Source organism: Gordonia aichiensis (assembly GCF_039946255.1).
GTDB classification, from domain to species: domain Bacteria; phylum Actinomycetota; class Actinomycetes; order Mycobacteriales; family Mycobacteriaceae; genus Gordonia; species Gordonia aichiensis_A.
The window spans coordinates 1-57,671 of record NZ_JBCDWL010000027.1 but is presented as its reverse complement, the minus strand read 5'-3'; the positions used below and the strand labels follow the sequence as shown (position 1 = coordinate 57,671).

Below are 57,671 nucleotides of genomic sequence, written 5' to 3'. Positions count from 1 at the left end.
GGCGGCGAGGACGCCGCCGCGGGCACCGATCGCCGAGGCGATGCGCGGCCCCAGGAAGACGCCCGACAGCGCGGTCAGCAGACCCCAGCCGAAGAAGACCATGCCCGCGTAGATGGGGCGCAGGCCCATCGCGATCGGCGACCAGGCGATCACCGTGAAGAGGGCGCCGGTGTAGAAGGCCGAACCGATGGAGTTGATCAGCAGGGTGCGGTTGCGCAGGGCCTTGATCGGATCGAGCAGCTTGACCGGTTGCCGCTGCGCACGCGGACCGTCGGCGGGGAGCATGAGGGTGCACAGGACGGCCCCGGCCAGCATGAGCAGGGCGGTGCCGGCGAACGGTGCGCGCCACGTCCACTCGCCGAGAACCGCGCCCAACAGCGGTCCGACGGCCAGGCCGACACCGAGTGCGGCCTCGTACAGCAGGATCGCGCCCTGCTGCCCGCCGGTGGCCTGACCGACGATGAACGCCAACGCGGTGGCGATGAACAGGGCGTTGCCCAGTCCCCAGATCACCCGCAAGGCGATGAGCTGGTCGATGTTGCTCGCGAATGCCGACACCCCGGCGGCGATGACGATGCAGATCAGGCCGGTGGCCAGCGTGCGCTTGGGGCCGAATCGGTAGGCGGCCCAGCCCGTCACCAGCATCGCGAGGACCTGGACGCCCATGTAGACGCCGAACAGCAGGGTCAGCTTGGTCTCGGGAGCGCCGAGCGCCACGCGGATGGTGTTGAGGATGGGATCCACCAGTCCGATGCCCATGAAGGCGATGACCGCGGCGAAGGCGGTCACCCAGACGGTTCGGGGTTGGCCCTTGAAGGCCGCGGTGAGGGAGTGCGTGTCAGCGCTCATGAATGCTCCATTTTCATCTGCAGTTCGCGCAGGGCCGGCAGGGCTGCTGCCAGGGCGGCGCGATGTTCGTCGGACAGTGACGCCAGAGCCCGGGTGACGGTGTCGTTGCGGCGGGTCCGGATGCCGTTGATGACGTCGGCAGCCTTGTCGGTGGCCGCGACGACGACGGCCCGGCGGTCGGCCGGATCTGGTCGGCGCGAAACGAATCCGGAGCGGTGCAGGCCGTCGACCAGGGAGGTGGCGGTCGGCATGCGGATCGATTCGCGCTCGGCGAGCTCACCCATGCGCATCGGGCCGTCGTCCATCAGGACGGCGAGTGCGGAGGCCTGTGCTGCGGTCAGCTCGTTCACCGGTGAGTGGCGACGCAGTGTCAGGTACAACCGCGTCACCGTGTGGCGCAGGCCGGAGGCGATTTGGTAGGTGAGTTCATCGGTCACAGTTCGTAAGCCTAATACTTAGTAGACCTAAGTAAAATGGGGAAATTCGGTGCCGAAGCGCTGACCAGGGATTAATGGCATGCGCGATGACGAAGATCACCCCCGCGACGACCGTTGATCGCCACCTGGGACACATGGGCGCCGGCGCGGATCACCGCGGACGTGTCGGACGGAACGTGGGGTGTCGGCGCCGCGGCCGGGTCTCAGCCCGACGACGCGGGGTCGTCGCTCAGAACCGTCCTCCGGTACCGATCCGGCCCGAACTGGACGACCCGCCGAACGAGCCGGGACTACGGCCGCCCGCGCTGTAGCCACCCGGCCCGGAAGGCCACGATCCCGAGCGCATCGAGCCGCGCAGCACGCTGTCGACCAGGATTCCGGTCAGCACGGCCCCGGCGCCTGAGCTGCCCGGTCGAGGACCGGCGGCCGGTTGCTGCCGGTCCTGCCAGGACACGACGTCGGTCTGCGCAGCCATCAGGGCCTCGTCGGCACTGCGCGAGGCCTGGCGTGCCTTCTCGAGTGCCTGGGCGGGACTCGACTCGGCCAGCGCGACGGCCTCCGAACCCAACTGCTGCGCCCGCGACAGCCGGGTGCGGGCCACCGATCCGATGGCGCCCCGCCGCGTCTCGATGAAGTCGGCGGCGGCTTGGGTCTTGGCTTCCGCTGTCTCCAGCGCGTTCGTCACCAGTTGCGCCTGACGGGACTGCTCTCGCGCCGCCACGCTCGCGGCGGCCAGGACGCGGTCGAGCTCGGCATCGGCGTCGACCAGTCCGGCGAAGGCGCGGAGCGGGTCCGTCGCTCCGTCCGTCTCGGCGACGGACAGAGCCGCCTCGGCCTTCGCGACGGCTGCGGCGAGCTCGTCGCGGGAGTCGGCGGCCGCCGTCACCTCCGCGGCCTCGGCGACCTCGGCGCGCACCTCCGCCACCAGCGCCGACAGACCGTCACGGGCCCGGCCGATGGTCTCCTCGGCCGAATCGATCGCGTCGAGCAGCTTGTTCGCGGTGTCGAGTGCCGCCTCGGCCGAGCGGATGTCGGCGACGACGGGGCCCTGCTTCCCGGCCGGCAGCGTGATCGCCTCGCGGCCCTGATCGATGCTGTCCTCGGCGAACTGGAGCTGCTGGCGGGCCAGCGTGATGTTGCCGGTGATCGAGGAGATGACGGTTCCGCCGTGCCGCTCGGTGAGCTCGGCCAGGCTCTGCTCCGACTGAGGCAGCCGCGCGGACGTCGCGACGACCCGTCGGGTCAGCTCGTCGAGCCGGTCGGCGGCGTTGATCAGCAGGTTCCGCAGGGCGTCGAAGTTCGCCACCTGTTCGTCGAGCAAGGCGTCGGCGTCCGAGCAGGAGGTGATGATCTGCACCAGCATCGATCGCTGCTCGTCGGGAGTCTCAGGGATGTCGTCGTCGAGCCGTTGGCGGAGCGCGAACGAGGAGGCCAGCGCCTGCTGAGCGGCCTGCACTGCGGCGGTGAACGGTGCGGCATCGCGCTCGCCGAACTCGCCGATCGCCAGGGTCAGCTCGTCGGCGCTGGTCGTGACGGCGTTGTCGGTGTCGGTCAGCACCTCGCGCGACCAGGCGTGCAGGACGTCGAGCGGCTGCTCGGCGAGTTGGTCGACGGTCAGCGAGTCACTGTGTTCGCGCAAGGCGTCGAGTCGTTCGGCGGCGACCTTGCGCTTACGGCGCCGCGTGTAGAGGAATGCACCGCCGCCCAGCAGCGCCAGGCCGCCCGCGGCGCCGATCACGATGGCGCCGGTGCTCGAATCGTTCGCGGCCGCGCCGTCGATCGCTGCGATGGTGTCGACGGCCGAGGCGCCCCACTGCTGTTTCTTCAGGGCGGGCTGCAGGGTGTCGGTGGCGATCTGATTCAGTTCGGCGGCTGTGAGACCGTCGATCGCGGTGGTGCTCGTGAGCTGATAGCTGCGGTCCCGGGTGGCGACGGCGAGCAGGACGTCCCGGGCGCCGAGTTCGCTGAGGTCCTCGGTCTGGCGGGCCCAGGCCTCACGCGAGAGTCCGTCGAAGGAGTCGACGTACACCACCCACATCTGGATGCGCTGGTTGTCGTACAGATCGTCGATGGCCGTCGATATGCGGTCGTGGTCGGCGGGGCTGAACACGCCTGCGGTGTCGACGATCTGGTCGGCCATCCGCATCGGGGCCTGTGCCCGCGCGGTCCCGACACCGCCGATCGCGGCGACGATGAGCGCGAGCAGTGCGGTGACGACCAGGAACATCGGGGTGCGGAGTCGACGTCGGCGGCACGCGGAGATCATGGACTCAATCTAGCCTGTGCCACAGACAGGATTCGGACAGCGGACGGGGTGCGGTGGGTAACGAATGGGATGCGATCGTGGTCGGCGCCGGACCCAACGGACTCACCGCCGCGGCGGTGCTGGCGCGCGCCGGCCGATCCGTGCTGGTAGTCGAATCGGATGACACGATCGGGGGTGGCACCAGAACCGACGAAGCGTTCGGAACCGGCATCCTTCGCGATGTCTGCGCCGCGGTCCATCCGACGGGGGCGGCCTCGCCCGCCTTCGCCGAGCTGGAGGTGGGGCGGCGCGTCGACTGGGTGGTGCCGGAGGTGTCGTTCGCCCATGTCTTCGCGGCCGACGACACGCTGGGCGTCTTTCGAGACCCGGTACGACGCGCGGGCGCGCTGGGGCGCGACGCCGAGGCGTGGCGGAGAACGGTCGCACTCGGTGCGGACGAGCGCACGGTGGCAGCCGCCGCCGACGTCCTCCGGATGCCCGGGGTGCCCGCTCATCCCGCGGTGATGGCCCGGTTCGGTCCCGCGGCTCTCGCACCGCTCGACGCCTTCACGACTGCGGCCTTCCGCGACGAACGGGTTCGGACCGCTTTCGCAGCGGTCGCGGCGCATGCCGGGCGGCCGACCGGATCGCTCGCCTCGACCGCGCCCGGACTCCTGCTCGGCATGCTCGCGGGCAACGGCTGGCCGGTGGCCGGGGGAGGCTCGCAAGCCATCGCCGAAGCGCTCGCCGGGATCGTCGTCGAGAACGGAGGCAGAATCGAAACCGGTTGTCGCATAGATGCTTTCGTCCAGCTTCCGGCGGCGGAGCAGGTGCTCTTCGACGTCTCGCCGCGCGCACTGCTCGGCATCATGGGAGAGCGACTGCCACGGCGCTACGCGCGACGGCTCGAGCGGTTCCGGTACGGCGTCGGAGTGTGCAAGGCGGACTTCCTGCTGCGGGAGCCGATTCCATGGGGCGGTCCCGGCGCCGATGTTCTCGCGAAGACGGCGACCTTCCACCTCGCCCGCGATCGCGCACAGATCCGCTCGGCCGAGGCCGCCGTCGCTCGCGGTGCGCTGCCCGCGCGCCCGTGGGTCCTCGGCGGGGAGCCCACGCGGATCGACCCGACCCGCGTACCGGCCGGGGTCCACCTGGCCTGGGCGTACTGCCACGTGCCGGCGGGCTGTGCGATCGACGTCTCGGAGGCGATCATCACCGAGATCGAACGGTGCGCGCCCGGCTTCCGCGACGTGATCGTCGACCGGATCGTCACCACCGCCGCCGGCTTCGAGGATCACAACCCGAACTATGTCGGCGGCGACATCAATTGCGGCGCAGCCGATCTCCGCCAGTTGCTGGCGCGTCCGGTCCTCTCGCGCCGTCCGCACGCGACTCCGGTCCCGGGCGTCTACCTGTGCTCGTCGGCCACCGCCCCGGGCGGCGGGGTGCACGGCATGTGCGGCTGGCGCGCGGCGAAGGCGGCGTTGTCGGACCTCGGCGGCTGAATCGGGGGCGCGGGGGTCTCGATACGCTCGCTCACTCCGTTCGCGGGCTACTCGACCAGCCTGAGGCGGGGGTGCGGGGTCTCTTCGTTCGCGGGCGGCGAAGACGGCGTTGTTGGACCTCGGCGGCTGAATCGGGGGTGCGGGGTCTCGATACGCTCGCTCACTTCGTTCGCGGGCTACTCGACCAGCCTGGGGTGGGGTGCCTGGACGGTGTGGGGGTGCGGGGTCTCGATACGCTCGACCAGCCTGGGCAGGGTGGTCGAGTAGCCACCGAGCGCAGCGAGGCGGCGTATCGAGACCCCGCACCCTCGTCAGGCCGAGTCGGTCACCAGCGGCCACAGGCCGGCCGACCCGGCGGCGACGGCGCTGTCCAGCAGGACCTCGTCCCAACGGCGCGTCGAGCCGAATTCGGCACGCCAGGCCAGCAGCCTGGCTGTGTGCCGGTGCAGCTCGTGTTCGGCGGTGAAGCCGATGGCACCCAGGCACTGGTGGGCATTGCGCACGACGACCGCGGCGGCGTGCCCGGCGCACGACTTCGCCGCGGCGACCGCAAAACGCGCCCGGTCCAGGTCTGCTGTGTCGGAAAGCGGACCGCCGACCGAGGCGAGCACGTCGACCGCTGCCTCCGCCGCGGCGCGAGTCAGAGCCGTCTCGGCGGCGATGTCGGCCACCAGGTGCTGCACCGCCTGGAACTTGCCGAGCGGGCGACCGAACTGCGTACGAACGCAGGTGTGCTCGACGACCAGCTCGAGCGTCCGCTCCATCGCACCGACCATCAGCAGCGAGCGCGCCAGCGCCCCGCGGAGTTCGAGCTCGGCCGTCACCCGGTCGGGCACCGCGACGCCCCCGTCGGGTTCGCCGCCGTCTGCAGCCTCGCGCAGGAGCAGGGTATCGCGCGGCTCACCCGCCGCATTCTCGCCCGGTTCACTGGAGAAACGTCCGACAGGCATCTCGGCGACGCGCCATACGTGCGGTGACTTCCACAGTGTCACAACGGAATCGACGACTCGCGCCCACGGCACATGCCGGGCCCGACCGGTGTCGTCGAGCACGGCGACCGTGCGGATCCCGGCGACGTCCGCACCGACCTCGGACAGTTCGGCGACCTCCGACAGCCATCCCGCCAGCAGGTCGTTCTCCGCGACGGGGACGGCCGCGGCACTCGCGCCCGCCGCGACCAGAAGGCGGGCGGCCTCAGCCCAGCCCGCACCGCTGCCGCCGCGCGCGGGCGCGCCGGTCAGCCGAGTCAGCCCGAGATCGGCCAGCGTCGACCACAGCTCGCGGTCGAAGGGGACGGGGGAGGAGTCCGCGAAGACCTGTGCCAGCAGGTCTTCCAGGTCGTGCAACTCGGTGTCGCGGGCGCCGTCCGTGGAATCGTGCGCGGTCATCGAAGTCCCAATCCCCGCGCGATCACACCGCGCAGAATCTCGCTGGTACCGCCTCGCAGCGTGAAGCCGGGGCGCTGCATCACCCCTGCTCGGACCAGTTCGGCGAAGCGGACGTCTGCCCCGGGTTCCCCGGACAGTTCGTCTGCCCCGGGTTCCCCGGACAGTTCGTCTGCGAGGTCGGCGACGTCCCCTTCGAGTGCTGTCCCGAGCACCTTGACCAACGCGGCGGCGACGTCGGCGCGGTCGCCGCGCTCCAATGCCTCCGACACCGCGCGCGACATGTGGTGAAGGGCGACCATCCGGCCCACCTGGGCGCCGAAACGGGGATCGGCGGGCAGTCGGTCGGCGTCGATCTCGTCGGTGGCAGCTGCCAGCACCCCGAAGGTCGACAGGAACCGTTCGGGTCCGCTGCGCTCGTACCCCAGCTCCGAGGTGACCTGCCGCCAACCGTCGCCGACGGTGCCGAGGACCAGCTCGTGCGGGACGAAGACGTCGTCGAGGATCACCTCGTTGAAGTGATGGTCGCCCGACTGGCTGAGGATGGGGCGGATGTCGACGCCGGGGGAGTCGAGCAGCACGATGAACTGGCTGAGCCCGGCGTGTCGGTCGGTGACGTCGAGCGGCGACGTGCGGGCCAGGGCGAAGAAGGCGGTCGCGCGGTGGGCGCCGGAGGTCCAGAGCTTGGTTCCGGTCACTCGCCAGCCGCCGTCGACCGGGACGGCGCGGGTGCGCACACTCGCCAGGTCCGATCCCGACTCGGGTTCGGACATGCCGATGGCCCAGTAGATCTCGCCCCGCGCGATCCCCGGAAGGAACCGCTGCTTCTGCTGTTCGGTGCCGTACAGCAGCAACGACGGCGCCGCCTGCCGGTCGGCGATCCAGTGCGCGGCCACGGGCGCCCCGGCGGCGAGGAGTTCCTCGGTGACGACGAACCGCTCCAGGAAGCTCCGACCGCGGCCGCCGTACTCGACGGGGATCGTCATGCCGAGCCAGCCGCGGTCGGCGAGGGCGCGGGTGAACGTCGGGTCCCAGCCGGTGAGCCAGGAGTCGATGCCCGGGTCGATGGCGCCGTCGGCGATCTGTTCGCGGACGAAGGACCGCACCTGTGCGCGCAGCGTCTCGAGGGCGGGGTCGATGCCGCCGGCGGGCGGCACGAGTCGTGATCCCATGGTCCCAGAGTTCATGAAGTCGGCTGCGCCGGTGCGGTTTTCCCGAATGTTCGCCCCATCATCAGTTACACCCCGTCATCAGATGCACCCCGTCATGAGTTACACCCCGTCATCTGTCGCACCCCGTGATGAGCTCCGCCCGACCACGAGCGAGTTCACAATCCCATGTCCTTGGCGATGATCGTCCGCATCACCTCACTCGTGCCGCCGTAGATCCGGGTCACCCGGGTGTCGGCGTACAGCCGGGCGATCGGATACTCGGTCATGTACCCGTACCCGCCGTGCAGCTGCAGGCAGCGGTCGATGACGCGACCGGCGGTCTCGGTGCACACGAGTTTCGCGCGTGCGGCGTCGGCGACGGTGAGCTCACCGCGGTCGAGCAAGTCGAGCGCGTGGTCGGCGAAGACGCGAGCCGAGGCGGTCTCCGCGGAGCACTGGGCCAGCACGAACTTGGTGTTCTGGAACGAGGCGACCGGCCGGCCGAAGACGGCGCGCTCGCGCGTGTAGGCGGTGGCGTGGGCGATGGCGGCCTCGGCCTGCGCGACGGAGTTCAGGGCGATCGACAGCCGTTCCTGCGGAAGGTTGTGCGCGAGGTAGCCGAAGGCCTCGCCCGCGCTGCCCAGCAGGTTCTCGACCGGCACCTTGACGTCGACGTACGACAGCTCCGCCGTGTCCTGCTGTGCCAGCCCCAGCTTGTCGAGCTTGCGGCCCACCGAGAACCCGGCGGCGTCGGTCGGGACGCACAGGATCGAGAGTCCGGCGCGACGATCGGCCGGATCGTAGGGGGCCGTGCGGCAGACGGTGAGGACGAGGTCGGCGGTCACCCCGCCGGTGATGAACGTCTTGGCGCCGTTGACGAGGTAGTGCGCGCCGTCGTCGGTGAGCCGGGCGGTCGTGGCGATCCCGGCGAGGTCGGAGCCGGTGCCCGGCTCGGTCATCGCGATCGCGGTCATCAGCTCGCCGGAGACGAAGCCCGGCAGCCAGCGTCGTCGCTGATCTTCGGTGGCGTACGCGAGCAGGTACGGCAGGATCAGGCACGAGTGGACGGTGTACGACCCGAACGAGACGCCGGCCCGCGCGACCTCCTCGAAGACGATGGTGGCGTACTTGAAACTGGGTTCTCCGCCGCCGCCGAACTCCTCGGGTGCCTGAATGCCGAGGATCCCCAGTTCGCCGAGCCTGCGGAAGAATTCGCGCGGCGGTCGGCCCAGGGCGTCCCATTCCTCCCGGTGCGGGGCCACCTCCCGGTCGATGAAGTCCCGGAGCATCTGCCGGAAGTCGTCGTGTTCGGGGCCGAACAGGGTGCGCTGCATGGGCGGTGTCTCCTCGCGGGTGCGGAGTGCGATGACGGCCGATCGGTCGTCATGGTCGGGTGGACGGTCGGGTCAGTTCGCGCGGGCGTCACGCCAGCGCACGAGGGCCTGCGCGGCCGTCAGGTCGTAGTCGGGGCCGCCGGTCGCGACGGTCAGCAGGGTGACGCCTTCGGCGGTGATGTCGTCGGCGAACCGGAGCATGGTCGAGACGCGTTCGTCGGATGGCGTGTCGTCGGTCTCGAACCGGATCTCCGCCGATCGTTCGATGGTCGCCGGGTCGCGGCCGACGTCGGCGCAGTGGTCGGCCAGGACCGCCGACTTGTGCCGGTAGCCGTCGACGTCGACGAAGGCGTGCCAGATGTCGGCGTACTGCGCGACGTGGCGCAGCGTCTTGCGTTCGCCGCCGCCGCCGATGAGCAGCGGAATGTCGCGCACCGGTTGCGGATTGAGCTTTGAGAGGCGGTCGGTGATGCGGGGCAGGGAGCGGCCGAGGTCGTCGAGTCGGCTGCCCTTGGTGCCGAAGTCGTAGCCGTACTCGTCGTAGTCGCGTTTGAACCAGCCGCTGCCCAGGCTGAGGATCAGGCGTCCGCCGCTGATGTGGTCGACGGTGCGTGCCATGTCGGCCAGCAGCTCCGGATTCCGATAGCTGTTGCAGGTCACGAGGGCGCCGATCTCGACCCGGGAGGTCTGTTCGGCCCACGCGCCGAGCATGGTCCAGCATTCGAAGTGCGCGCCGTCGGAGTCGCCGTACAGCGGGAAGAAGTGGTCCCAGTTGAAGACGATGTCGACGCCTGCGTCTTCGGCGCGCAGGACCGCGTCGCGGATGAGGGAGTAGTCGGGTGCGTGCTGCGGTTGGAGTTGGACGCCGATCCGGACGGGAAGAGTCATGAAGGCCAGTGTGCCGCGCGCGTGGCTGCCGCGTCGCCCGAACTGTGGCACCGTGGATCCGGTGAGCGAACATCAGCACCAGCAGGACGACAGCCAGGCGCCCGCCCACCCCGTGACCGCACACGAGTGGGATGAGCTGTACCGGAGCGCCGATCGACTGTGGACGGCCAACGTCAATCCGGCCGTGATCGCCGAGGTCTCCGGGCTGACCCCGGGAACCGCCTTCGACCTCGGCAGCGGCGAGGGCGCCGACGTCCGCTGGCTCGCCGACCAGGGATGGACGGTGGTCGGCGCCGACATCTCCAAGGTCGCGCTGGAGCGGGCCGCGGCGGCGGATTCACGTGAAACCATCACCTGGTTGCCCTTCGACGTCACCGTCGACTCCTTCGACCGTCGATACGATCTGGTGACGCTCAGCTACTTCCACATCGCCGCGGACGACGAGGCCACCCTGCACCGGATCGCCGACGCGGTGGCGCCGGGTGGCACGCTGCTGGTGGTGATGCACGATCCGGAGGGCATCCGCGCCCACGGTCGCGACCCCGAGGGCTTCCTCTGGCCCGCCGACATGATTCGGCTGCTGGGGGAGGGGTGGACCGTCGTCACCGACGAGAACCGAGAGCGCGGCATCCCCGCCGGCGGCGGCCATCACGTCAACGACGTGGTGCTGCGGATGGTGCGCGGCGTGAAGTAGCGGCGGGCGTCCGCGCGGTGTCCGCACGGTCGATGTCGTACCCGGGTGGCACCATCCGGGCATGCGGATCGAGGCGGGCAAGCGCGCGGAGGCGACGATCCTGCATGCCGACCTCGACTCGTTCTACGCCTCGGTGGAGCAGCGCGACGACCCGTCGCTGCGCGGACGGCCGGTGCTGGTCGGCGGCGGCGTGGTGGTCGCCGCCAGCTACGAGGCCAAAGCCTTCGGCGTCCGCACACCGATGCCGAACCACCAGGCACGTGCGCTGTGTCCGCAAGCGGTCACCGTGCGCCCGAGGTTCGAGGCCTACAGCCGGGCCAGTCGGGCGGTGTTCGCGATCTTCGACGACTTCTCGCCGCTGGTCGAGGGGATCTCGGTCGATGAGGCGTTCCTGGACGTCGCAGGCATGGGGCGGATCGCCGGTGCCCCCGTCGCGCTGGCCGACCGATTGCGCGCCCGGGTCCGGCAGGAGGTGGGCCTGCCGATCACGGTCGGGGTCGCGACCAGCAAGTTCGTCGCCAAAGTGGCGAGCGCGGTCGGCAAGCCCGACGGGCTCCTGCACGTTGAGGCGGGCGGAGAGCTCGACTTCCTTCATCCGCTCCCGGTCCGGCGTCTGTGGGGCGTCGGCGCCAAGACCGAGCGACGGCTGCACGATGCCGGGATCGAGACCGTCGGGCAACTGGCGTCGCTCGGGGAGCAGCACCTGTCGGCGCTGCTCGGCCGGGGCGTCGGCGCGCACCTGTTTGCGCTGTCGATGGCCCGCGATCCGCGGCGCGTGCAGACCGGCAGACGACGCAACTCCATCGGTGCGCAGCGGGCGCTGGGGCGCCGGATCAGGTCGGAGTCCGACCTCGAAGCCACCGTCATCGGGATCGTCGACGGCCTCGGCCGCAGGCTCCGGTCGGCGCAGCGGGTGACCCGAACGGTGGTGCTGCGGTTGCGCTTCCACGATTTCGAGAAGGTGACGCGGTCGCGCACCTTGGCGGACCCGACCGATCGGACCGAGATCATCCTGGCCGTCGCGCGCGGTCTGCTCGACGAGTCGCTTCCACTCCTTCGCGATCGCGGGTGCACGCTGATCGGCGTCTCCCTGACGAATCTGTCCGCGGCGGGCGCGGTCCAGCTCTCGATCCCGTTCGCCGAACAGGACCACGCGGGCGAACTCGATGTCGCGATCGACTCGCTGCGCACCAGATTCGGTAGGGCGGCGATCACCCGCGGCGTACTCCTGGGACGTCCAGAGGTACCCGATACCCCGATGCTGCCGGAATGACACATCGTCGGTCACCGGCGCGGCTATGGTCAGGGGTCTGAACTCGTCTCCCTCGCGGGAGACGACACCCGGGAGGCGGGCAGATGAATCGAATGTCGACAGCGGCGGCCGCCATCGGTACGGCAGCCGTGCTGGTCCTGAGCGGGTGCGGATCGTCGAAGGAGCAGGCGCCCGCTCCGAGCGGTTCGGCGGGTCCCGGCACCTCGACCGCGGCGTCCGCCCCGATGAGCACGGGTGTGCCGACGAGTACGGGTGGCACGAGTACGGCACCGGCATCGTCGTCGAAGCCGACGTCGGCACCGAACAGCGGTCGGCCGCGGCTGGCGGACCTTCGCACCGGTGTGCACGACAACCTCGACCGGGTGGTGCTGCAGTTCGCGGGCGCCACCCCGCCGGCCTTCCGGCAGGAGCGGACCGCCGCTCCCTCGCACTGCGGATCGGGACATCCGGTCTCGATGGGCGCCCCCGACTACCAGCTGATCACCGTCGACTCGGTGGATCTCTTCGACGGCGCCGGTCGGCCGTACTACACCGGGCCGACGACGCTTCCCGCGCCGCGCGCGAAGGGCGCCGGCGGGGTCGCGGGTGTGGAGATCATCTGCCAGTTCGAAGGCGTGCTGACCGTGGCGATCGGTCTGCGCGACTCCTCCGCGGCCGTCCACGTGTCGACCCTGCGCGAGCCGGGCCGCATCGTCGTCGACGTCTTCCACTGAGGCGCCCAGTCGTCCGGTGAGTCCGGACTTCCGCTGAACCGTCGCCGTCCGGTGAGCCCGCGCGCTCGGGATCAGGCCATCGACAGGAACAGCTTCTCCAGCTTGGCCTGATCGACGTTGTCCGGCCCCTCTTCGATGAGGCAGTGCCGCAGACCGGTCGCCACCAGCGCATATCCTCCTCGGCCGATCGCCTTGTTGACCGCGGCGAGCTGAGTCAGCGCGTCCTCGCATTCGGCGCCCTCCTCCAGCATGCGGATCACCGTCGCCAGGTGGCCGTGCGCCCGACGCAAACGGGTCAGCACGGGCTTGAGTTCTTCGTCCGGCAGTTTCATGTCGGTCTTCCTTCCTCCACGAGTGGCTGATCCCCACTATTGCATAACCCCCTGGGGGGATGCTAGCGTCGCTCTCCGTAACCCCCTGGGGGGATAGGAGGAGAACATGGACGACCCCGTTCAGACAACCGACGCGGCACCGATTCGGGCCGGCGACCAACGCGACGACGAGCAGCGCACCGACGCGCGACCCGACGTCGAGCAGGTCCCGCCGGAGAACCCGGAAGGCCATCGGCCCGGCCCGCTCGGGCGGCTCGGCCTCTGGGTCACCGCGCACGGCAAGATCGTCACCGCCGCGTGGATCCTGCTGGTGGTGGGCCTGGGCATCTTCGCGCCCTTCGTCGAGAAGAACCTCTCGGGCGCCGGCTGGCAGGCCGACGGCTCCGACTCCGTCGCCGTCCGCGAGCTGGCCGTCGAGCACTTCGGCGGCAACGCGTCGTCGGCGATCCAGGTGGTCGTCACCGGTCAGCAGCCGCTGACCTCGGGCGACGGGCCGCGTGTCCTCGCCGAGATCACCGACGTCCTCAAGGGTGACTCCCGGGTCAGCGAAGTGATGGCGCCGATGCCCGGTGCCACCCTGTCCCCGGACGGCAAGACCGGAATCGTCCTGGCCGGCGCCGGCGCCGACACCAACGACATGGTGCGCGCAGCGACCGACCTGACGCCGAAACTGAAGGCGCTGTCGACCCCTGACGTGCAGGTCGCGCCGACCGGCGCCTCGGTCCTGTGGTCCGACTTCAACTCCGCCAACCTGGAGGCGATGCTGACCTCGGAGATGATCTCCTGGCCGGTCACCCTCGGAATCCTGGTCCTGGCATTCGGCGCGTTAGTTGCGGCCGGTCTGCCGCTGCTGCTGACCCTCGCGGGACTGATCGCGTCGGCCGGTGTCCTGGTGCTGCTCAACGAGCTGATGCCGGTCTCGATCTGGGCGATGAACTTCGCCATGATGTTCTCGCTCGCACTCGGCATCGACTACGCGCTCTTCGTCGTCGTCCGCTTCCGGGCGGCCCGGATGGGACAGCAGCTGTCGATGCGGGCGGCGATCGCGCAGACCATGGACACCGCGGGCAAGGCGGTGCTGCTGTCGGGCGCCACGGTCCTGGTGTCGCTGTCGGCGGTCATGCTGGTGCCCTCACCGTCGTTCCGGTCGATGGCCGGCGGCATCATGATCTCGGTCCTGTTCGTTCTTGCCGCGACGCTGACGCTGCTGCCCCTGGTCCTGGCGAAGCTCGACCATCGGATCAACAAGTTCGCGCTGCCGTGGTCGAAGGTCGCCGAGCATCGCTCACCCGCCTTCGAACGGTGGGCCCAGCGCCTGTGGCGTCAGCCCCTGCGGTGGGGCGGCGCGGCCCTGGTGATCCTGGTGGCCCTGGCCGTCCCGATCGTCGGACTGAACACGGCGATGCCGTCGATCAAGGTGCTCCCCGAGGACTCCAGCGCCCGCGTCGGCTACGACCAGGTGAAGTCGGCCCTCGGCGACGGTGCGCCCGGCATGCTGTCGATCATCGTCCCGACCGACCAGGCCGGCGCCGCCGAACAGGTCCTCAAGTCCGACTCCGGCATCGTCGCGGCGCTCCCGCCGATGTCGCCGACCGACGGCGCCGACCTGCGCATGATCCAGGCGATGCCGACCGTCGACCCGTCCGATCCGGCACTGGGCCAGACCGTCGACCGCCTGCGGGAGACCCTGCCCCAAGGCTCCCTCGTCGGCGGCGCCGCGGTGGAGAACCTGGACCTGAAGGCGCAGTTGGACACGTCGACGCCGCTGGTCATCGCCGTGGTGATGCTGCTGGGCTTCCTGTTGCTGCTGGTCGCGCTGCAGGCCCCGCTCATCGCCTTCCTGGGCACCCTGGTGAGCCTGCTGTCGACGGCTGCGGCCTTCGGCGTGGCGCGGCTCGTCTTCCAGGACGGGATCGGAGCCTCGCTGTTCGGCTTCGAGTCGCAGGGCTTCCTCGACGCCTGGGCGCCGGTCTTCTTCTTCGCGATGATCTTCGCGATCGCGATGGACTACACGGTGTTCCTGCTGGCCTCGGCCAAGGAGCACTGGGAGACCGAGCGTGATGCGAAGGCGGCGATGATCGGCGCGGTCGCGCACTCGGGGCGGGTCATCTTCGCCGCGGGCGGGGTGATGGTCGCGGTGTTCTTCACCTTCGCGCTGTCGGGGCCGCTGCCGCCGAAGGAGATGGGCGTCATCCTGGGCGTGGCCGTCCTGCTGGACGCCTTCCTGGTCCGACTGGTGCTGCTGCCGGTGATCCTGCGGCTCACCGGGCGGGCGGCGTGGGCGTCGCCGCGATGGCTGCAGAAGGTGCTGCCGAAGGTCAGCTTCTCGCACAACTGACCGACCCTCGTGAATCGGCCGGGACCGCACGGTCCCGGCCGGTTCACGGTGTCAGGACCACTTTGCCGCCCGCGCCTCCCGCGGCGACCAGCGCCAGGGCGTCGACTGCTCGATCGAGTGGGAAGCGCGCGGTGATCGGGACCGTGAGCTCGCCGCCTGCGAGTAGCGACAGGAGCTCCCCGCGCACGCTGTCGCGGAAGGCGGCGCTGCTCGCGGCCGCTCCCGACAGGGAGCGGAAGCCGTGCGCCGTCGCCGCCCCGCGGTCGACGACGGTGACGATTCGGGACCGATCGGCCACCAGCTCCAGCGAGGTCTGCGTGGCCTCCGGGCCGCCCGCGGCGTCGAGGGCGGCGACGATCGGACCGGGCGCCGCCGCGCGAACACGATCGGTCAGGCCGGGGCCGTAGACGACGGGGATGCCGCCGAACCGTTCGACGGCGCCGCGGCGCGCCGCGCTCGAGGTGCCGATCACCGCGACTCCCGCGCGCCTGGCCAGCTGCAGAAACGTGGCGCCCACTGCGCCCGACGCCCCGTGCAGCAGGACCGTGTCGCCGGCCTGCGCCCCCGACTCGGCGAGCATCTCGGCGGCCGTGCACCCGGCGAGCAGCAGCCCGGCGGCCTCGTCGTCGGCGACCGAGTCGGCCACCGCGAAGGCCTTCTCCGCAGGCAGGGTCATCGCCGAGGCGTAGCCGCCGTGGACGCGGAAGGCGGCGACGCGGTCGCCGACCGCCACCGGCCCGCTCGCGATCCGGGTCCCCGGACCCACCGCCGTCACCACGCCGGCCACCTCGTAGCCGATCGGCATCGGCAGCAGCGTCGGATCCGAGGCGCGCAGCACGTGTTTGAGATCGGCCGGATTGACCCCGGCCGCGGTGATGCGGACGGTGACCTCGCCCGCACCGGGATCGGCCGGAGCGCACGGCACCGAGCTGAAATCGTCGAGTCCGCCGAAGCCCTTCGCCACCCACCTGATTCCTGCCATGCGCCGCAGCCTACTGCGCCGTGCGGTCGCGCCGGACCGATGCCCTAATGTGACCTGCATGACAAGCAATGTTGACGCGTCGAACCCGGACATCGTGACCGTGGGCGTCCCTACCCACTGGTACAACCTGGCCGCCGAGCTCGACGAGCCGATCCCGCCGCACCTGCACCCCGGCACCAAGGAGCCGGTGGGGCCCGACGATCTCGCCGCGCTGTTCCCGGCCGGGCTCATCGCGCAGGAGGTCTCCACCGAGGCGTACATCGAGATCCCCGAACCGGTCCGCGAGATCTACCGCATGTGGCGGCCGGCGCCGCTGCTGCGCGCCCGTCGGTTCGAGGCGGCGCTGAACACCAAGGCCCGCATCTACGTCAAGTACGAGGGCGTCAGCCCGGTCGGCAGCCACAAGACCAATTCGGCTGTCGCACAGGCGTATTACAACAGCATCGACGGCGTCAAGAAGCTCACCACCGAGACCGGCGCAGGCCAGTGGGGCAGCGCGCTGTCGTTCGCGGGCGCACAGTTCGGCCTCGACGTCGAGGTCTGGCAGGTCCGCGCGTCGTACGAGTCCAAGCCCTATCGCGGACACCTGATCCGCACCTACGGCGGCACCCTGCACCCGAGCCCGTCCGACCTCACCGAGGCCGGCCGCGCGATGCTGGCCAAGGATCCGAGCACCCCCGGCAGCCTCGGCATGGCGGTGTCGGAGGCGGTCGAGGTGGCCGCCAAGAACGAGGACACCCGGTATGCGCTGGGCAGCGTGCTCAACCACGTGGTCCTGCACCAGAGCGTCATCGGGCAGGAGGCCGTCGAACAGCTCTACGCCGTCGAACCGGGTGGCGCCGACGTCGTCTTCGGTTGTGCGGGCGGCGGCTCCAACCTGGCCGGCCTCTCGTTCCCGTTCCTGCGCGAGAAGATCCACGGGCGCTCCAACCCGCGCATCGTCGCCGCCGAGCCCGCGGCGTGCCCGTCGATCACCCAGGGCGAGTACCGCTACGACCACGGCGACGTCGCCGGGCTGACCCCGCTGCTCAAGATGCACACTCTGGGCATGGACTTCGTCCCCGACCCCATCCACGCCGGCGGGCTGCGCTACCACGGCATGGCGCCCGCGCTGAGCCACACGGTCGAATTGGGCCTGGTGGAGGGCCTGGCGGTCACCCAGCACGACGCCTTCTCGGCCGGCGTCACCTTCGCCCGCACCCAGGGCATCGTCCCCGCGCCGGAGTCGACCCACGCCATCGCCGCCTGCGCCGCGCACGTGGCGAACAGCGACAAGGAAGAGGTCGTCGTGATCGGCCTGTCGGGCCACGGCCAGCTCGACCTGCCCGCGTACGCCGAGTTCCTCGACGGCGGCTTCTGACCAGCATCGCGCCGCTTCCGCCGCTATCGCACCCCTTTCGTTCTCCGCACCTGGTCGCGACCGGGTGCGAGAAACGAAGGGGGTGCGATAGCAGTTTGGGGTCAGCGACGTCGCACCAACGGTGGCTCCCACGAACCGTCGAGCAGGGCGCGGTCGGGTGAGTACACCCGCAGCATCAGGTTGAAGCCGCCCGGACCGGTCGGCAGCCAGCGCGCGGTGTCCTCGCCACCCGGATCGGTGGCCTGCATGATCAGCTCCACCGAGCCGTCGGTCCGGGGCGGGATGCCGCTGCGGTCGCCGAGCGCATAGCGGGCCAGCGGGTTCTCGATCAGGAATCCGTGGTCGTCGTACGCGGTCACCGACCAGAACGCGAGCGCCGGAGGGAGCTCCCCGGCCGGGAAGGTCAGCGTGTACGAGTTCTCACCCGAGAGCAGTCGTCCGTCCGCGTCCACCGCGATCGACGGGTACACCGCGTCGGCCGCCAGGTTCATACCCAGACCCCACGCTGCCACGCCCGCGCGCAGCAGGTAGTGGACGCCGTAAGAGCCTCCCTCGGTGGTATATATCCAGCCGAGTCGACCCTCGCCGTTGAGCCGGTTGTACTCGGCGACGATGTCCTGGCGGCCCTGCTCGATGCCGTCCTCCACCGCCGCGGCGATCTCCGGGGCCAGCCCTGCCAGATCCAGACCGGCTTCCGGCGACCAGCCCAGCCGCTGAAGCCGGTGCAGGGTCGGGTAGTCCTGGATGCTCGGCGGATTGTCGTTGAGCAACTCGGTGAACCGGGTCAGGAAGTCCTGGGCGCTCATCGCGGCGACGAGGTCCGGCGGTGGGGTCCGCATGTCGAGGTCCGGATCCAGCGGGGCCCGAACCGGCGCCGAGGGCTCCTGACCCCACTGACTCAGCGGTGTCAGCGCCATTCCGTCCTGGAAGAGGTGAACGGCGGGCAGGTCGTCGACGCCGTTGACCTGCGTGCGGCCGATGAAGCTCATGAATCGGGTCGGCACGTCGATTCGCTCGACGCCGTCGGGCACCTGACCGGTCCAGCCCGGCCCGGCCAGAAGGAAGTGCCGGGTTCGCTCGGTGCCGGTGGTCCGGGAGCCCGGCACGGCGAAGACATTGCTCCACAGGTCGTACAGCGGCACCATGGTGTACCGCTCGGTCTGCGGGATGGTGAGGATAGTCGGCTCCGGCCCCAGATCGAGGTAGGCCGAGGTGTACAGGGTGTCGACGTTGGGACGGATCACCACGCGGAACTCGGGCCCCGGCAGTCCGCGCGCGTGAGCGAGCACCCCGAGCGGTCCGAAGGGCTGCCGCGGCTCCGTCACATTGGTGATCTTGCGCATCGTGAGATCACCGAGGACCAGCGGATAGGCGAAGACATACGCGTCGCGCGCAATGTCGGTCACGACGGCGGGTTGCAGGCTCATGAAGCTCCTCGAATTCGGTTGAACGGAGAAATCAGGGGGAAGCGCCCGTGATCACAGTGTGGCCAGGCCCTTGCCCAAGAGGACGGCACCCAGCACCAGCAGTACCACCGCCACAATTGCGGCGTTGTTCGCGGTCAGCCACCGTCGCAGCCGCTCGAGTGGGTCCAGCAGGCGCTCACCCCACGTCAGGAGCGCCACGACAGGGACCCACACCGATGCACCGGCGATGACGACGTAAACAGTGATGCTCACCGCGGCTGCGCCGAGGCCGGGAGCCTGGTTGAAGGCGATGCCCGCTCCCGCGGCAAGCAGGAGGTTCTTCGGGTTGATCGCAGCCAACGCGAACCCGGTGCCCATCGCGCTCAGCGGCGAGAGGGTGTCTATCGCCTGCATCCACGTGGGCAGTTCGGCGGTCTCCCCCTCACTCGGTCGGCCGCGCCACTGTCGGACGGCCAAGATGAGCAGTCCGACGCCGAGGATGATCCGCACGATTGACGCGCCGAGATCCGGGCCGTCGGACGAGTCGGGCAGCAGTCCGGCGACCGCACTGAACAGGATTGTCGCGACAGTGATGCCGGCCAGCCAGCCGACCATGAACGAGGTGCTCGTGGAGCGGGCCTTCGGTGTCATCAGCATGAGGATCACCGCGATGATCGGAACCGGGCTCAGTGCGATGCCGACGGCCGACGGCAGCGTGTCGCCGATCGGCCCGAGTACCGATGCGACGGTGTCGGAACTGAGAACGGCAATGGACACGCAAGACTCCTTGAAGGTCGACGCACGACGGCATGGATGAAATGCATTCTGGCGCAGCGTGAAGTCGGAACGCGAGTAGTTCGGCCCGATCTCATCAACGGTTGACGAGAGATGGCCCAGCGCATGCCCGCGATGGGCCCGGAATCGCATCTCATCGGATGAGGGAACGAGGGATGCCCGCGTCCGCGTTGTGGCGTGAGGTCGGGGCGGACTCAGTGGACGACGGCGCGGATGGCGGCTCGCCGCGTCGACACTCCGAGTTTGCGGTAGATCGCCCGCGTATGCGTGCGAACGGTCGACACCGACACGTGCAAGGACGCCGCGATCTCGTCGGCCGTCATCGTGGTGTGGAGCAGGCCGAGCACTTCGCGTTCACGCGGAGTCAGATTCGTCCGAGTGACGACCGCAGTTTCCGAACCGGTCAGCAGGCGTGCGATGCGAGTCTCGTCTGGAGAGCCGCGCCGCGCGTGCTCGCCCAAGAGAGCGCGGACGGTGGAGTCGGCGGCGGCGAACGGATAGTCGGCGTGCTCAGTGCGTGAGATCGCCAAGGCCCGGGCCAGGTGTCGGTGGGCCGATTCGGTGGCGCCGCCCGAAAAGTCGATAGCGGCGGCAGTGGTGCTTGCCATCGCGGCCACATAGTCGGGTGGCTCGGCGTGGTGAAGACGGTGCAGGACCAGTCGGGAACTGGCCACGTCGCCGAGTCGTCGCAGCAGTTCGGCCAGTAGCGCTTGCGTCACCGGAACCCCGGTGACGTCGACGAGGTCGAGCGCGAGCCGATGCGCTCGGCGGGTGTCGCCGACAACGGCGTCGAGTTGGGCCGTCGCGAGCTTCTTGTACACCCCCCACGGCAGGCCCTGCAGCGGGAGGTCGCTGACCGAGGTCAATGCGGACCGCGCGAGGTCCACCCCGGCTGTGTCGTCCAGCGCAGCAGTTGCGTACGCCAGGTGGATGCGGGCGAGGCCGGCGAACGAGGCCGCGGTGCCGATTTCGGCGACCAGTGCCGCCGCCGACGCCTGGGCGTCGCGGAGTCGGCCGCGGCAGAACTGGATGTAGATCTCGCACATTCCCGCCACACCGTCGTCGTAACGCCAGTCGTCCACAGACTTCAGATGTGAGCGCGACTCCAGGGCTTCCTCGGCGGCGGTGAATCGACCCGCGAAGGCGAGCGCGAAGGCTCGATTGGCATCGGCTCGATCGGCGAGGGAGATCAACCCGCGGGAGTGTGCCTCGGCGGCCGCGGACGAGAGCAGCGCGACAGCGCGGGCCGGTGCGCGCCGTAACCGCAGTTCGGACCAGGCCAGGAGGAACAATCCGAATGGGTAGTCGGGCATCGACGGGGTCAGCATCAATTCGGCGACGTCGAGTGCCGCGGCTTTGGGTGTCGTCTCGCGGGCGAGGATGAGTTCGGCGAAGGCGCGCGTCGCGGTCGGGGCTTCGTCGACCGGCAGGTGGCGATGCAGGAACTCGCCGCCGGCCTCGTCTCCCAGCACGTGACGGCAACAGGCCCGGATAGCCATCGTGTCGGGAGCTTCGCGGTGTTCGGGCGGCAGCCGCAGGCACAGCTCTTCGAGGGTTCGGGTCAGGCCGCTGAGCAGCAGTGTCATCCACCGCCCGTCGATGAGTTCGGCAGCGTACGTCGTTTCGCCTGCAGCCAGGGCGTGCTCGACGGCGTCCGTCGGGAAGTCAGCGGCCAGGGCGCGGGCCGCTCGGGCCTGCAGGTCCCGCGCGAAGGTCGGCTGAGTCCGCCGCAGCACGGTGGCGCAGGCCTCTGCGAAGGCGTCGTGCCAGTGGTAGACGGTGTTCCCGTCACGGTGGTCGTGCGCATCGAGGAACATTCCGTTGCGATGGCACCAGTCCAGGTGCGAGGCAGCGTCGGGGCAGCCGGTCAGCGTGGCGGCGACGGTGCGGTCCAGCCGCGAACACGCGGTGGCGGTCAGAACGAACTCGGCGATCGAATCAGGCAGCGATGGCAGCAGGACGTGCTCGACATAGTCGGCGAGGTCGGCGTCGGGTCCAAGCGTGCTCTCGCCACCGGTCACGGCGCGCAGTCGGGCTAGCAGCGGCCAGCCCAACGTACCGTGGCCGGCGGACGGAGCGGTACCGGTGACATCGGCGAATTCGGCATCGGTCAGCCGCAGGTCGGCCACCCGAACCACCCCGGCGGTGCGGTCCGCGATCTGCGGCCGGTAATGGTCGAGCAGTTGCGGCTGACCCACGAGGATCAACTGGATGTGGCCGGACATCAACGCAGGCGAGCTGGTTGCGGTGGCCGCGCACGCATCGAGGTCGAGTCGATGCGCGTCGTCGACGACGATGGTCAGGTGCATGCCCTGCGAATGCCGTTCGATCAGTTCAGTGACCGCGCGCGCGACATCGCCCGCGATGGCCGCCGAGACCACCGAGAACCAGTGGACGTCGGGACCAACTCGTGCCCAGTCGGCGACGGCGGTCGTCTTGCCGAAGCCTGACGGCGCCGCTACCAGCAGCAGTGGAGTCCGATGCAGGTGCTCATCGAACAGCGCGGTCAGTCGGGGACGCGGGATCGAATCGGGACGTCGCTGGGGGACCGCTCGCAGGAACCACGGGATGTCTGCTGAGGCATCTCCGGGCATCACTGACATATGGTCAATCTAGCGGCATGGCCTGTGAACGACGCCGGACGTGCGGCTACGCGCCTCATGCATTGACAGAAACGTCCCCCTGACGCCGACTGTCGGACAAATGGTCCGGCAGTCCCGGTCAGGGGGACGTTTCCGTCGGCACACCCACGGCGCACCCGCCGCTCCGGGCGTTCACCCGGCACAGGGACAATCGAGCCGGTAGTACTGAAGGTCGGGGATGGGACGGGTCGTCGCCTGATACGACAAGAGTGCGACGGAGACGGAGAAGGAACAGATGGTCGAAACAGGACAGCGGCAGGCACAGATCGGCGTGACCGGACTGGCGGTGATGGGCTCGAACATCGCCCGCAACTTCGCGCGGCACGGGCACACCGTGGCCCTGCACAACCGCAGCATCGCCAAGACCGATGCGTTGATCGCCGAACACGGCAGCGAGGGCGACTTCATCCGCACCGAGACGATGGAGGAATTCGTCGCCGCGCTCGAGCGCCCGCGCCGGGTGCTCATCATGGTCAAGGCGGGCGATCCGACCGACGCGGTGATCGAAGAACTCGCGAACCTGATGGAGCCGGGCGACATCATCATCGACGGCGGCAACTCGCTCTACACCGACACCATTCGCCGCGAGGCAGCGATGGCCGCGCGCAATCTCAACTTCGTCGGCGCGGGCATCTCCGGCGGCGAGGAGGGCGCGCTCAACGGCCCGTCGATCATGCCGGGTGGTCCGGCCGAATCGTACGAGTCGGTGGGCCCGCTGCTGGAGTCGATCTCCGCGCACGTCGACGGCACGCCGTGCTGCACCCACATCGGCCCCGACGGGTCGGGCCACTTCGTGAAAATGGTGCACAACGGCATCGAGTACGCCGACATGCAGTTGATCGGCGAGGCCTACGACCTGATGCGGGGCGTCCTCGGGATGGAGGTCACCGAGATCGCCGACGTCTTCCGCGAGTGGAACACCGGCGATCTCGACAGCTATCTGGTGGAGATCACCGCCGAGGTGCTCTCGCAGGTGGACGCCGAGACCGGTAAGCCGCTGGTCGACGTCATCGTTGACGCCGCCGGGCAGAAGGGCACCGGTCGCTGGACGGTGAAGGCGGCCCTCGATCTGGGCATCCCGACCACCGGCATCGCCGAAGCCGTCTTCGCCCGCGCCCTCTCCAGTGCCACCGATCAGCGTCGCAGTGCGCAGGGGCTGGCCGCGGGAACCACGGGCGCCCAGGCGCCGGCCGACAAGGCCGCCTTCATCGAGGACATCCGAAAGGCGCTGTATGCGTCCAAGGTGGTCGCCTACTCGCAGGGCTTCGACCAGATCGCCGCGGGCAGCGCCGAGTACGGGTGGGACGTCAAGCCCGGTGAGCTCGCCACCATCTGGCGCGGCGGCTGCATCATCCGCGCCAAGTTCCTCGACCGCATCCGCGAGGCCTACGCCGAGAACCCGGACCTGCCCGCGCTGCTGCTGGCACCCTACTTCCGCTCGGCCGTCGAAGAGTCGGTCGAGAGCTGGCGCCGGGTGATCATCACCGCCACCGGCATGGGTGTTCCGGTGCCGGCGTTCGCGTCGTCGCTCTCGTACTATGACGCGCTGCGCGCCGAGCGGCTCCCCGCCGCCCTGACTCAGGGGCTGCGCGACTTCTTCGGCGCCCACACCTACCTGCGCGTGGACAAGCCCGGCTCGTTCCACACGCTGTGGAGCGGTGATCGCTCCGAGGTTCAGGCGTAGCCTCCCAGAATCAGTCGTCTCACGGACCTTCGAGGGAATATCGGGCTGTTGCAGTTTCGGTTTACGTAGTTTGTCGGTAAGTACGTAGAATATCGTTCTGACCTGCGATAATGGTGGTGTGGCGAAGGATTATCGGACGGTTGACCGCGATCAGCAGTTTCTATTGCCTCTGAGCATGCGGGAGTGGTTGCCGGCCGATGATCCGGTGTGGTTGGTGATCTCATTGGTCGAGCGCCTGGACACCTCCGGGCTGCATGCGTTGCGCAAGACCGGTGGGGTCGGGCGCCGCGGCTATGACCCGGACATGCTGCTGACGCTGCTGGTGTGGGGGTGGGCGCATGGGGAACGGTCCTCGCGGAAGGTGGAGCGCCTGTGCTATCGAGACATCGCCTTCCGCGTCATCTGCGGCGGCGATCCGCCCGATCACGTGACGATCGCTCGTTTCCGGGCGCAGGCCTCACCGGTGATGCCGGCCCTGTTCACGCAGGTGCTTGCCGCGTGCGCCCAACTCGGCATGGGCAAGGTCGGCGTGGTCGCCCTGGACGGGGTCAAGATCGCCTCGAACGCCTCGATGTCGAAGAACCGCACCGAGAAATCGTTGATGAAGGCCCGCGAGGCGGAGTTGGCCGCATTGCGGACCAGGCTCGGGGAGACTGCTCGCGCGGCCGATGCCGAGCATGCGGCCAACGATGCCGGCGACGATGATGATCAGTCCGTTCCCGACGAACTCCTCACATCTGATCGAATGGAGCGGATTGACGAGGCGTTGGAGCATGTTCGAGCGTTGAACACCGCAGCCGAGGCCAAGCAGTCCACACCGATGGATTTCGAGGCCCTCGAAGCCAAGCGGGCCGCTGCCGAAGCCGCGCGCGCCAAGTTCGTTGAGCAGTGGAAACAGGAGTGGGCCAACGGCTCTCGAGGTCCTAGCCTTCCGCCGATCGAGGCACGGATCGAGGTCGCCGAAGCGGGTCTGCAGAAGGCACGCGATCGGCAGCAGGCCAAGATCGATCGGCATGCGGTCAGTGGGCTGGGGCGTCCGCCGCTGCCGGTCGAGGAGACCAAGAAGGTTCGCGATGCCCACGATCGCCTGGCCCAAGCACGCGCGGACACGCGGGCCTGGCAGGCCCGGCGTGATGCCGAACGACACAAGCAACTGGAGTACAAACAGCGGATCTTGACCAATCGTGCGACGGGTAAACCGCATCGCGCCAACACCGACAACCTCGGCAACATCACCGACCCGCAGTCGCGGCCGATGCCGTTGCGGGGCGGCGGCTGGGTGCAAGGCTACAACTGCCAGGCCGTCACCACCGCTGATGGTTTGATCATCGCCACCAGCGTCGGCAACGGCCCGATCGATGCACCCGCGTTCATTCCGATGATGGGCAAGGCCGTCGAGGCAGCCGCGGTCCTGGCCGCGCACCGACCACCCGAGCACGAGGCCGGCCCCGATCAGATCGGGACGCTGCTCGCCGATGCCGGATACCTCTCCGAGGACAACCTCACCGCCGCCGGCCCCAAACGGTTGATCGCTACCGCGAAATCGCACAAGCTACCCCGCGACACCAGCGAGTTGACACCGCCCGCCGACGATGCCCCACCGATCGAGAAGATGACCTACGAATTGGCCACCACAGCGGGAAGAGCACTGTACTCACAGCGCAGTCACATCGCCGAAACACCGTTCGGGCAAGCCAAGCACAACCTGCGATTCCATTGATTCACCAGTCGCGGAATCGACCGGGCCGCATCAGAATTCGCCTTCCACGCCCTCGTCAACAACATCCTCAAAGCCATCACCGGAGGCCACCTGACCACCGCCTGAGAGGACACCGCAGGGCCAACCCCCAACCGCCCACCGAGCACTCACCCGGTCGGCGGAAGGAGATCGAACACCAATCCCGAAACTGCAACAGCCCGATATTGCCCGCGAAGGCCCGTGAGGACCCTGATCTTCGCAGCATGCCGGTGCGCTTCGACTGACCGGCCGGGTTTCGCCAGTACCGAACCACTGTTTAAGCTGGACATATGTCGAAAGTGCTGAGCTCGTTGCCGAAGGGAGAGCGCGTCGGAATCGCGTTCTCGGGTGGTCTGGATACTTCTGTCGCCGTTGCGTGGATGCGCGAGAACGGCGCTGTCCCTTGCACATACACCGCCGACCTCGGTCAGGCCGACGAGCCCGACATCGCGTCGGTCCCCGGCCGCGCCACGCAGTACGGCGCCGAGCTGTCGCGCCTCGTCGACTGCCGCGCGGCCCTCGTCGAAGAGGGTTTCGCCGCCCTGCAGTGCGGTGCCTTCCACATCCGCAGCTCCGGCAAGACCTACTTCAACACCACCCCGCTCGGGCGCGTGGTGACCGGCATGCTGCTGGTCCGCGCCATGAAGGAAGACGACGTCGACATCTGGGGCGACGGCTCCACCTACAAGGGCAACGACATCGAGCGGTTCTACCGCTACGGCCTGATGGCCAACCCGAACCTGCGGATCTACAAGCCGTGGCTCGACACCCAGTTCGTCGAGGAGCTCGGCGGCCGCCACGAGATGAGCCAGTGGCTCACCGAGCGCGAGCTGCCCTACCGCGACTCGCAGGAGAAGGCGTACTCCACCGACGCCAACATCTGGGGCGCCACGCACGAGGCCAAGACCCTCGAGCACCTCGACCACGGCCTGGACGTGGTGGAGCCGATCATGGGCGTGGCCGCCTGGCGCGACGACGTCGAGGTCGCGACCGAGGACGTCTCCATCCGCTTCGAGCAGGGTCGCCCGGTCGCCATCAACGGTGAGACCTTCGCCGATCCGGTCGCGCTGGTGCTCAAGGCCAACGAGATCGGCGGCCGTCACGGGCTCGGCGTCTCCGACCAGATCGAGAACCGCATCATCGAGGCCAAGTCGCGCGGCATCTACGAGGCGCCGGGCATGGCGCTGCTGCACATCGGCTACGAGCGCCTGGTGAACGCGATCCACAACGAGGACACCGTCGCCAACTACCACAACGAGGGTCGTCGTCTGGGCCGTCTGATGTACGAGGGCCGCTGGATGGACTCGCAGGCGCTGATGCTGCGCGAGGCCCTGGTCCGCTGGGTCGCCTCCGCCGTCACCGGCGAGGTCACCGTGCGTCTGCGTCGCGGCGACGACTACCACTTCCTCAACACCACCGGCCCCGGCCTGTCGTACCACCCGGACAAGCTGTCGATGGAGCGCGTCGGCGACGCGGCCTTCGGGCCCGCCGACCGCATCGGTCAGCTGACCATGCGCAACCTCGACATCGCCGACTCCCGGTCGCGCCTCGAGCAGTACGCGCAGATGGGGATCGTCGGCGGCGCGACCGCCGACCTGGTCGGCGAGCTGTCGGCGGGCGGCGCGCAGGCGATCGCCGGCGGGCAGCCGGAGGACGCGGCGTCCGAGGCGCTCGATCGCGCGGCTATCGAATTCGGCGTCGACTAGCAGTCAGCGCCAGAGTCGTGGAACACGATCCGCGCCGCGTTCCCCCACTCCGTGACGGGGTGGGGGAACGCGGCGTTCGGCGCTCATGACCGCCAGACGCATCGGGATCGTCGAGGATCACGAGTCGATGGTGCTCGGAGTCCGGGCGATGCTCGACGGCCACGTCGGCCTGTCGCTGACGGCGTCGTCGGACACGGTCGACGGGCTGCTCGCGCAGCGGGTCCGTCTGGATCTGGTGCTGTTGGACCTGCGGCTGGCAGACGGCTCGTCGCCGACGGCCAACATCGAGACCCTGCACGCCGCGGGTCTGCCGGTCCTGGTCTACACCGGTGCGGAGAACCCGTATCTCGTCCGGTTGGCGGCGAAGGCCGGAGTGCTGGGCATCGTGCGGAAGTCGGCGCCGGTGGAGCGGGTGGTCGAGGCGATCGCGGCCGCGGCCGACGGCAGTCCGGTCATCACGACCGAGTGGGCGGCGGCCGTCGACGGCGACCCCGACCTCGATGCCACCGGCCTGAGCCCCCGGCAGCAGGAGGTGCTCTCGCTCTACGCCTCGGGCGAGAAGGCCGACCGGGTCGGCAGGATGCTGGGGCTCTCGACCGAGACGGTCAACGACTACATCGGGCGCATTCGCGCCAAGTACGCGGCCGCCGGCCGGCCCGCGGGCACCAAGGTGGATCTGTATCAGCGCGCCGTGGAGGACGGACTGCTGCCGATTCCCGAGCGTGACCAGTGATCGGCCGCAATCGGTGACCGGGACCGTCCAGTCCGCCGCAGCGGAGCCGCGGCACGAGAGCCTGGACCGGATCAGACGGATGTTCGCGCTGTTCGCGGCAGTCGGATACGTCGGCTACCTGCTTCTGCTGCTGCCGGCGATCACGCAGCTGGCCCCGGCGATGAGCTCGTGGTGGACGCCGGCGATGTGCGTGATCGTCTTCCTGCCCGGCTTCACGATCGGACTCGCCGCGCTGGTCGGCGTGCAGCGGTGGATCCGGTCCGCGGCGACGGTGGCGGCGATCAGCTTCTTCGTCGCCGTCGCGACGTGGCCGGCCGCCTGGGACGGCACGATCCTGCCGGCCGGCGACGGGGTGTGGCTGGCGGCCTTCCCAGGACTGGCCAGCATCGCCGCCGTGCTCGCCTGGCCCGCCTGGGCGGCCTTCGCTCACATGGTGCTCGGCTGCGTCTGCGTTCAGCTGATCAACTTCGTCGCGCGCGGCTCCGTCGAACCCGGGCAGCTCGCGCCCGAGATCGCTTTCGCGATCATGTTCTGCAGCCTGTTCGTCGGCGCGTCCGTGATGGCGCTGCGGACCGGGCGCGTGCTGGACGAGACGACCGATCGGGCCCATGCGGCGGCCGCCACCGCCGCGGCGGAGCGGGCCCGGGACGTCGAACGCGAACGCTTCGATGCGCTGATCCACGACAGCGTGATGTCGACCCTGCTGACGGCGTCGCGAGGCGGTGCGCCGGAGCATGTGCCGCGGCTGGCCGCGGCCACACTGGCCGAACTCGACGAGATCAGGTCGGGGTTGCCCGCGGATCGACCGCTGCGCCCCGCGGCCGCCGTGGTGCATCTGCGCGCGACCGCCACCGAGGCTCACGCGGGGGCGGAGTTCACCGTCGTCGCGTCGGCCACCGAGGCCGCGGAACTGCCGAGCGAGGCGGTCCGTGCGGTGAGCGCGGCGCTGGCGGAGGCCTTGCGCAACAGTCGCCGACACGCCGGCGACGAGGTGCGGTGCACGGTGCGCGGGCGGGTGGACGCCGACTCGATCAGGATCGAGGCGGTCGACGACGGAGTCGGTTTCGACCCGGCCGCGGTGTCCACGCACCGGCTCGGCATCGCGGTCAGCATCCGCGCCCGGATGGACCGGATCCCGGGCGGTTCGGCGTCGGTCCAGTCCGCACCGGGCGCCGGGACCACGGTTCGTCTCGAATGGGCGCGCTGATGGAGGAATCGGGCGAACGACTGCCGAACGACGGTGACATCCGCGACCTGATGGGTTTGCGAACCCTCGCCGCGACGGTCCTGGTGGCGTTCTTCATCGGAACATTCGCCCTGGTGGGGGCGACGACTCGGCCGATCGGCAGCGGCACGGCCGGCGTCCTCGCGGAGGTCGGCGCCTGGCTGGTCACGAGCGTCGCGGCGATCGCCCTGATCCGAGCTCCGGGTGATCCGCTCGGACGGTGGGTGACGGCGGGTGTGGCGGCATCCGGTCCGCTGGCCACGGTGCTGGTCCTGCTGGTCGTCGACGACCCGTTCGTGCGAGTGCTGACCTTCTGGCCGCTGTCGGCGACCACCGCGCTGTGCACCTACCTGTGCGTGCGTGGCCGAACGTTGGTGGCATGGGCGTCGATGCTGGTGGCGATCCTGGTCGCCGGGGTGTGGGCGATCGGCGTCGGTCAGGGATTTGGGTACGGGATCTCGATCTCCCTGATCAACTTGGCGCCGCTGCTGATGTCGTCGTTCTTCGCGGTCACCATCCGCCCCGCGGCCCGCGAGATCTATCTGCTGCAGGGGGCCGGGACCGAGGCCGCGGCCGCGGAGGCGGCTCGCCGCGCCGCGCTCGAGGAGCGTGACCGACAGCTCGGCAGGCTCGACGATCGGGCCCGGCCGCTGCTGGAGCGACTCGTCGACGCGGCGCCCCTGTCCACGGGCGAACAGGATGAATGCGGCCTGGTCGAGGCGCGGCTGCGAGATTCGCTGCGGGCACCGACCTTCGACGTCCGCAGCGTCGCGGACGCAGCCCGGCAGGCCAGAAGCCGGGGCGTGGAGGTGATCCTCCTCGACGATCGCGGGCTCGCCGGGGCCGACGACGAGGTCCGAGACCGCGTGATCGGAGGCGCCGTCACCGCGCTCACCTCGGCTCGAACCGGCACGGTCACGATCCGGATCCTGCCGCCGCGCCGCCGCGTTCTGGCGACGGTTCTGCAGGTGACCGACGACGACGTCGTCCGCGAGGAGTACGACGACCGCGGCCTCTTGATCAGCGTCGACTGAATCTCGCTGTCGCCCGAACGGCCGTCGTCCGGTGGTGGGACGACGGAACTGGGGTCTTCCTCGTACGCCGTCACCGCACCTACCGTCCGAAGAGACGGCAGGTGCGGCGCACATCGGTGAGGAGGCGAGGAGATGGCAGGCTCTGGTGCAGTGGCGGGGCGGTCGGTCGGGGTGTGGAGTGGGAACTCGTGGGAGCGGGAGCTGCTCGCCGTGTGGATGTCCCGATTCGGATACCCGGTGGTCGCCGTCGAGACGGACGGCCTGGCGTCGACACCGCCGCCGGTGGTGGTGATCGGTGCCCGCGACCGCCACGCGCTCTACCTCTGCGGGCGACCGGTGACCGCGCGGATCGTCGTCGTCGGTGGACGGATCGAGAAGTCCGATCTGCGTGCGGGTGTGCATCATGTGGCCGACGGCGCCGATGTGGAGGAGCGTCTTGCTCTCCTGCTGACCAGAATCCTGGGGCCGACGTCCGGCCGCACGGCGCTGACGGCTCGGGAGCGGGAGATCCTGACCACGTATGTGCTGGGCGCGACCGTCGAGGAGACCGCCGCCCGACACTTCGTCGCGGCGAGCACCGTCCGCACGCACTACCGTCGCGTGTCGTCGCGCTACGAAGATGCGGGATGGCCGGTCGCGAACAAGGCTCAGCTGCTACTGCGAATGGTCGCCGACGGGTGGATCCGGCTCGACGGGGTGCTTCCGGAATCGGACGCGGGACAGACGCCGGAATCGACGGAGTGCCGGGCGGTCGGGGTGGCCTGAGCGGCGTCGAACACGGACGGCGATGAGGAGGGCGGCTGCCGGGGAGCAGCGGCCCTCCTGGCGTGCGCGACGGCGACTGTCGGCGCCGTCGAACAGCGACCCGACCCGACCCTCCCATCCGGCGATTCGCCGGGTTCGTCGTTTTGGATGAACTTGTGATCTGGGACGTTGCTTTTTGCGTAACTCAGCTTGGTTCGACGTGAGAGGCGTCGATAGCGTTCGGGCGGTTCAGGTCACGGAAAGGCACATCATGAACTCACGTCACTTGCTCATCACCGGTTCCCGATTTCGAAGGTTGTTCACCGCTTCGGCGGCCCTTCTGCTGCTCGCCGGCGCCGCGGAGCCGGCACCGGCGCGTGCCGCATCGATCGAGACCGTCGACTGGCTCAGCAGTCCGACGGCGAATGCGCTGACCGTCGACGGTAAGCAGCTGTGGGTGCAGGACGGCGACGGCGTCGGAGAACTCGTCGTCATGGACACCGCGACGAAGAAGAAGGTCGCGACGGTGCCGGGTGCGGACAGGGTCTCCGACATCCACTTCACACCGGATGGCCGATACGCCTACCTCATCGAGGCGAACGCCTTGGTCGTCCACGACGCGGTGACCCGGGTACGAGTGGGTGCCGTACCGCTGGATCTGAGCGTCCGGCCGATAGGTTTGGCGTTCTCGCCGGACAGCAGCCGCGTGTACGTGGTCGGGAAGGACGGGCCGATCAGTGTCCACGACACCGCGACCAGGGCCGAGATCGCCCAGTTCGACGCCGGTGTCGGCGGGAACCACGACATCGCGATGGCGCCGGACGGTCGTCGCGCGTACGTCGCGGGATTCAGCGGAGTCGCGGTGGTGGACACCGGAAGCAACGCGGTGATCAGAAAGCTCGACTACGCGGGCGGCGACCTCGTCGACGGAGCGAACACGCCTTCGGGCGCCGTCGTGGTCTCCCCCGACAGCAGCACGGTGTACGCCGCCGGCCACACCCTCACTCGGATCAACGCCGTCAGCGGTGCCGCGCTCGGCCAGGCTCGCCCTGCTGCGACGGCGTCACGTCTGCACATTTCGCCGGACGGGTCGTCGCTGTTCGCAGACGGCAGGCACGGCACCGGAGGCCTGGGACTGGCCTGGGGACCGTACACGGTGAAGACCGTCGACATGACGGTTCACTCTGTCTCCGGGCTGCCGGACAACATGACCCTGACGGCACAACGAAGTGCGTACGGCCGGACGATGTCGGTGAGCCGTGACGGCAAGACCGGCTACTTGAGCGGCGGCATCGTGTCGGAGCTGGTCGGCTCCGGGGTGGAGATGACCACGCGGCCGATACCGACCACTCTCGCGATCATCGACGTCAACGGGTCCGGCGGCGGGGAGCCGGGCAACGGTACTCCCGGCAGTGGCGACGACAAGGCCTTCAAGCCCGGAACCAAGCTCAGCGTCGTCTTCACCGAGCTCGCGAAGGCGCGAGAGTACCTGGTCAAGGGCGAGTCGACGCCGTTCTGCGTCGACGAGCGCGCCCGGACCGACGACGCGGGAACCCTGCGGTTCGACTGCACCCTGCCGTCCGATCTGGAACCGGGCCTCCATAACTTCAACGTCTACGACGGCACGAGCAAGGTCGCGTCCATCGAGTTCACCGTCTCGGCTCAGGGCCGGAACACCGCGACGGAGCTGCGTGGATCGGCCGGGTCGACGACCGCGCCGGGCACCGGCGGCGCCGGACCCGACAAGCCCGGCAGCCTGGACACCGGAAGCAGCGGAAGCTCGGACGGGAGCGGGAGCCTCGGCGGCCTCTTCGGTCGCTGAGCCGTGGCCGATCCGCGTTCTACCCGCTGACGCCCGACATCCGCGGGGCTCAGCGTGATCCGCTCTGGCACAGACACCGCGGACGTCAGTGAGCCTCGCGGATGCGTCGGTACCGGCTCAGGAGCCGGTACCGACGGCCCCCGTCGCTCCGTCGGTTCGGGCGCGCACCCTCGCCGCGATCAGCGGGAAGATCAACACCGACAGCAGGCCCGCACCGACGAGGACTGCGGCATCGGTGCCGGTGAGCACGTCCTGCTGCACGCCGATCTGCGAGACGACCACGATGATCGGCAGCCCGGTGGCGCCGAACAGTCCGACGGCGATCCGTTCGCGGGGACCTGCGCCCTCGGGTGCAGCCAGCATCGACGGCAGGCCGCGGATCAGTAGGAGGGCGACCATGACCGCCGGTATCCACGCGAAGGCGACGGGGTCGTCGAGCAGTGAGCGCAGGTCGAACTTGACTCCGGTGTAGACGAAGAAGAGCGGGACCAGGAAGCCGAAGGCGAGCGCGTCGATCTTGGTCTCGACCGACCGCTGGGTGTGTTCGTCGGCGTCGCGGATCAGCAGCTTCCACACGATGCCCGCGGTGAACGCGCCGAGCAGCATGTCGATGCCGAGCTCCAGGGTCAAGACCACCAGAAGGGTGAGAATGGCGAGGACGACGCGGACCGCGAACTGGGCGGAGGTGTGCAGCGTCGCCTCGACGTAGCGGTGCAGGCGACCGTGCGGGGTGCGACCCGCGTAGAACATCGCGGCCAGGGCGACGGCGCCGAACACCAGCAGGACGATGGTCGCGGCGCCCGGCGAGCGGCCGCCGAGGAACAGGGAGATCGCGACGATCGGGCCGAACTCCCCGGCGGCCCCGATCGCGCCGACCGCATTGCCGAACGGGGTGCCGAGATCACCGTTGTCGCGCAGGATCGGCAGCAGGGTGCCCAGGGCGGTGGAGGCCAGGCTGATGCCGATGATGATCGCGCCCAGTCCCGGCGAGACGACGAAGCCCGCCGCCACGCCGAGCGCGATGCTGATCAGCCAGCCGATCCACGCTCGTCGGGCGGTGCGACCACGAACGGCGGAGGCGGTGATCTCGGTTCCCGCGACGAAGAACAGCAGCGTGACCCCGAAGTCGGACAGCCGGGCCAGGAACTCGGTCTCGCCGACCCAGCCCAGCACGGTCGGACCGGCCGCGATTCCGAGTGCCAGTTCGAAGACGACGATGGGGATCTTGATCCAGCGCGACACCAGCCGCGTGCAGATCGGGGCGGCCAGAATGAGCAGCGGGACGACGAGCAGGGCCGTCGTGGTGGGGGTCACCCGCTGATTCTAAGGCGGAGCGGGCGATTCGGGCGCGCGAGTGTCCCGTACTATAGTGTCGCGGGTGCGCGTAGGGAAGATGCGCGCATGACCTCTGAGAATCACCGCTACTGCTGGCGAATCTTGTCCGGTCCGGACAACGAGTTTCACCCCTGCGACCAGCATAGATAACACGAACCGGCCAACGTCGATTGGTGAATTCTGGTGTGCCCGTTTACGTTTCCCCCGAAGCGGCAAATCGGTCGTTTCGTCATACTCGGGGATCGAGGGGGGACCTCATGACGCGACGCGTCACACTGCTCATCGCCACACTTGTTGCCGCACTCACCGCACTGGCCGGCCTGACTGCGGGTGTCAGCGATGCCCGCACCTATAAGACCCGCGAGGGGGTGGACATCACCCTGACGGCGTCGAAGCTTCGGGCGAAGAAGGTCCCCGCCCTTGATGGTTCGCCGCTCTCCGGTGAGGCGTTCCTGTCCTCGGATGTGCATGCCGCGCTGCGCGGGATCGACGGTAAGACTGTCCGCGCGACCGTCGAGGTCGGCTACAAGGTCGGCTATCCGGTCTCGGTTGCCCCGAACGGTGTGAAGGTCACCGCTCACACTCCAGAGCTGAAGCTCACCGGTGGCGTCAACGCCAAGATCGCCCCTGAGGTCACCATCTCAGGGTCAGGTGGAGGCGGCAGGCTCGGTGAGATCGGCGGCCAGCTCGGCGCCGAAGCGACCGTGATCCCGGCCGCGGACCTGCAGTTCGAGGTCGGCGCGGGCAAGATCACCACGGTCACCCTCGCCGAGATCGCCCTGACCAAGCCGGTCGCCGACATCGTCCTGTCCGGTATCGAACTCAACGTGACCAACGCGCTCGGTCAGATCTCGGTGCGGCCGTTCGCCAAGATCTCGGTCACCACCGACACCGGTGTCTACGTGTACTACGACCACGGCCCTGTGGCCCGCATCTGACAGGCCTCACCATGAATGACTGTCGCTCGCGATCCTTGCGATCGCAGCGAGCGGTGCCCTCTTGGTCGGGATCGGCATCGCGAACGCCGAGACGCCGGCTGAGCGATGCAAACGCGAAACCACCGCTTACAACAACGCGTGGAAGAACACCTGGGCACAAGCAAACCCCGGTAAAAGCCCCAGCGACGCACCGCCGCCTCCTGTGCCCTACAGATGCGGAGGTGGAAACGACGATCCACCACCGACATTGTCGCCCTCTGCGCCTGAGGATGAGGCTGGCACACCCAGTGCACCCTCGACTACTGCTCCCACATCCGAGGACCGGGGCCCGGGACCGAACCTGAATGCGCCCACAGAACGCCGTGACCTCGAGCATCCCGGCTCTGAACAGCCCACGATCGCTGAGAGCCGTGCGTCCTCGGCGTCAACCAGTCCACGCTCGGCTCCGACTTCGACTCCACGCACACCAACTCCGACGTCGGCTGCGAGTACGTCGAGGAGTCCTTCTTCCCAGCCGACCCCCAGCCGCGCCGCAATCGACGCCGCCGAGCCGCTCAAGAGGAACGCCTCAGAGGGCAACAACGATACGAGTGACAGTGCTTGTGTGAGGATCTGGGGAACGGAACAGCGAATCGGTTCCAACTGCCATCACTATCGCGACGAAGTGCGCCAGATAAGCGCCGATTTTCAACACCGATTACTCAATGCCCTTCGCCGCTTGTGGATACAACCCGGACACCGACCACCCCTGCACCCTGTCTACATCGCGATCAGTCGCAGTGACAGTCGGGTTTACAGGAGGGTTTAGCAACGAGTTCGTCAAGTCCGAACTATCAATCACAACCGCCGAGACAGTATCCATCACAATCGAATGCGGAGCGCCTCTTGATCCAAAAGCAAGTAAGGGTGTTTCCGCCTATCTGACAAGCTACACCCCCAAGTGTACGATTGACCGATACTACGTCAGCGGTGGCGGGCTTGCGGAGCGTTCAGCAGTTCAGGAAGGAAAAGAAGGGAGGGTTGTCCAGTGTCGTTCCATAGCTCGCGCTTGAATCTGCTCACTTTCACTATTGCGATCGTTTGCACTGCCCTGATCTCTGGGTGTTCCCAAAAAACCGAGGCGCCACCAGAAGTGAGCTCCGTGACACCAACTTCGAATTTCAAGGACCACTTGCCTGACCTTGAGGCAAAGGAATTGATTGGAATGACTGAAAATCAGATTCAGTCCAGGCTATACACTAAGAAGTATTCGAACACGAGCAGCGGCATGAACAGCATGAACGACTTTGGGCGCGTTCGATATCGTCATCAAATAGTTGATCTGACCCGCCTAGTCGCACCAGAGGAGGCGTCGAAATATCGTGACTATACGGCCGAGTTCACGGCGATCGCAGCTTGCGTACGCCACGATGAGCGCACAGACAGCTACTCGATCTTCGTCGGCGGTCTACCCAGCCCACTGATCACGCCAGCAATCCTGGCACAGGCGAAACATGGTGACTTCAACCAATATCTCACCGAATATAACGGTTGTAGAGCGCCCGGACCAAAAGTTCCAATATCGCTCGTGAGCTGATCAAGCCCGTCCACTCAAGACGGTGTTGGGGGTCACAGATTCGCACCAGGCCCCTTCACGGTGGAAACCATCACGGCCGCGGCTTCGGCGGCGTGCGCGCGGTCGGTCGAAGCGGTGCGTGCACCCTCTACACGTACTGGCACGACATTGAGAAATGTGGAGTGTCCGGCATCGATGTCACAGCAAGGATTATCGCTTCCGGCGGCGAGACTTCGACGCCTACCTGGAGTCATGTAGGAAAGGCCGTTCGATAACGTCGTATACAAGGCACCAGGAGTCGGGACGCAAACTACTGTCATCACTGGCGAGGAGTTCGAGCAGAAAGTGATTTTCTCCGGAATCGGCGCAGGCGTGAAGACCGTATGCCTACGTGGACACCTAGACAAATGGGGAAATTATAACACCGACCAAGGGCGTAATCTTGGGTAATTTGAACCTATCCAGAAACGAATACTCGGCGACATGGTCGGTTGCCGCGTGCGTGGCCGCAATCGTTTCTCTGATCGCTTCGGCATGGCCATTCGGAGTTGTCGTTCCCGCGTTGATTTTGGTGCTCTGGCTTGCCCCAGCGACGCGGCGGTCGGCACACCCAATCGTGCAGTGGATAGTGGGAGTGACACTAGTTTTCGGGATTATCCTCGGGATTATAGTCACGGTGTTCCTAGCTCCAGCCCATGACGAGGTGCATAACAACCCGGAAAACGGGTGCACATTAGAGCAAGTAGCCACCGACAGGTGCCCACGGTAGGGTGTGAACCTTGCGCGCTCAACGTTCGCAGCGCGGCGTCAGGCCTCCTTCGTTTCGGGGGAGTACTGAAACCTCGCGGGTGCGGGGAGGTACATGGAGCAGAGGCCTCATGAAGCGTCGCCCGCCCTCTCGTGTTGAGGGTGGGCGACGCTTTCGCTGTGTCCGGAGTCCGGGGCAGAGATCGCGCGGCCGGCGAGCGCTCGGGGGCTACGCCCGTCCGACTCGCTTGCGAACTTGTCGCGATAGTGTCGCCGTGCGTGCAGCTGCACGTGCGAGACTGCCGCCTCATCCTTGGTGGAAGCCCTTCCGGTTTCGCTTCCGTTCTTTCGGACCGGGTGGAGCGAGTCCTCATCGGCCGTGCTGTCGCGAGGGATACAGAGTGTCGTCAGGCGACCACCGGCATGACTGCCGAGGATCCGCGGCTGAGCGGCGGATTCCCGCGTGAGGATGACAGAGGAGGACTGTGCACGATCGCTCGGGTCGCGAGGATGACCACAAGGGCCGACCGGCCGGGGCCGATTCGTTCCGATGGGTGAGGCGACGGCAGGAGCCGGCATCGGACGGGTCGTCTCGGTCGCCGGAGGCGTCAGGCACGGTCAGACGTGACGCAGGTCCGGGAGATCGAGGGCGGCCGCCGGTGTGCGGGGCGGCCGGTGCGGTCGCCGGTCCCTCGATGGGGTACGCGGCCCTGGTGGCCGGCACCCGGCCGGGACAGCCGGGGTTCGGTTCTGCGTCGACGGTGCCGAGGTCGGCGACCTCGGTCTTGGCCTTGTGTCCGGTGATGTCCTGGTAGGGCACGGTGTCCTCGCATACTGGCGCCGTAGCCCGAGCACAGCGCAGATTCGAAAAATGTTCGAGTGAGTGGCTGGCGATGCTCGCTCTTACACCACCTGAGCCTGAGCGGGTCGGCTTCTCCGAGGGTTCAGTCGATTCTTGGGTACATGACTGCGGCGGCGAGGGGGGCTGCGGCCGTACCAAGGCAGAGCGGTCGGTACACCCTGTTATCTAACTGGATGAAGCGTGGTGAGGGGTCCTCCAGACCGAGAACCTTCGTGGCCGGCCAAGGAGATCCTCGCCACGGTTGCGGCCCTGCCCCTCCCGCCATCAACGCGGCTGCAGCCGCCGAGAGTCCGGCGATGGCGAAGCAGGCTCCCGAATCAGGCATGGTGTCGCTCCCCACCACAGCGTCGGCCAAGTCGGCCCGGCTGCGCATGGGCCATGCGGGTCGGGCGCAGCAGGGTGATGCCGGCACCGGCGAGCGTGGCTTCGAAGTCTTTGCCGTGGTAGCCCTTGTCAGCGATGACGGTCGGTGCGTGCGTCTGGATCTGTTCGGCCAGTCCTGGTGTGCCGGTGAGGATGTCGGTGAGGACCGCCCGTTCGTCGGCTTTGGCTCCGGTCAATGCCCACCCGACTGGCGCCCCGTGCAGAGTGGTCAGCAGGTGCAGCCGCAGGCCCCAGAAGTAGCGGGTGTGCGAGGCGCAGTATCCGTACTCGGCGAACCCTGCTGCCTCCGATCGCAGGGCTGTCTCGCGGGAGCGTCCGCATTCGACGGGGGTGGAGTCCACGACCCACACGTTGTCGTCTCCGATGGAGGTCTTCGCGGTCAGGATGCGGCCGAGCCAGACCATCGTCGTAGCCAGGGCCCGGACTCGTTTGTTGTAGCCGGACTGTCCAGGCAGTGTCGGGAACATCGTCGTCAGGTGGGTGTGGGCGAAGCGGATCCAGCGGCGTTCGCTGGTGTAGCCGAGCAGTGCCTGCATCACCGCCAAGGTGATGATCTCGGCGTCCGTGATTCGGGCGGTGAAGGTTCCCGGCCGTCGCGGTGCGACACGCTCGGGGTGCTCGGTCAGCAGATCATCGCAGGCCACGTAGAGTGCGGTAGCGAGGTCGTCCAGGTTGGTGTCCATGTCGACTCCCTGTCGATGTTGGGTTAGCAACATCAATCCTGGGCGGCCTCGCCACGTTCATCCCACGCGACACACCAGCAACATCACCGGGAATCGATCATCTAGAGATGCAGGCCCAGCAGGTGGTGGCGTCGTCGATAGACCACGCTGCTGATGAACGCCGCGAGGATGAAGACGACGCCGACCAGTCCGGTCACGATCTCCGGCACCGGCGTGCCGATGGAGTACAGCAGGATCAGTGCGAGCGCGCCGATGGCCCAGTGCGCGCCGTGCTCCAGGAAGACGTACTGCGACAGCGTCCCGTGGCGGACCAGGAAGACCGTCATCGATCGGACGAACATGGCGCCGATCAACCCGAGGCCGAGGGCGATGATGATCGGGTCGGCGGTGATCGCGAACGCGCCGATGACACCGTCGAACGAGAACGAGGCGTCGAGGACTTCGAGGTACAGGAACAGGAAGAAGCCCGCTTTGCCCGCGGCCTTCGCCAGGCCGGACGGGCCGCCACCCGCGCCGCGTCCGTCGCCGGTCTCCTCCGGCTCCACGTGGAAGAGTTCGCCGAGACCGTTGACGACGATGTACGTGATCATCCCGAGGGTGCCTGCGATCATCACCGAGGAGGTCTGGTCGTCGTCGGCGATGAACACCGCGGTGATCACGAGCAGGCCGGCGGCGATCACCACCGACATCTGCCGGATGCGGCCGAGTGCCATCAGCGGTCGTTCGATCCAAGCCAGCCACGGCAGTTCGCGTTGGTCGAAGACGAAGCCGAGGAACAGCATGAGCAGGAACATCCCGCCGAAGGCCGCGATCTGCGGGTGGGCGCCGGTGATGATGCTCTCGTACGTCGGTGAGCCGTCGGTCGGCGGGTTGAGGGCCAGCCGCAGGGCCTCGACGGGATCGAGTCCCGCGGCGATCCAGACGACCGCCAGCGGAAACGCCAGGCGCATGCCGAACACGGCGATGACCACACCGACGGTCAGGAACATCCGCTGCCAGAACTCGCTCATCCGCTGCAGGACGGTCGCGTTGATGACGGCGTTGTCGAACGAGAGCGACACCTCGAGTACGCCCAGGATGAGGGTCAGGATCAGCGCGGTGGTCCCGCCGTAGAGGAAGGCGGCGATCAGGGCGGCTGCGGAGACGACCAGCGACACTCCGAAGGTGCGGAGGATCACGGGCGTGTCCGGACGGTCATGGGAGACAAGCGTACCGGCGCGGTGGGGAACTGTCTGCGGCGCCGGTCGTCGTCGATCAGGTGCCGCTCGTGGTCGAGACCGCGAGGCGAAGTGCTCGGTCGCATCAGCCGATCACGAGGACCCGAACGACGACGCCCGCCCCGGATCGGCCGGGGCGGGCGTCGTCGTGATCAGCGCTGCAGACTACTCGGCGCCGATGATGAACGCTTCGAGCTGCTGACGCGCGATGTCGTCGGCGATCTGCTCCGGCGGGCTCTTCATCAGGTAGGCCGAGGCGGGCAGGATCGGGCCGCCGAGGCCGCGGTCGAGGGCGATCTTGGCGGCGCGGACGGCGTCGATGATGATGCCTGCCGAGTTGGGCGAGTCCCAGACCTCGAGCTTGTACTCCAGGTTCAGCGGCACGTCGCCGAAGGCGCGGCCTTCCAGGCGGACGTAGGCCCACTTGCGGTCGTCGAGCCACTGCACGTAATCGCTCGGGCCGATGTGGACGTTCTTGTCGTAGACCTTGCCCGCGAGGGGGCCGTCGAGGATCGAGGTGACGGCCTGGGTCTTGGAGACCTTCTTCGACTCCAGACGCTCACGCTCGAGCATGTTCTTGAAGTCCATGTTGCCGCCGACGTTCAGCTGGTAGGTGCGGTCCAGCTCGACGCCGCGGTCCTCGAACAGCTTCGCCATGACGCGGTGGGTGATGGTGGCACCGACCTGGCTCTTGATGTCGTCGCCGACGATCGGGACGCCGGCCGCGCGGAACTTCTCGGCCCATTCGGGGTCGGAGGCGATGAACACCGGCAGCGCGTTGACGAAGGCCACGCCCGCGTCGATGGCGCACTGGGCGTAGAACTTGTCGGCCTGCTCCGAGCCCACGGGCAGGTAGCTGACGAGGACGTCGACCTTGTTGTCCTTGAGGGTCTTGACGACGTCGACGCCGTCGCCGTCGGCCTCGACGATGGTCTCGCGGTAGTACTTGCCGAGGCCGTCGAGGGTGTGGCCGCGCTGAACGGGGACGTTCAGCGGCGGGACGTCAGCGATCTTGATGGTGTTGTTCTCGCTGTTGTTGATCGCCTCGGAGAGGTCGAAGCCGACCTTCTTGGCGTCGACGTCGAACGCGGCGACGAACTCGACGTCGCGCACGTGGTAGTCGCCGAACTTGACGTGCATCAGGCCGGGGACGTGAGCGCTCTCGTCCGCGTCGCGGTAGTAGTGGACGCCCTGGACCAAGGATGAGGCGCAGTTACCCACGCCGACGATGGCCACGCGCACTTTGTTGGTATCACCCATGGTCGGGATCTCCTTCGTGTTGCAGCGGTACGGCGGGTTGCTGTGCCGCCGAGTTCTTACTTACTTCGTCCCGCGCGGCCGTCTCCGGTTCCGCGGGGCGAGGATCTGGGGAGCCGATCGAGCCGGAGGCTTCGTCGGCGATCAATTTGTTCAGCCACTGGACCTCGCGTTCGGAGGTCTCCAGGCTGAGCTCGTGCATCTGCCGGGTGTAGTGGTCGCTGGACCGGGTGGTGCGGCCGAGCAGATCGCGCAGGCCCTCACGCCGTTCCTCCACCTGCCGGCGGCGGCCCTCGAGTATCCGCATCCGCGCGACGGCGGGAGTGCGGCTGAAGAACGCCAGGTGCACACCGAAGCCGTCGTCGGTGTAGTTCTGCGGGCCGGTGTCGGCGACGAGTTCGGAGAAGCGCTCCTCACCCGACGCGGTGAGCCGGTACACGCGGCGTGCGCGGCGGACCTTGGCGCCGGTGAACGTCTCCGGTTCGTCTTCGGCGATCAGACCGTCGGCCTGCATGCGCCGCAGCGTGGGGTACAGCGAGCCGTATGAGAAGGCGCGGAACGCGCCCAGGAGACCGGTGAGCCGCTTGCGCAGTTCGTAGCCGTGCATGGGTGACTCGAGGAGAAGGCCGAGGATCGCCATCTCGAGCATGCGGCGGCCCCCTCTCGTCCCGTTATCGCGCCTTGATGCAGCATCCAATGTATCGCATCGATATAACTTGATCGAAACTTGCGGGTAACGGCAGGGTTGATCTGCATCACACGGCGTGTCCTCAGGCGGCCCGTCTAGGCTGAGGGGCGTGCACCGGCAGATCGTGGACTACGCACTCGCGCGACGCGAGTGCCTGGCGCGCGTCCGGACCGGCCAGACCGCCCTGGCGCAGGTGTGCGATGCGGACACCTATCTCCTGCGCGCGGCCAAGTTCCACGGCCATGTCACCGACGAGGTGTGCCCGGTCTGCAGAAAAGAGCAGGTCACCAGGGTGTCCTGGGTTTTCGGCGAACATCTCGGGCGGGTGCACGGATCGGCACGATCGGCCACCGAGATCGAGAGCCTCGGCGGCCGCGTCGGCGAGTTCACCGTCCACGTCGTCGAAGTGTGCCGCACCTGTCGCTGGAACTATCTGGTGCAGTCGTACGTTGCCGGACTGCCCGAAGGCGTACGGCGTGGTCGTCGGCGGGTCGCCAAGTGACGCGTCAGGAGTTGGCGCGCTAACGGCCATGCGTCAGCATGGTGAATGAACATCAGTCCCGCGCGAGAGCGCAGAGAAGTGGGTGAGCGATGACCAGCAGTAAAGGTGCTGCGACGTCGGACAAGTCGACGACAGTGAAAGCCGTGGCATGGGTGCTCGGCATTCTCGCTGGAGCAGTACCGCTGGTCGCCGTCTTCCTGGTCGTCGCGTTCCTGTTCACCTACCTGACTGTCGATGTCCCGGCTCCCGGCGACATCAAGCAGAACCAGGTGGCGACGATCACCGACAGCAAGGGCGGAACGATCGCCAAGATAGTGCCGCCGGAGGGCAACCGCACCGACGTCAAGTACGACGAGATTCCGAAGTCGATGATCGAGGCGGTCAAGGCCGCTGAAGACCGCGACTTCGACTCCAACGCTGGCTTCTCCACCTCGGGCTTCATGCGCGCGGTGCTCGGCAAGGCGTTCAACAGATCGGGTGCCGGCGGCGGTTCGACCATCACCCAGCAGTACGTCAAGAACGCGATCGTCGGCGACGAGGTCAGCTACCAGCGCAAGTTCAAGGAACTCGCGATCGCCACCAAGATGTCGCGGCAGTGGTCCAAAGAGGACATCATGGCCGCGTACCTCAACACGATCTACTTCGGCCGCGGTGCCTACGGCATCGACGCCGCGACGCGGGCGTACTTCAACAAGCCGCTCAAGAAGCTGACGGTCTCGGAGTCGGCGCTGCTCGCAGGCATCATCCGCGGTCCGTCGATCTACGATCCGGCGGTCAACCCCGACCTGGCGGTGAGTCGCTGGAACTACGTCCTCGACGGCATGGTGGCGACCGGCGCCCTGAGCCAGGCCGATCGTCAGGCCCAGACCTTCCCGAAGGTCGCCAAGGTCAAGGACGACTCCTCGACCGGCAATGAGGGCCCCAACGGTCTCATCAAGCGTCAGGTGCTCGCCGAACTCGACAAGCTCGGCATCACCGAGCAGCAGATCCAGACCTCCGGGCTCAAGATCACCACGGCGATCGACCCGCAGGTGCAGAAGTCGCTCGTGTCGGCCTCGCGCAACAAGCTCGAAGGCGAACCCAAGAACCTGCGGACCGCGTCGGTGTCGGTGGATCCGTCCACCGGCGGCGTCGTCGGCTACTACGGCGGCGAGGACGGCCAGGGGTGGGATTACGCCTCGGCGGGCTTGCAGACCGGCTCGATCTTCAAGGTGTTCGCGCTGGTCGCGGCGCTGGAGCAGGACATCCCGCTCTCGCAGCGGTACAGCTCGGCGCCCTACCAGGCGCCCGGCGGCCTGGTGGTCGAGAACTCCGACGGCGAGAGCTGCGGCACCTGCAACCTGGCGACCGCGCTGAAGATGTCGCTCAACACTGTGTTCTACCGGCTGATGATGGACCTCAACGGCCAGGCCGACGCCGTCGCCGACACCGCGCACCGGCTGGGCATCGCCGAGAGCTTCGGTGACATCTCCAAGACCCTGCAGGAGAAGAACGGACACTCCGAGGGCGGCGTGGTCCTGGGCCAGTACCCGTCGCGGGTGCTCGACATGGCCTCGGCGTACGCCACGCTCGCTGCGTCGGGCATCTACCGCGAGCCCTTCTTCGTTCAGAAGGTCGAGACCTCGACCGGCGACGTGCTCTACGAACGGCAGAAGAACAAGGGCAAGCGGGTCGTCTCGGCGGCGGTGGCCGACAACGTGACCGCCGCGATGGAGCCGATCGCCGCGTACTCCAACGGCAACTCGCTGTACGACTCGACTTACGGCCCGCGACCGTCGGCGGCCAAGACCGGCACCGCCCAGCTCGGCGACACCGGCTACAACAAGGACGCCTGGATGGCCGGCTACACGCCGCAGCTGTCGACCGCGACCTGGGTCGGCACCGACAAGGGCACTCCGCTGCGGAACTACTCCGGTGGTTCCATCTACGGCAGCGGCCTGCCCGCGCAGATCTGGAAGGCCGCGATGGACGGCGCGCTGGCGGGCGATCCGATCGAGCAGTTCCCGACACCCGAATCGGTCGGCGGCCAGGCCGGCGTCCCGTACGAGCCGCCGCCGGTGACCTACACCCCCACCGAGACCCAGACCTCCCGTGAGCGGCCGCGTCTGCCGCGTCTGCCCGGCCAGAACGAGAACGGCGACGTGGTGATCGCACCCGGCGTCACGATCCCGGTGCCCGGCGGAGGCGGCGGCGAGGGAACGACTCACACACCGTCGCCCGGTGAGGGCGGTACCGGAGGCGGCACCGGCAACGGGACCGGTACCGGACCGGGCACCGGCGGTGCGGGCACGGGCTTCGGAGGCAACGGACTGACCGGCAACCGCGGATACGACCCGGTCCCGGCCGGGTAGCGACGCTGCCGCAGTGACCCGACCAGGAGCGGGGACGCCGCCTCCGGAACCTCAGTCGATGGACTCCCCGGAGCCGCTGGCCGCCGACCTGCGAGTCGACGCCGACCGGATGCTGCCGGCGTGGAGCAGCCCGCAGATCGCCGCGGCCAGCGGCGTCATCGGCGGCCCCGCCGGACTGCACGCGGCGATCGGGCGCAGTCGACGGTGGACCCCGCTGCGCGTGGTGCTGCTGCTGGCCCTGGTCGGACTGTCGATCAGCTGGTTCGGCAAGGCCGGGTGCATTCAGCAGGCGCCGGTCGCCGACCAGCCCGGACAGGTGCGGCTGAACTGGGACAACCAACGCCAGTTCGTCGGGCTCTGCTACTCGGATCTGGTGGCGTCGTACGCCGAGAACAAGCTGACCCCCAGCGACCTCGCAGCCGGGGCCTTCCCCTACCGGACGTCCTGGACGCAGAAGAACGCCGACGGTTCCGAGAGCAAGGCCTACCTGGCCGAGCCCGTCCTGACCGGCATGTTCATGTACGTCTCCGCCCAGGCCGCGCGCGGATGGGCGTGGCTGGCCGACGCGGTGGGCCTGCCCCGCACGCTCGACGTCGTCAACTACTTCAACATCAGTGCGCTGCTGCTGTCGCTGTTCTGGCTGCTGGCGGTGTGGGCGACGACGATGACCGACCGCCGTCGCCGGTGGCTCGGCGCGCTGATGGCGCTGTCGCCGCTGCTGCTGTTCCACGCGTTCACGGCCACCGATGTCCTCGCCGTCGCCATGCTCGCGGTGGCGATGCTCTGCTGGTCGCGCGGCCGGGCGGGCTGGACGGGCGTGTTCGTCGGACTCGGCGCGTCGGCTGCGGTGTACCCGATCCTGCTGCTTCCCGCGATCGCCGTCCTGTGCGTCCGACGACGGCAGGGCAGACAGTTCGCTCGCGTCGTCGCGGGAGCCGTCGGCAGTTGGCTGATCGTGAACCTGCCCGTGCTGGTGCTCTACCCGTCGGGATGGTCGCAGGCCTATCGCGCCTGGCGCGACCGCGGCGTGGAACCGGACACCCTGTATCGGCTGATCTCGCTGGCCACCGGGTGGAATCCGACGTCGTCGCTGATCAACGGGCTGGTCCTGCTGCTCCTGATCGCGGTGATCGCCGCCGTCGTCTACATCGGCCTGCGGGCGGCCGCCGAGCCGACTCTCGCGCAGCTGGCCTTCCTGCTGGTCGCCGGCTTCCTGCTGTTCGGCAAGGAGTGGACGCCGCAGTCGTCGCTGTGGCTGGTGCCCCTCGCGGTGCTCGCCGTGCCGTATCCGCGCGCGGTGCTGGCGTGGATGACCTTCGACGCGCTCGTGTGGATCCCGCGGATGGGTCTGTTCCTCGACGCCGACCGCAAATGGCTGCCGCCGGAGTTCTTCTACGCGGTCAACACGGTCCGCGGCGCCGTGCTCGTCGGGCTGTGCGCGGTGGTGGTGTGGCAGTTGCTGCGCACCGACGACGACGAGCCCCGGTCGGCGCGACTCCTGCGCTCGCCGGCCGGCGACGACGGACTCGGCGCCGAGGTCGCGCCCGCCGACTGACGCCGCTCGTCGGCGGTCAGTCCGAAGCGGTGGCGGCGAGCCGGGTGTGCAGCCGTTCGCGCGATGCGGGCCAGTCGTCGTCGACGATCGCGAACTGCGCGGTGGTGCGCCATCCGCCGCGGAACCGGCGGTGCTTGCGCAGCTCTCCCTCTTCGACGGCCCCGAGCCGGCTGATGGCCGCGCGCGAGCGGGCGTTCTCGGAGTGGGTGTGCCACACCACGCGGACCGCGTCGCAGACGGTGAACGCGTACTCGCAGAGAAGCAGTTTCGCCGCTGGATTGATCGCCGTGCCCATGGCCGCCGGCGAGTAGTAGGTGTAGCCGATCGCCAGCGCGCGGTCAGCCCGGTCGACGTCGTAGAAGCTGGTCGTGCCCACCAGCTCGCCGTCGGCGTCGAGCACCGCGAATGCGATGCGATGCGGATCGAGCAGCGCTGTTCGGATCCAGTCGACGGCCGCCTCGGTGGTGCGGGGCACCGAGCTCGACCATCGGTACAGGTCCTCCGCGCCGGCGACCTGCGCCAGCGCGGCCGCATCGGCGAGCTGTAACGGACGCAGGGTGACGTGGGGATCGGTGAGGGTCGGTTCGCCGAGCCAGCGGCGCGCGTCCTCGGCGTCGGCGGCCGCGAGCCTGGTCAGGGGCCCGGCCGGGGGTGTCCCCGCCCTCAGGTACGAGGCCAGCGGCTCGCGCGGGCGGACGTTGACGAACACCACGATCAGCACCGCCAGGACGACCGCGTGCGCCCACACCCCGAAGTTCACTCCCGCCAGCACCCAGGCGCGCGTGGTGGCCGAGTAGTTCATCAGCAGGTGGAAGATCGTCAGGTCGAGGACCGAGTCGGCCACCAGGTACAGCGCGATCAGCCACCACCGGACCCGCAGCAGGACGAAGAAGGGCAGGATCCACAGCGTGTACTGCGGCGAGTGGACCTTGTGGAAGAGCATGAACCCGGCGAGCATCGCGGCGCTGACCCCGAGCCACGGGAAGGCGCCGTCGCGCCGGTAGGTGCGCCAGCCGAGGTAGCAGGCCAGCGCGAACGAGCCGGCGATCAGCAGCGGGGAGGCGATGTCGACGATGCTGGTGTACGTCGGCGTCTCACCGCCGGTCGCGAACCGCAGACCCCAGTACCAGATGGAGTTCGTGGAGAGGTTGGCCTCGCGTTTGGTCTGGAAGTCGATGGCCGCCTTCCAGCCCTCGTAGCCGGCGATCATGAACGGCACCTGCGTGACCGCGACCGTCACCACGGCCGACGCCGCCACGTACGCGGCGCCGAGCCAGTCGAGCCCGGGCCGTCGGCCGTCGGTCTTCTCCCCGCGGGTCAGGACGTACAGCATCAGCGGCAGCACGAACAGGCCCGGATAGATCTTGAGCGAGAAACCGATGCCGAGCGGGATCGCGGCGACGACGGCCGTCGTCCGCACCGACCACCGGCGCACCCCGGTCGTCGGATCGGCGCACGCGCCCCAGGCCATCACCCCGATGCCTGCGACCGCGGCGCACACCACCGGCAGCTCCCAGTTGTGCAGCGCGTACAGCATCAACGGCGGGGTCGCCGCCCACAGCAGCACCCACCAGCGCGTCATCAGGGCCAGCAGGATCGTCGTGACGAATGCGAAGGGCAGCAGGATCAGCAGGCTGTGCCAGAGGAATTCGCGGTCGGTGTCGGCGCCGAGCCCGCTGAGCCACATGATCAGCCCCGACAGCACCGGGTACTCGACGACGCCGCCGAACAACTGGCCGGAGGGCGTGATGCCGCCGTGGACGTACGGGAAGACGTGGTCGGCCAGGCCTCGGCCGTGCCACATGGTCATCAGGTCCGAGTAGCACGGGACGACGTCGAGGCGGCTACCGTACAGCCACTCGCGCTTGGCTCCGGGCGACGGCGTGGTGCACCGGACCTTGACGGCGTACGACGCCGCCGCCGACGCGACCGTGAAGAGCATCGCCGTCACGAGGATCAACGCGGTCTCACCGAAATGAAGCCGCTTGGCGGCGAAGGCATTGCGGGCCGAAGGCATGCGACGAGCCTAGTGGAGGCGGGTGAGGCGGTCGGTGACCGACCCGACAGTGATTTCCCTGGTCAGTGCGTACTCATGTATCTTGGACAGGTTGCCGACGCAGGCGACCCTCCTGCCGCGGACCGTCCGCGGCCGAAAGCCCATAGGAGGTGATGTGGTCTTATGCGTCATTACGAACTGATGGTGATCCTCGATCCGAGCCTGGACGAGCGCACCGTCGCCCCATCGCTGGATACCTTCCTCAACGTTGTTCGCAACGAAGGCGGCAAGGTGGACGACGTCGAGATCTGGGGCAAGCGCCGCTTGGCCTACGAGATCGCGAAGCACAACGAGGGCATCTACGCCGTCGTTCAGCTGAACGCGACGCCGGCGACCGTGAGCGAGCTCGACCGTCAGCTGAAGCTGAACGAGTCGGTGCTGCGCACCAAGGTCCTGCGCAAGTAATCCACTTCGCCCACGAGGTGCTGTGAATCGAGCACTGGGCCGATGTCGGAGGTTCACCCTAGGGTGGGTGTCGACATCACCAGGTGCGCACGCAGCGTTCCTCGACACGATTAGGGGAGTCTCATGACGGACACGGTCATCACGGTTGTCGGAAATCTGACTGCAGACCCGGAATTGCGGTTCACCGCATCGGGCGCGCCGGTCGCGAATTTCACGGTGGCCTCCACTCCGCGGACGTTCGATCGCCAGACCAACGAGTGGAAGGACGGCGAAGCGCTGTTCCTCCGCTGCAGCATCTGGCGCGATGCCGCAGAGAACGTGACCGAGTCCCTCACCAAGGGCACCCGTGTCGTGGTTCAGGGCAAGCTCAAGCAGCGGTCGTACGAAACCCGTGAAGGGGAGCGTCGCACCGTTGTGGAGCTCGAAGTGGATGAGATCGGTCCCTCGCTCCGTTACGCGACCGCGAAGGTCACCCGCACTCAGCGCGGTGGCGGCAACTTCGGCGGCGGTGGCGGCGGGTACAGCGGCAATCAGGGTGGCGGCAACGCCGGCGGTGGCTACGGCGCACCGCAGGGCGGACGTCCCCAGCAGGCCGCGAGCCAGCCGGCCGACGACCCGTGGGGCAGTGCGCCCGCTGCGGGCGGCGGCTTCGGCGGCGGGGACGACGAACCACCTTTCTGATTCCGGGCCGCCACCCGGAGACCATTGACTGGAGCAATACATGGCAAAGCAAAAGGGCCGCAAGCCCCGCGTGGAGAAGGTCACGAAGGCCAAGGCCTGCACCTTCTGCAAGGACACCAAGAAGAACAAGAAGGTCGAGATCGACTACAAGGACACCGCGCTGCTGCGTCGTTTCCTGTCCGATCGCGGCAAGATCCGTTCGCGTCGCGTCACCGGCAACTGCGTGCAGCATCAGCGCGACGTTGCGATCGCTGTGAAGAACTCGCGTGAGGTGGCTCTGCTGCCGTTCACGTCGACCGGACGCTGAGCGGGAAGGGCAGAATAGACATGAAGCTGATCCTGACCGCCGCAGTCGAGAACCTCGGCGAAGCCGGCGACACCGTTGAGGTGCGCGATGGCTACGGCCGCAACTACCTGCTTCCCCGCGGACTGGCCATCGTCGCCACCCGCGGTGCCCTGAAGCAGGTCGACGGCATCCGCCGTGCGCAGGAGGCTCGCGCCGTGCGCGACCTCGACCACGCCAACGAGATCAAGCAGGCCCTCGAGGGCCTGGAAGCCGTCTCGCTGACCGTCAAGACCCAGAGCTCGGGCAAGCTGTTCGGCTCGGTCTCGGCCTCGGACGTCGCGGGCGCCATCCGCGCCGCCGGCGGCCCGGCCGTCGACAAGCGCAACGTGGAGCTGCCGAAGGGCCACATCAAGGCCCTGGGCGAGTACCCCGTCGTCGTCAAGCTGCACCCGAAGGTCGAGGCCAAGCTGAGCCTCACCGTCGTCAGCTGACGTAGCACCACCACGGTTCAGGCCGGTCACCCCGCGAGGGGTGACCGGCCTGAATTCGTTGGGCGGATCCATCCGTGGCGTCCGCAGTCGGAGATCGACGTGTAGAAGATCGACGTGCAGGAGATCGACGTGCAGGAGATTCGACAGGGAAGGAACAGGCCCTCAGCCGCGCGCCTTCGGATTCCCGTCGTGGGCGCGGTCGCCGCGCGGGTACAGGAACCAGTGGCTCGCGCGGCTGACGCGGAACCCGCGGTTCCAGTTGCGGCACGCGACGACGCCGGTCTGCGGCACGGCGCAGGTGACGTCGGCGACGGTGATGCGGGTACCGGCGGGGAGGACGGGAGCGCGGAATCGGCTGACCGGCCCGAGCTGGAACGTGGTTCCCGGGCGCACCCAGTACGGGCCCTGCTGCTCGCCGGCCAGGGCCACACCGATCACCCCGGGCGGCGCCGTGGCCGGCTTGCCGCGACAGGCGGCCGCCCCGGGCTGCGGGCCGATCTGGCAGAGCCAGCCGCCCGAGACGAAGTAGTGTCTGCCTCGATCGACGTAGGCCGAGGAACGGTACGGCTCGGCGTTGACGGCGCGGTAGCGCGAGAAGTCCAGGTCCCCGCCGCGCGGCTGTGCCTGCGCGAGGGCAGGCAGCAGTGCCGTTGCGAGCGCAGCCACGATGACGATGGTCGTCCAGATGCCCTCCCGCTGCGGGATCGATTCACGCACGTCGCCATTGGACCATGACAGGGTCGGCCTTTACCACGAGTTCGCTCAGACTGATGTGATGCGGGTCGCTTCGGGCTGCGATCCGCATCACCTGAAGTAGTGCTGGACAGTCGTACCGGCGCGCCGCAACCTGACACGCCGGACGATATCCCGAGATCTGCTGTGGATATCGTCAACAGCCTATGACCTGCGCATATGTGGAGGAATCCACTGGGATTCCCCAACTCGTCCCCATGGTTGTCCACATTTTTTCCTGGGCAGTCCCAAACCATCCACACGTTGTCCCCAGTGTTGTCCACAGGGGGTGTTTGGCGGTGGCGGGCACAGAGCCCTAACCTTTCTGATGGGTTCGGTTTCCGCGGTGGAAACCTTGTTTGCCGTGGATGACGTCGCCGGATGAAGGGGGTGGGTGAGTGGCTGTTGAGGCCGATCTCGGGCCTGAGCCGGATCTCCCACCGGAGCCCCCCACCGAGGAGTACGGACGACAACCACCGCAGGATCAGCAGGCCGAGCAGTCGGTGCTCGGCGGCATGATGCTGTCGAAGGACGCGATCGCCGACGTGCTCGAGCGGATCCGTCCCGGTGACTTCTACAAGCCGGCGCATCAGGCGGTGTACGACGCGATCCTGGAGCTGTACGGGCGAGGTGAACCCGCCGACGCCGTCACCGTCGCCGCGGAGCTCGAACGCAAGGGGGAGTTGCGCAAGGTCGGCGGTGCGCCGTACCTGCACACCCTGATCTCGACGGTCCCGACCGCCGCCAACGCCGGTTACTACGCGGAGATCGTCGGCGAGAAGTCGATCCTGCGTCGTCTCGTGGAGGCGGGCACCCGCATCGTGCAGTACGGCTACGCCGGCGCCGACGGTCAAGACGTGGCCGAGGTGGTCGACCGCGCGCAGGCCGAGATCTACGAGGTCACCGAACGTCGGACCACCGAGGACTACGTCGCGCTCGAGGAACTGCTGCAGCCGACGCTCGACGAGCTCGACTCGATCGCCTCCCGCGGCGGCCTGTCGTTGGGCGTGCCCACCGGGTTCGCCGACCTCGACAAGCTCACCAACGGCCTGCACCCGGGTCAGATGATCATCGTCGCCGCCCGCCCCGGCGTCGGCAAGGCCCTCGCGCTCGACACCCCGCTGCCCACGCCCACCGGCTGGACCACGATGGGCCGCGTCGCGAAGGGCGATCGGCTGTTGGGCCCCGACGGGCGCCCGACCACTGTCGTCGCGGCCACCGAGGTGATGACGCGCCGTCCCTGCTACGAGGTGGAGTTCGACGACGGCAGCGTGGTCGTCGCCGACGAGCAGCACGAGTGGGCGGTCGAGGTCGACGGCGAGGTCCGGCTGCTGACGACCGATCAGCTGCAGTTGTACGGCGGTCGGGCCAACATCAAGAACACGGCGCCGCTGCAATTGCGGTACCGGTCGCTCGCCTACGGGCCGTACACGGTCGGCGCGCTGGCCGGCATGGCGTACGACGACCCGGAGATCGGCGCCCGCATCGAGGCCGAGGGCCCCGTCGACGTGATGACGCTGATGACCGACCTCGGCGGACGTATCCCGCACGAGTACCTGCGCGGCTCGGCGCCCCAGCGGCGTGCCCTGCTCGCGGGCATCCTGGACTCTCGGGCGCGCGTCGACGACGACGGTTGGATCACCGTTCCCGCGGCCACCAACCACATGTCGTCGGTGGTCGGCGACCTCGCGGCGGGGCTGGGCTACAGCTTCCGTCGTGCGAGCAGCGGCTGGGTCCGCCTCAACGCCCCCGACGACGTCTTCACCGTCTTCGACAAGGCGCAGCGGCACAAGGAACTGCGTGGCAGCGTCCGGGCGCGACGCGTCGTGTCGGTGCGCGCGGTCCCGAGCGTGCCGGTCCGCTGCGTCGAGGTCGACAACATCAGCCACCTGTACCTCGCCGGCGAGGCGATGGTCCCGACGCACAACTCCACCCTCGCGATGGACTGGCTGCGGTCGGCGTCGATCCACCACGGGCTCACCTCGGCGATGTTCTCGCTGGAGATGAGCAAGACGGAGATCGTCATGCGTCTGCTGTCGGCCGAGGCCAAGGTGAAGCTCGGCGACATGCGCTCGGGCAACATGAGCGACGACGACTGGAGTCGACTCGCGCGCCGCATGGGCGAGATCACCGATGCGCCGCTGTTCATCGACGACTCGCCGAACCTGACGATGATGGAGATCCGCGCCAAGGCGCGTCGGCTGAAGCAGAAGCACGACCTCAAGCTCGTCGTCATCGACTACATGCAGCTGATGACATCGGGCAAGAAGGTCGAGTCGCGTCAGCAGGAGGTCTCGGAGTTCTCGCGGTCGATCAAGCTGCTCGCCAAGGAGCTCGAAGTTCCGGTGGTCGCGATCAGCCAGCTGAACCGTGGTCCCGAACAGCGTACCGACAAGCGCCCGCAGGTCTCCGACCTGCGTGAATCGGGATCGTTGGAGCAGGACGCCGACATGGTCATCCTGCTTCACCGCCCCGATTCGATCGAGCGTGACGACCCCCGAGCGGGCGAGGCCGACATCATCGTCGGCAAGCACCGCAACGGCCCGACGGCGACGATCACCGTCGCACATCAATTGCACCTGTCTCGGTTCGTCGACATGGCGCGGGGCTGACGGTCGGCTGTCGATTCGCACGCTAGATTGCACTTTCGCACGCTAGTTTGCATGGGTTTGCACTATGTCCTAGGGATTATCGTGTTGTTTGCACTTGTGCAGACTCCACTGAGGTTTGTCCGATTCCAGGTTCGGTGTTGTAGATTCCGCTGAGGTTTGTCTGTTTCCAACGTTCGCGTCAGCGGATTTGGCAGGAGGTGGGCCATATTCCGGGGTAGATGTCAGTAGGCCTGTGCAGACTCCAGCCATGCTGGAGGATTCCAGTCTGGCTGTCAGCTCTCATCTCATCTCGGGCATTCCGCTTGTTAGGCAATATTCTGGACTCCATGTCAATTCGCAACACGGACATTCCGCTAGTGGTGATGATTTCCGCTCTCGGTGGCAGTCTGCGCCAAGTCGGGGCTGACGCCTTTGTGTATTGAGCGGGCGGCACAGGCCCGTCTCCTAGAAGCGAGTCTTGGGCTGTTCCGAGAGAGTCGTACCTGCGCTTGCGAATCGAAGCTGTCGTGTCTGCACGGGAATTCGTGTCTCGTTGGGCGGCGATATTCCAGAACTCTCGATGCGTGAGCGGACCCGTTCGGCAACCGGGGTGAGGTGCGACGCGTTCGGCCGTCGGCGCGCCCCCGTGGTCGACGGAGGGAAGGCGGAGTAGGCGTTCGACGGATTGCAGGGTTGAAGTGCAGGGAGGTCGGTGTTCAAGTCCCCTTCGAACTACTAGGAGCGGTTCAGACCGAACCGCTGAAGAGGTCAGGATGCAGAAATGTGTCCTGACCTCTTCTGTTGTTGATCCGTCTGATTGGTCTGCCTGTGGTCGTCGGTTTCGGGGACTCGTGTCTCTTGCTCCCGTCCCGGGGGTTAAAGGCCAAAATGTGTGTTCGGCGCGGGCGTGGCGTCGGGGCCGTATATCGGTTTCGGCCGCCCCAGCCGTGACTTCGGCCTTGTTGTGGGTGGCCGTAGTTATCCATCACGAGGCGCAACTCTGAACCGTCCTGGGTCTGGTGGAGACCGTGAACGCACCAGGAGAATGCGATCATGGCAGCACCACGAAAGTTCGATCAGGAGACCCGCGAGCGGGCCGTCCGGATGTACCACGACCGGCTGAAGGAGAACGACGGCGAGTCCAAGTCGGGTGCCCGTCGGCATGTCGGCGCCCTCCTCGGCATCAATCCCGCCACTCTGCGCAACTGGATCGACGCTGACGAAGCAGCAGGGGCGTCGGGCGATGCAGAATCGGGCTCGAATGTCTCGGCTGAGTTGAAGGCCCTCCGTAAGGAGAATGCTGAATTGCGAAGGACCAACGAGATTTTGAAGACTGCGTCAGCGTTTTTCGCAGCGGCGGAGGTCGACCGCCGACTGCGGTGATCGTCGACTACATCGACGCTCACCGGCACCTGTTCTCCGGTCGTCCCGATCTGCCGCGTGCTCACCGAGCACGGCATGGCGATCGCCCCGTCAACCTATTACGCACGCAAGAAGGCCGGCGCGGTCTCCGAGGCCGTCCTGGCCGAGGCCGACGCCGCCAACGCGGTCTTTCAGGTCTACGAGCGGAACCGCCGCGTCTACGGGATCCGGAAGCTCTGGCACGCGATGTTGCACCCCGGTCATGCGATGGGCCGCGATCAAGTGGCCCGACTGATGGCGGTGTGCGGAATCTCCGGCGCCGTTCGCGGCGCGCATCGCACCGTCACCACCCACCGCGATGATCGGGCACCGAGATTCCCCGATCATGTTGAGCGGCAATGGAACCGACCGGCTGCGCCGGATCAGTTGTGGGTGGCCGACTTCACCTACGTGTGGACGCTCGCCGGCTTCGTCTACGTCGCGTTTCTCGTTGACGTCTTCTCTCGCCGGATCCTGGGGTGGCGGGTCATGTCGAGCAAGCACACCCCGTTGGTGACCAGTGTCGTCGAGCAAGCCCTCTTAACTCGCCGGCGGGGCGAATTCACTTTCACTCCAACAGGTTTGGTGCATCACAGCGATGCGGGCAGTCACTACACGTCGATTGCGTTCTCCAAGGAGCTCCGCGAGGCCGGGATCACCGGGTCGATCGGTTCCGTGGGTGATGCGCTCGACAATGCGCTGATGGAGTCGACGATCGGCTTGTACAAGACCGAGCTGATCGACGTCGAACGGTCCCGGTCGTGGACCGGGCGGGCCGAGGTGGAGCGGGAGACCGCGGCCTGGGTGCACTGGTACAACACCGAGCGTCTGCACTCGTCGATCGGCTACACCTCGCCGACCGAGCATGAGGAGCGCTACCGTCAGAACGTCGCCTCGACACCCGAGGTGGCCTAAACAAAGGTCTCCGACCGGACCAGGACGGTTCAGCCCTTGATCATTGTCAACCCGCGCTTGATCACGCCCTGATCGGGCTCGTCCTTGACGATTTCGGCCAGGACAGTCTCGGTCTGCGCCCGGACCTCCGGCTCGTCCCCTCCAAGTCCGAAGGTGGCAAGCTCCGCAAGCAGATCAGTAAGGGCGCGAGCGAGCTCTTCATAACCAGGGGCAATCTGCTCGACACGGTCCTGAGATTGGGTTACGTCGCCGCCGTTGTTCCACGCGAGCTGCGCGTTGCCCCCGGTTACCGTGACGACTGGGCCGTGATAGTTGTTCACTGTCAGAGCGTTGGTCGCAGCGAGTCCGGACGAGTCAGCTTCGACCGGGATACGGACGGGGTTCTTCGCGAACTCACGTTCGAGTTCGCGCGTGAACTGCCGAATGCCTTGCTTATTGATCTTGAAGCCGCTGGCCACGGGCTGCTCCGTTCGTTGACTGTTGGAACTAGCGTCTCACGGCGCCCTGACAGCTCCGCGAATCTGATTGCTGGCGATCCTCGATCTGCAAGAGGCGTGGGAGCACTGTGACGCGGCCGGCCGCGAAGGCGTCAGCCGGAGCCGGCTCAGCCACGTAGCACCGATCGCGGAATGCTGCACGACCACCTGTCGCCAGCGCGAGTTCGTGCGCAGGCGCAGCAGGACAGCTTCGAGACGTCGGTGGTGAATGCCTTGGCGGCGATCCGGATGCTTTCGGTCATGGTCAGATAGGGCGCCCAGGCGTCGGCGACCTCGGTGACTGTCTTGCCGAGTACGTGGACGCCAGCGGCGGCGAGTTCGCCGGCGTCATTTGCGACCGCGGTCAGGCCGAGGATCTCGCCGGTGCCGGCGTGCGCGACGATCTTGATGAACCCCCGGATGTCGCGGTTCACCAAGGCACGGGGCACGTATTGCAGAGGCAGGACCCGGCACGTGCAGCGGATCCCGGCCGCGACTGCTTCCTTATCGGTCATCCCGACGGCACCGATCGCGGGACTGGTGAACGT

Annotated in this window: 43 protein-coding genes and 3 pseudogenes (1 of these 46 running past the window's edge); 25 read left to right on the top strand and 21 right to left on the bottom strand. The window is 68.0% G+C overall.

Annotation, left to right across the window (positions count from 1 at the left end; translation table 11 throughout):
- The 3 genes from AAFO60_RS20415 to AAFO60_RS20405 form a co-directional block, all read right to left on the bottom strand.
- Positions 1-849: the 5' portion of an MFS transporter gene (locus AAFO60_RS20415; protein WP_347958081.1), read on the bottom strand. 390 nt of this gene lie to the left of the window's left edge; the window shows 849 of its 1,239 coding nt (coding positions 1-849); its start codon is at positions 847-849; its stop codon lies off the left edge, out of view.
- On the bottom strand, positions 846-1,286 hold the full coding sequence (locus AAFO60_RS20410) for a MarR family winged helix-turn-helix transcriptional regulator (protein WP_347958080.1): 441 nt from the start codon (positions 1,284-1,286) through the stop codon (positions 846-848). Before AAFO60_RS20410 ends, AAFO60_RS20415 begins: the two co-directional genes overlap by 4 nt.
- Before the next feature lie 229 nt (positions 1,287-1,515).
- A complete protein-coding gene (locus AAFO60_RS20405; RefSeq protein WP_347958079.1) occupies positions 1,516-3,552 on the bottom strand; it encodes a TPM domain-containing protein in 2,037 nt (678 codons plus the stop codon).
- Between the two features lie 53 nt (positions 3,553-3,605).
- Here AAFO60_RS20405 and AAFO60_RS20400 point away from each other — a divergent pair, with 53 nt between their 5' ends.
- Positions 3,606-5,036 carry a phytoene desaturase family protein gene (locus AAFO60_RS20400; RefSeq protein WP_347958078.1) on the top strand — a complete coding sequence of 477 codons (1,431 nt, stop codon included), beginning with the start codon at positions 3,606-3,608 and terminating at the stop codon, positions 5,034-5,036.
- A gap of 311 nt (positions 5,037-5,347) precedes the next feature.
- Here AAFO60_RS20400 and AAFO60_RS20395 read toward each other — a convergent pair whose 3' ends face one another.
- The 4 genes from AAFO60_RS20395 to AAFO60_RS20380 form a co-directional block, all read right to left on the bottom strand.
- Positions 5,348-6,424: an acyl-CoA dehydrogenase gene (locus AAFO60_RS20395; RefSeq protein ID WP_347958077.1), complete on the bottom strand. Its 1,077-nt coding sequence runs from the start codon at positions 6,422-6,424 to the stop codon at positions 5,348-5,350.
- Positions 6,421-7,593, bottom strand: a complete 1,173-nt coding sequence (locus AAFO60_RS20390; RefSeq protein WP_347958076.1) for an acyl-CoA dehydrogenase family protein — start codon at positions 7,591-7,593, stop codon at positions 6,421-6,423. Before AAFO60_RS20390 ends, AAFO60_RS20395 begins: the two co-directional genes overlap by 4 nt.
- 155 nt (positions 7,594-7,748) lie before the next feature.
- Positions 7,749-8,906, bottom strand: coding sequence for an acyl-CoA dehydrogenase family protein (locus AAFO60_RS20385; RefSeq protein WP_347958075.1), 1,158 nt, complete (start codon positions 8,904-8,906; stop codon positions 7,749-7,751).
- Positions 8,907-8,978: 72 nt separating this feature from the next.
- Positions 8,979-9,794, bottom strand: coding sequence for an LLM class F420-dependent oxidoreductase (locus AAFO60_RS20380; protein ID WP_347958074.1), 816 nt, complete (start codon positions 9,792-9,794; stop codon positions 8,979-8,981).
- 61 nt (positions 9,795-9,855) lie between these two features.
- On the opposite strand from AAFO60_RS20380, the gene AAFO60_RS20375 reads away from it, so the two are divergent.
- From AAFO60_RS20375 to AAFO60_RS20365, 3 genes are all read left to right on the top strand, one after another.
- Positions 9,856-10,488, top strand: a complete 633-nt coding sequence (locus AAFO60_RS20375) for a class I SAM-dependent methyltransferase (RefSeq protein WP_347958073.1) — start codon at positions 9,856-9,858, stop codon at positions 10,486-10,488.
- 61 nt (positions 10,489-10,549) lie between these two features.
- Positions 10,550-11,761, top strand: coding sequence for a DNA polymerase IV (gene dinB, locus AAFO60_RS20370; RefSeq protein ID WP_347958072.1), 1,212 nt, complete (start codon positions 10,550-10,552; stop codon positions 11,759-11,761).
- 83 nt (positions 11,762-11,844) lie between these two features.
- Positions 11,845-12,474 (top strand): AMIN-like domain-containing (lipo)protein, encoded by a 630-nt coding sequence (locus AAFO60_RS20365; protein WP_347958071.1) that lies wholly within the window; start codon positions 11,845-11,847, stop codon positions 12,472-12,474.
- A gap of 71 nt (positions 12,475-12,545) precedes the next feature.
- Here the strand turns inward: AAFO60_RS20365 and AAFO60_RS20360 are convergent, their stop codons facing one another.
- Entirely contained in the window at positions 12,546-12,806 is a 261-nt protein-coding gene (locus tag AAFO60_RS20360; RefSeq protein ID WP_347958070.1) for a metal-sensitive transcriptional regulator, read from the bottom strand.
- A 106-nt stretch (positions 12,807-12,912) separates the two neighbouring features.
- Here AAFO60_RS20360 and AAFO60_RS20355 point away from each other — a divergent pair, with 106 nt between their 5' ends.
- Positions 12,913-15,144 (top strand): MMPL family transporter, encoded by a 2,232-nt coding sequence (locus tag AAFO60_RS20355; protein WP_347958069.1) that lies wholly within the window; start codon positions 12,913-12,915, stop codon positions 15,142-15,144.
- Between the two features lie 43 nt (positions 15,145-15,187).
- Here AAFO60_RS20355 and AAFO60_RS20350 read toward each other — a convergent pair whose 3' ends face one another.
- Positions 15,188-16,126 (bottom strand): quinone oxidoreductase family protein, encoded by a 939-nt coding sequence (locus tag AAFO60_RS20350; protein WP_347958068.1) that lies wholly within the window; start codon positions 16,124-16,126, stop codon positions 15,188-15,190.
- 58 nt (positions 16,127-16,184) lie between these two features.
- Here AAFO60_RS20350 and AAFO60_RS20345 point away from each other — a divergent pair, with 58 nt between their 5' ends.
- Positions 16,185-17,486, top strand: coding sequence for a TrpB-like pyridoxal phosphate-dependent enzyme (locus tag AAFO60_RS20345; protein WP_347958067.1), 1,302 nt, complete (start codon positions 16,185-16,187; stop codon positions 17,484-17,486).
- Between the two features lie 101 nt (positions 17,487-17,587).
- Here the strand turns inward: AAFO60_RS20345 and AAFO60_RS20340 are convergent, their stop codons facing one another.
- The 3 genes from AAFO60_RS20340 to AAFO60_RS20330 form a co-directional block, all read right to left on the bottom strand.
- The gene (locus tag AAFO60_RS20340; protein WP_347958066.1) at positions 17,588-18,913 is read right to left on the bottom strand and encodes a DUF1254 domain-containing protein; all 1,326 of its coding nucleotides are present in this window, start codon (positions 18,911-18,913) and stop codon (positions 17,588-17,590) included.
- 51 nt (positions 18,914-18,964) lie between these two features.
- Entirely contained in the window at positions 18,965-19,669 is a 705-nt protein-coding gene (locus AAFO60_RS20335) for a GAP family protein (RefSeq protein WP_347958065.1), read from the bottom strand.
- Positions 19,670-19,881: 212 nt separating this feature from the next.
- Entirely contained in the window at positions 19,882-22,290 is a 2,409-nt protein-coding gene (locus AAFO60_RS20330; RefSeq protein ID WP_347958064.1) for a LuxR C-terminal-related transcriptional regulator, read from the bottom strand.
- Between the two features lie 274 nt (positions 22,291-22,564).
- On the opposite strand from AAFO60_RS20330, the gene gndA reads away from it, so the two are divergent.
- The 8 genes from gndA to AAFO60_RS20290 all read left to right on the top strand — a co-directional run bounded on the left by gndA (position 22,565) and on the right by AAFO60_RS20290 (position 33,015).
- Complete coding sequence (gene gndA, locus AAFO60_RS20325; protein WP_347958063.1) at positions 22,565-24,013, top strand: NADP-dependent phosphogluconate dehydrogenase; 1,449 nt, start codon at positions 22,565-22,567, stop codon at positions 24,011-24,013.
- A gap of 118 nt (positions 24,014-24,131) precedes the next feature.
- Positions 24,132-25,733: a transposase gene (locus tag AAFO60_RS20320; protein ID WP_347958062.1), complete on the top strand. Its 1,602-nt coding sequence runs from the start codon at positions 24,132-24,134 to the stop codon at positions 25,731-25,733.
- A gap of 308 nt (positions 25,734-26,041) precedes the next feature.
- A complete protein-coding gene (gene argG / locus AAFO60_RS20315; protein ID WP_347958061.1) occupies positions 26,042-27,457 on the top strand; it encodes an argininosuccinate synthase in 1,416 nt (471 codons plus the stop codon).
- Positions 27,458-27,542: 85 nt separating this feature from the next.
- Complete coding sequence (locus AAFO60_RS20310) at positions 27,543-28,190, top strand: DNA-binding response regulator (RefSeq protein WP_347958060.1); 648 nt, start codon at positions 27,543-27,545, stop codon at positions 28,188-28,190.
- On the top strand, positions 28,180-29,397 hold the full coding sequence (locus AAFO60_RS20305) for a sensor histidine kinase (RefSeq protein WP_347958059.1): 1,218 nt from the start codon (positions 28,180-28,182) through the stop codon (positions 29,395-29,397). Before AAFO60_RS20310 ends, AAFO60_RS20305 begins: the two co-directional genes overlap by 11 nt.
- Positions 29,385-30,449, top strand: a complete 1,065-nt coding sequence (locus AAFO60_RS20300) for a hypothetical protein (RefSeq protein WP_347958058.1) — start codon at positions 29,385-29,387, stop codon at positions 30,447-30,449. Before AAFO60_RS20305 ends, AAFO60_RS20300 begins: the two co-directional genes overlap by 13 nt.
- Before the next feature lie 132 nt (positions 30,450-30,581).
- Positions 30,582-31,214 carry a response regulator transcription factor gene (locus tag AAFO60_RS20295; RefSeq protein ID WP_347958057.1) on the top strand — a complete coding sequence of 211 codons (633 nt, stop codon included), beginning with the start codon at positions 30,582-30,584 and terminating at the stop codon, positions 31,212-31,214.
- A gap of 250 nt (positions 31,215-31,464) precedes the next feature.
- Complete coding sequence (locus AAFO60_RS20290; RefSeq protein ID WP_347958056.1) at positions 31,465-33,015, top strand: YncE family protein; 1,551 nt, start codon at positions 31,465-31,467, stop codon at positions 33,013-33,015.
- Positions 33,016-33,132: 117 nt separating this feature from the next.
- Here the strand turns inward: AAFO60_RS20290 and AAFO60_RS20285 are convergent, their stop codons facing one another.
- Positions 33,133-34,329 carry a cation:proton antiporter gene (locus AAFO60_RS20285; protein ID WP_347958055.1) on the bottom strand — a complete coding sequence of 399 codons (1,197 nt, stop codon included), beginning with the start codon at positions 34,327-34,329 and terminating at the stop codon, positions 33,133-33,135.
- Positions 34,330-34,607: 278 nt separating this feature from the next.
- Here AAFO60_RS20285 and AAFO60_RS20280 point away from each other — a divergent pair, with 278 nt between their 5' ends.
- Both AAFO60_RS20280 and AAFO60_RS20275 read left to right on the top strand, forming a co-directional pair.
- Positions 34,608-35,288: an MspA family porin gene (locus AAFO60_RS20280; protein ID WP_347958054.1), complete on the top strand. Its 681-nt coding sequence runs from the start codon at positions 34,608-34,610 to the stop codon at positions 35,286-35,288.
- A gap of 1,204 nt (positions 35,289-36,492) precedes the next feature.
- A complete protein-coding gene (locus tag AAFO60_RS20275) occupies positions 36,493-36,864 on the top strand; it encodes a hypothetical protein (RefSeq protein WP_347958053.1) in 372 nt (123 codons plus the stop codon).
- Between the two features lie 1,968 nt (positions 36,865-38,832).
- Here AAFO60_RS20275 and AAFO60_RS20270 read toward each other — a convergent pair.
- The 4 genes and pseudogenes from AAFO60_RS20270 to AAFO60_RS20255 form a co-directional block, all read right to left on the bottom strand.
- A pseudogene (locus tag AAFO60_RS20270) lies at positions 38,833-39,519 on the bottom strand (IS982 family transposase); the annotation flags it as partial.
- A gap of 101 nt (positions 39,520-39,620) precedes the next feature.
- The gene (locus AAFO60_RS20265) at positions 39,621-40,697 is read right to left on the bottom strand and encodes a DUF475 domain-containing protein (protein WP_347958051.1); all 1,077 of its coding nucleotides are present in this window, start codon (positions 40,695-40,697) and stop codon (positions 39,621-39,623) included.
- Positions 40,698-40,901: 204 nt separating this feature from the next.
- Complete coding sequence (locus tag AAFO60_RS20260; protein WP_347958050.1) at positions 40,902-41,996, bottom strand: inositol-3-phosphate synthase; 1,095 nt, start codon at positions 41,994-41,996, stop codon at positions 40,902-40,904.
- Positions 41,989-42,642: a PadR family transcriptional regulator gene (locus AAFO60_RS20255; protein ID WP_347958049.1), complete on the bottom strand. Its 654-nt coding sequence runs from the start codon at positions 42,640-42,642 to the stop codon at positions 41,989-41,991. Before AAFO60_RS20255 ends, AAFO60_RS20260 begins: the two co-directional genes overlap by 8 nt.
- A gap of 148 nt (positions 42,643-42,790) precedes the next feature.
- Here AAFO60_RS20255 and AAFO60_RS20250 point away from each other — a divergent pair, with 148 nt between their 5' ends.
- The 3 genes from AAFO60_RS20250 (at position 42,791) to AAFO60_RS20240 (ending at position 47,089) form a co-directional block, all read left to right on the top strand.
- Positions 42,791-43,183: a DUF5318 family protein gene (locus AAFO60_RS20250; protein ID WP_347958048.1), complete on the top strand. Its 393-nt coding sequence runs from the start codon at positions 42,791-42,793 to the stop codon at positions 43,181-43,183.
- Between the two features lie 89 nt (positions 43,184-43,272).
- The gene (locus tag AAFO60_RS20245) at positions 43,273-45,534 is read left to right on the top strand and encodes a transglycosylase domain-containing protein (protein ID WP_347958047.1); all 2,262 of its coding nucleotides are present in this window, start codon (positions 43,273-43,275) and stop codon (positions 45,532-45,534) included.
- Positions 45,535-45,592: 58 nt separating this feature from the next.
- Positions 45,593-47,089, top strand: coding sequence for a glycosyltransferase family 87 protein (locus AAFO60_RS20240; RefSeq protein ID WP_347958046.1), 1,497 nt, complete (start codon positions 45,593-45,595; stop codon positions 47,087-47,089).
- 16 nt (positions 47,090-47,105) lie between these two features.
- Here the strand turns inward: AAFO60_RS20240 and AAFO60_RS20235 are convergent, their stop codons facing one another.
- Positions 47,106-49,106, bottom strand: coding sequence for a GNAT family N-acetyltransferase (locus AAFO60_RS20235; protein ID WP_347958045.1), 2,001 nt, complete (start codon positions 49,104-49,106; stop codon positions 47,106-47,108).
- 162 nt (positions 49,107-49,268) lie between these two features.
- On the opposite strand from AAFO60_RS20235, the gene rpsF reads away from it, so the two are divergent.
- The 4 genes from rpsF to rplI all read left to right on the top strand — a co-directional run bounded on the left by rpsF (position 49,269) and on the right by rplI (position 51,008).
- Positions 49,269-49,550, top strand: a complete 282-nt coding sequence (gene rpsF / locus AAFO60_RS20230; protein ID WP_006896700.1) for a 30S ribosomal protein S6 — start codon at positions 49,269-49,271, stop codon at positions 49,548-49,550.
- Between the two features lie 123 nt (positions 49,551-49,673).
- Complete coding sequence (locus AAFO60_RS20225; protein WP_347958044.1) at positions 49,674-50,231, top strand: single-stranded DNA-binding protein; 558 nt, start codon at positions 49,674-49,676, stop codon at positions 50,229-50,231.
- A gap of 40 nt (positions 50,232-50,271) precedes the next feature.
- Entirely contained in the window at positions 50,272-50,538 is a 267-nt protein-coding gene (gene rpsR / locus AAFO60_RS20220; RefSeq protein ID WP_347958043.1) for a 30S ribosomal protein S18, read from the top strand.
- Between the two features lie 20 nt (positions 50,539-50,558).
- On the top strand, positions 50,559-51,008 hold the full coding sequence (gene rplI / locus AAFO60_RS20215) for a 50S ribosomal protein L9 (protein ID WP_347958042.1): 450 nt from the start codon (positions 50,559-50,561) through the stop codon (positions 51,006-51,008).
- 162 nt (positions 51,009-51,170) lie between these two features.
- On the opposite strand, the gene AAFO60_RS20210 is transcribed toward rplI, so the two are convergent.
- Positions 51,171-51,725: a hypothetical protein gene (locus tag AAFO60_RS20210; RefSeq protein WP_347958041.1), complete on the bottom strand. Its 555-nt coding sequence runs from the start codon at positions 51,723-51,725 to the stop codon at positions 51,171-51,173.
- A 413-nt stretch (positions 51,726-52,138) separates the two neighbouring features.
- Between AAFO60_RS20210 and dnaB the strand changes: the two genes are divergently transcribed.
- Together dnaB and AAFO60_RS20200 are read left to right on the top strand one after the other, a co-directional pair.
- A complete protein-coding gene (gene dnaB / locus AAFO60_RS20205; RefSeq protein ID WP_347958040.1) occupies positions 52,139-54,352 on the top strand; it encodes a replicative DNA helicase in 2,214 nt (737 codons plus the stop codon).
- Positions 54,353-55,384: 1,032 nt separating this feature from the next.
- Positions 55,385-56,647: pseudogene (locus tag AAFO60_RS20200) on the top strand (IS3 family transposase).
- 29 nt (positions 56,648-56,676) lie between these two features.
- Here the strand turns inward: AAFO60_RS20200 and AAFO60_RS20195 are convergent.
- Both AAFO60_RS20195 and AAFO60_RS20190 read right to left on the bottom strand, forming a co-directional pair.
- Positions 56,677-57,105 (bottom strand): hypothetical protein, encoded by a 429-nt coding sequence (locus tag AAFO60_RS20195; protein WP_347958039.1) that lies wholly within the window; start codon positions 57,103-57,105, stop codon positions 56,677-56,679.
- A 212-nt stretch (positions 57,106-57,317) separates the two neighbouring features.
- Positions 57,318-57,671, bottom strand: a pseudogene (locus AAFO60_RS20190) (mercury(II) reductase); the annotation flags it as partial.

Bases quoted from the DNA above. Each gene is read 5' to 3' on its own strand.
- AAFO60_RS20280 (WP_347958054.1), top strand. From the start codon at position 34,608: ATGACGCGACGCGTCACACTGCTCATCGCCACACTTGTTGCCGCACTC.
- AAFO60_RS20345 (WP_347958067.1), top strand. From the start codon at position 16,185: ATGACAAGCAATGTTGACGCGTCGAACCCGGACATCGTGACCGTGGGC.
- AAFO60_RS20235 (WP_347958045.1), bottom strand. From the start codon at position 49,106: ATGCCTTCGGCCCGCAATGCCTTCGCCGCCAAGCGGCTTCATTTCGGT.
- AAFO60_RS20240 (WP_347958046.1), top strand. From the start codon at position 45,593: ATGGACTCCCCGGAGCCGCTGGCCGCCGACCTGCGAGTCGACGCCGAC.
- argG (WP_347958061.1), top strand. From the start codon at position 26,042: ATGTCGAAAGTGCTGAGCTCGTTGCCGAAGGGAGAGCGCGTCGGAATC.
- AAFO60_RS20275 (WP_347958053.1), top strand. From the start codon at position 36,493: ATGACTGAAAATCAGATTCAGTCCAGGCTATACACTAAGAAGTATTCG.
- AAFO60_RS20330 (WP_347958064.1), bottom strand. From the start codon at position 22,290: ATGTCAGTGATGCCCGGAGATGCCTCAGCAGACATCCCGTGGTTCCTG.
- rpsF (WP_006896700.1), top strand. From the start codon at position 49,269: ATGCGTCATTACGAACTGATGGTGATCCTCGATCCGAGCCTGGACGAG.
- AAFO60_RS20395 (WP_347958077.1), bottom strand. From the start codon at position 6,424: ATGACCGCGCACGATTCCACGGACGGCGCCCGCGACACCGAGTTGCAC.
- AAFO60_RS20310 (WP_347958060.1), top strand. From the start codon at position 27,543: ATGACCGCCAGACGCATCGGGATCGTCGAGGATCACGAGTCGATGGTG.
- AAFO60_RS20225 (WP_347958044.1), top strand. From the start codon at position 49,674: ATGACGGACACGGTCATCACGGTTGTCGGAAATCTGACTGCAGACCCG.
- AAFO60_RS20350 (WP_347958068.1), bottom strand. From the start codon at position 16,126: ATGGCAGGAATCAGGTGGGTGGCGAAGGGCTTCGGCGGACTCGACGAT.
- AAFO60_RS20365 (WP_347958071.1), top strand. From the start codon at position 11,845: ATGAATCGAATGTCGACAGCGGCGGCCGCCATCGGTACGGCAGCCGTG.
- AAFO60_RS20390 (WP_347958076.1), bottom strand. From the start codon at position 7,593: ATGGGATCACGACTCGTGCCGCCCGCCGGCGGCATCGACCCCGCCCTC.
- AAFO60_RS20255 (WP_347958049.1), bottom strand. From the start codon at position 42,642: ATGCTCGAGATGGCGATCCTCGGCCTTCTCCTCGAGTCACCCATGCAC.
- AAFO60_RS20295 (WP_347958057.1), top strand. From the start codon at position 30,582: ATGGCAGGCTCTGGTGCAGTGGCGGGGCGGTCGGTCGGGGTGTGGAGT.
- AAFO60_RS20300 (WP_347958058.1), top strand. From the start codon at position 29,385: ATGGGCGCGCTGATGGAGGAATCGGGCGAACGACTGCCGAACGACGGT.
- AAFO60_RS20380 (WP_347958074.1), bottom strand. From the start codon at position 9,794: ATGACTCTTCCCGTCCGGATCGGCGTCCAACTCCAACCGCAGCACGCA.
- AAFO60_RS20245 (WP_347958047.1), top strand. From the start codon at position 43,273: ATGACCAGCAGTAAAGGTGCTGCGACGTCGGACAAGTCGACGACAGTG.
- AAFO60_RS20355 (WP_347958069.1), top strand. From the start codon at position 12,913: ATGGACGACCCCGTTCAGACAACCGACGCGGCACCGATTCGGGCCGGC.
- rplI (WP_347958042.1), top strand. From the start codon at position 50,559: ATGAAGCTGATCCTGACCGCCGCAGTCGAGAACCTCGGCGAAGCCGGC.
- AAFO60_RS20405 (WP_347958079.1), bottom strand. From the start codon at position 3,552: ATGATCTCCGCGTGCCGCCGACGTCGACTCCGCACCCCGATGTTCCTG.
- gndA (WP_347958063.1), top strand. From the start codon at position 22,565: ATGGTCGAAACAGGACAGCGGCAGGCACAGATCGGCGTGACCGGACTG.
- dinB (WP_347958072.1), top strand. From the start codon at position 10,550: ATGCGGATCGAGGCGGGCAAGCGCGCGGAGGCGACGATCCTGCATGCC.
- AAFO60_RS20360 (WP_347958070.1), bottom strand. From the start codon at position 12,806: ATGAAACTGCCGGACGAAGAACTCAAGCCCGTGCTGACCCGTTTGCGT.
- AAFO60_RS20290 (WP_347958056.1), top strand. From the start codon at position 31,465: ATGAACTCACGTCACTTGCTCATCACCGGTTCCCGATTTCGAAGGTTG.
- AAFO60_RS20385 (WP_347958075.1), bottom strand. From the start codon at position 8,906: ATGCAGCGCACCCTGTTCGGCCCCGAACACGACGACTTCCGGCAGATG.
- AAFO60_RS20340 (WP_347958066.1), bottom strand. From the start codon at position 18,913: ATGAGCCTGCAACCCGCCGTCGTGACCGACATTGCGCGCGACGCGTAT.
- AAFO60_RS20260 (WP_347958050.1), bottom strand. From the start codon at position 41,996: ATGGGTGATACCAACAAAGTGCGCGTGGCCATCGTCGGCGTGGGTAAC.
- rpsR (WP_347958043.1), top strand. From the start codon at position 50,272: ATGGCAAAGCAAAAGGGCCGCAAGCCCCGCGTGGAGAAGGTCACGAAG.